Annotated in this window: 54 protein-coding genes (1 of these 54 running past the window's edge); 11 read left to right on the forward strand and 43 right to left on the reverse strand. The window is 50.7% G+C overall.

The annotated features are described in order from the left end of the window. Positions 1 to 635: the 5' portion of a peptidase T gene (gene pepT, locus EZMO1_RS14940; protein WP_034872556.1), read on the reverse strand. Its footprint begins 583 nt before the window's first position; only the first 635 of its 1,218 coding nucleotides appear in the window; its start codon is at positions 633 to 635; its stop codon lies beyond the left edge, outside the window. A 243-nt stretch (positions 636 to 878) separates the two neighbouring features. Here pepT and EZMO1_RS14945 point away from each other — a divergent pair, with 243 nt between their 5' ends. Both EZMO1_RS14945 and gcvT read left to right on the forward strand, forming a co-directional pair. Beyond that, positions 879 to 1,781, forward strand: a complete 903-nt coding sequence (locus EZMO1_RS14945; RefSeq protein ID WP_051789241.1) for a DMT family transporter — start codon at positions 879 to 881, stop codon at positions 1,779 to 1,781. Positions 1,782 to 1,887: 106 nt separating this feature from the next. Then, positions 1,888 to 3,027, forward strand: a complete 1,140-nt coding sequence (gene gcvT, locus EZMO1_RS14950; protein ID WP_034872554.1) for a glycine cleavage system aminomethyltransferase GcvT — start codon at positions 1,888 to 1,890, stop codon at positions 3,025 to 3,027. Between the two features lie 70 nt (positions 3,028 to 3,097). Here gcvT and EZMO1_RS14955 read toward each other — a convergent pair whose 3' ends face one another. Both EZMO1_RS14955 and EZMO1_RS14960 read right to left on the reverse strand, forming a co-directional pair. Continuing rightward, the gene (locus EZMO1_RS14955; RefSeq protein WP_034872552.1) at positions 3,098 to 3,382 is read right to left on the reverse strand and encodes a hypothetical protein; all 285 of its coding nucleotides are present in this window, start codon (positions 3,380 to 3,382) and stop codon (positions 3,098 to 3,100) included. A 122-nt stretch (positions 3,383 to 3,504) separates the two neighbouring features. Next, positions 3,505 to 4,749 carry an MFS transporter gene (locus tag EZMO1_RS14960; RefSeq protein ID WP_034872551.1) on the reverse strand — a complete coding sequence of 415 codons (1,245 nt, stop codon included), beginning with the start codon at positions 4,747 to 4,749 and terminating at the stop codon, positions 3,505 to 3,507. Between the two features lie 430 nt (positions 4,750 to 5,179). On the opposite strand from EZMO1_RS14960, the gene EZMO1_RS14965 reads away from it, so the two are divergent. Then, complete coding sequence (locus EZMO1_RS14965) at positions 5,180 to 8,167, forward strand: ankyrin repeat domain-containing protein (protein WP_222842123.1); 2,988 nt, start codon at positions 5,180 to 5,182, stop codon at positions 8,165 to 8,167. Positions 8,168 to 8,311: 144 nt separating this feature from the next. Here the strand turns inward: EZMO1_RS14965 and EZMO1_RS14970 are convergent, their stop codons facing one another. From EZMO1_RS14970 to EZMO1_RS15000, 8 genes are all read right to left on the reverse strand, one after another. Continuing rightward, entirely contained in the window at positions 8,312 to 9,613 is a 1,302-nt protein-coding gene (locus EZMO1_RS14970; protein WP_034872548.1) for an anaerobic C4-dicarboxylate transporter, read from the reverse strand. Between the two features lie 132 nt (positions 9,614 to 9,745). Then, the gene (locus EZMO1_RS14975; protein ID WP_051789240.1) at positions 9,746 to 10,567 is read right to left on the reverse strand and encodes a class I SAM-dependent methyltransferase; all 822 of its coding nucleotides are present in this window, start codon (positions 10,565 to 10,567) and stop codon (positions 9,746 to 9,748) included. Between the two features lie 82 nt (positions 10,568 to 10,649). Further along, the gene (locus EZMO1_RS14980; protein WP_082211548.1) at positions 10,650 to 12,302 is read right to left on the reverse strand and encodes a bifunctional aspartate transaminase/aspartate 4-decarboxylase; all 1,653 of its coding nucleotides are present in this window, start codon (positions 12,300 to 12,302) and stop codon (positions 10,650 to 10,652) included. A gap of 92 nt (positions 12,303 to 12,394) precedes the next feature. After that, a complete protein-coding gene (locus EZMO1_RS27375) occupies positions 12,395 to 12,583 on the reverse strand; it encodes a hypothetical protein (RefSeq protein WP_034872546.1) in 189 nt (62 codons plus the stop codon). A 13-nt stretch (positions 12,584 to 12,596) separates the two neighbouring features. Next, positions 12,597 to 12,803, reverse strand: coding sequence for a hypothetical protein (locus EZMO1_RS26255; RefSeq protein WP_145912621.1), 207 nt, complete (start codon positions 12,801 to 12,803; stop codon positions 12,597 to 12,599). A 192-nt stretch (positions 12,804 to 12,995) separates the two neighbouring features. Then, entirely contained in the window at positions 12,996 to 13,154 is a 159-nt protein-coding gene (locus EZMO1_RS26895; RefSeq protein ID WP_160173990.1) for a hypothetical protein, read from the reverse strand. Between the two features lie 497 nt (positions 13,155 to 13,651). Further along, positions 13,652 to 15,286, reverse strand: a complete 1,635-nt coding sequence (locus EZMO1_RS14995; protein WP_061509561.1) for an IS1182 family transposase — start codon at positions 15,284 to 15,286, stop codon at positions 13,652 to 13,654. Between the two features lie 123 nt (positions 15,287 to 15,409). Then, positions 15,410 to 17,464, reverse strand: coding sequence for a hypothetical protein (locus EZMO1_RS15000; protein ID WP_034872542.1), 2,055 nt, complete (start codon positions 17,462 to 17,464; stop codon positions 15,410 to 15,412). Positions 17,465 to 17,630: 166 nt separating this feature from the next. On the opposite strand from EZMO1_RS15000, the gene EZMO1_RS15005 reads away from it, so the two are divergent. Continuing rightward, positions 17,631 to 18,629 carry a helix-turn-helix transcriptional regulator gene (locus EZMO1_RS15005; protein WP_034872540.1) on the forward strand — a complete coding sequence of 333 codons (999 nt, stop codon included), beginning with the start codon at positions 17,631 to 17,633 and terminating at the stop codon, positions 18,627 to 18,629. Positions 18,630 to 19,022: 393 nt separating this feature from the next. Here EZMO1_RS15005 and nqrF read toward each other — a convergent pair whose 3' ends face one another. Genes nqrF through EZMO1_RS15035 form a run of 6 tightly spaced genes read right to left on the reverse strand, consistent with a single transcriptional unit; the run spans position 19,023 to position 24,864 of the window. Further along, a complete protein-coding gene (nqrF, locus tag EZMO1_RS15010; protein WP_034872539.1) occupies positions 19,023 to 20,252 on the reverse strand; it encodes an NADH:ubiquinone reductase (Na(+)-transporting) subunit F in 1,230 nt (409 codons plus the stop codon). A 16-nt stretch (positions 20,253 to 20,268) separates the two neighbouring features. Then, complete coding sequence (nqrE, locus tag EZMO1_RS15015; protein ID WP_034872538.1) at positions 20,269 to 20,865, reverse strand: NADH:ubiquinone reductase (Na(+)-transporting) subunit E; 597 nt, start codon at positions 20,863 to 20,865, stop codon at positions 20,269 to 20,271. Between the two features lie 3 nt (positions 20,866 to 20,868). Further along, positions 20,869 to 21,534, reverse strand: coding sequence for an NADH:ubiquinone reductase (Na(+)-transporting) subunit D (locus EZMO1_RS15020; protein WP_034872537.1), 666 nt, complete (start codon positions 21,532 to 21,534; stop codon positions 20,869 to 20,871). Continuing rightward, on the reverse strand, positions 21,534 to 22,340 hold the full coding sequence (locus EZMO1_RS15025) for a Na(+)-translocating NADH-quinone reductase subunit C (RefSeq protein ID WP_034872536.1): 807 nt from the start codon (positions 22,338 to 22,340) through the stop codon (positions 21,534 to 21,536). The genes EZMO1_RS15020 and EZMO1_RS15025 overlap by 1 nt, the downstream gene beginning before the upstream one ends. Further along, positions 22,333 to 23,535, reverse strand: a complete 1,203-nt coding sequence (locus EZMO1_RS15030) for an NADH:ubiquinone reductase (Na(+)-transporting) subunit B (RefSeq protein ID WP_034872534.1) — start codon at positions 23,533 to 23,535, stop codon at positions 22,333 to 22,335. Before EZMO1_RS15030 ends, EZMO1_RS15025 begins: the two co-directional genes overlap by 8 nt. 6 nt (positions 23,536 to 23,541) lie before the next feature. After that, positions 23,542 to 24,864, reverse strand: a complete 1,323-nt coding sequence (locus EZMO1_RS15035) for a Na(+)-translocating NADH-quinone reductase subunit A (protein WP_034872533.1) — start codon at positions 24,862 to 24,864, stop codon at positions 23,542 to 23,544. Positions 24,865 to 25,621: 757 nt separating this feature from the next. Here EZMO1_RS15035 and EZMO1_RS15040 point away from each other — a divergent pair. After that, on the forward strand, positions 25,622 to 26,185 hold the full coding sequence (locus EZMO1_RS15040; protein ID WP_051789237.1) for a chromate transporter: 564 nt from the start codon (positions 25,622 to 25,624) through the stop codon (positions 26,183 to 26,185). Positions 26,186 to 26,188: 3 nt separating this feature from the next. Further along, the gene (locus EZMO1_RS15045) at positions 26,189 to 26,746 is read left to right on the forward strand and encodes a chromate transporter (RefSeq protein ID WP_236631954.1); all 558 of its coding nucleotides are present in this window, start codon (positions 26,189 to 26,191) and stop codon (positions 26,744 to 26,746) included. Positions 26,747 to 26,815: 69 nt separating this feature from the next. On the opposite strand, the gene EZMO1_RS15050 is transcribed toward EZMO1_RS15045, so the two are convergent. The 8 genes from EZMO1_RS15050 to fabF form a co-directional block, all read right to left on the reverse strand. Continuing rightward, positions 26,816 to 28,345 carry a hypothetical protein gene (locus EZMO1_RS15050; RefSeq protein ID WP_145912622.1) on the reverse strand — a complete coding sequence of 510 codons (1,530 nt, stop codon included), beginning with the start codon at positions 28,343 to 28,345 and terminating at the stop codon, positions 26,816 to 26,818. A 969-nt stretch (positions 28,346 to 29,314) separates the two neighbouring features. Then, a complete protein-coding gene (locus EZMO1_RS15055; RefSeq protein ID WP_034872529.1) occupies positions 29,315 to 30,091 on the reverse strand; it encodes a TatD family hydrolase in 777 nt (258 codons plus the stop codon). A gap of 78 nt (positions 30,092 to 30,169) precedes the next feature. Then, positions 30,170 to 30,520 (reverse strand): PilZ domain-containing protein, encoded by a 351-nt coding sequence (locus EZMO1_RS15060; protein WP_034872528.1) that lies wholly within the window; start codon positions 30,518 to 30,520, stop codon positions 30,170 to 30,172. A gap of 44 nt (positions 30,521 to 30,564) precedes the next feature. Continuing rightward, positions 30,565 to 31,560: a DNA polymerase III subunit delta' gene (locus EZMO1_RS15065; RefSeq protein ID WP_034872527.1), complete on the reverse strand. Its 996-nt coding sequence runs from the start codon at positions 31,558 to 31,560 to the stop codon at positions 30,565 to 30,567. After that, the gene (gene tmk, locus EZMO1_RS15070) at positions 31,560 to 32,213 is read right to left on the reverse strand and encodes a dTMP kinase (protein WP_034872526.1); all 654 of its coding nucleotides are present in this window, start codon (positions 32,211 to 32,213) and stop codon (positions 31,560 to 31,562) included. Before tmk ends, EZMO1_RS15065 begins: the two co-directional genes overlap by 1 nt. Then, complete coding sequence (gene mltG, locus EZMO1_RS15075) at positions 32,213 to 33,256, reverse strand: endolytic transglycosylase MltG (protein ID WP_034872525.1); 1,044 nt, start codon at positions 33,254 to 33,256, stop codon at positions 32,213 to 32,215. Before mltG ends, tmk begins: the two co-directional genes overlap by 1 nt. Then, positions 33,249 to 34,088, reverse strand: coding sequence for an aminodeoxychorismate lyase (gene pabC / locus EZMO1_RS15080; protein ID WP_201772127.1), 840 nt, complete (start codon positions 34,086 to 34,088; stop codon positions 33,249 to 33,251). The genes mltG and pabC overlap by 8 nt, the downstream gene beginning before the upstream one ends. A 27-nt stretch (positions 34,089 to 34,115) precedes the next feature. Next, the gene (gene fabF, locus EZMO1_RS15085) at positions 34,116 to 35,369 is read right to left on the reverse strand and encodes a beta-ketoacyl-ACP synthase II (protein ID WP_034872523.1); all 1,254 of its coding nucleotides are present in this window, start codon (positions 35,367 to 35,369) and stop codon (positions 34,116 to 34,118) included. 28 nt (positions 35,370 to 35,397) lie between these two features. Between fabF and EZMO1_RS15090 the strand changes: the two genes are divergently transcribed. Next, positions 35,398 to 35,664 (forward strand): hypothetical protein, encoded by a 267-nt coding sequence (locus EZMO1_RS15090; RefSeq protein ID WP_034872522.1) that lies wholly within the window; start codon positions 35,398 to 35,400, stop codon positions 35,662 to 35,664. Here the strand turns inward: EZMO1_RS15090 and acpP are convergent, their stop codons facing one another. The 6 genes from acpP to EZMO1_RS15120 form a co-directional block, all read right to left on the reverse strand. Beyond that, entirely contained in the window at positions 35,665 to 35,898 is a 234-nt protein-coding gene (gene acpP, locus EZMO1_RS15095) for an acyl carrier protein (protein WP_034872521.1), read from the reverse strand. Between the two features lie 262 nt (positions 35,899 to 36,160). Next, positions 36,161 to 36,907, reverse strand: a complete 747-nt coding sequence (gene fabG / locus EZMO1_RS15100) for a 3-oxoacyl-ACP reductase FabG (protein WP_034873416.1) — start codon at positions 36,905 to 36,907, stop codon at positions 36,161 to 36,163. A gap of 16 nt (positions 36,908 to 36,923) precedes the next feature. Continuing rightward, positions 36,924 to 37,868, reverse strand: a complete 945-nt coding sequence (gene fabD / locus EZMO1_RS15105; protein WP_051789236.1) for an ACP S-malonyltransferase — start codon at positions 37,866 to 37,868, stop codon at positions 36,924 to 36,926. A 230-nt stretch (positions 37,869 to 38,098) separates the two neighbouring features. Next, entirely contained in the window at positions 38,099 to 39,082 is a 984-nt protein-coding gene (plsX, locus tag EZMO1_RS15110) for a phosphate acyltransferase PlsX (protein WP_236631922.1), read from the reverse strand. Between the two features lie 95 nt (positions 39,083 to 39,177). Next, positions 39,178 to 39,351: a 50S ribosomal protein L32 gene (gene rpmF / locus EZMO1_RS15115; RefSeq protein WP_034872518.1), complete on the reverse strand. Its 174-nt coding sequence runs from the start codon at positions 39,349 to 39,351 to the stop codon at positions 39,178 to 39,180. Between the two features lie 12 nt (positions 39,352 to 39,363). Next, entirely contained in the window at positions 39,364 to 39,918 is a 555-nt protein-coding gene (locus tag EZMO1_RS15120; protein WP_034872516.1) for a YceD family protein, read from the reverse strand. Positions 39,919 to 40,087: 169 nt separating this feature from the next. On the opposite strand from EZMO1_RS15120, the gene EZMO1_RS15125 reads away from it, so the two are divergent. Beyond that, positions 40,088 to 40,663, forward strand: coding sequence for a Maf family protein (locus EZMO1_RS15125; RefSeq protein WP_034872514.1), 576 nt, complete (start codon positions 40,088 to 40,090; stop codon positions 40,661 to 40,663). A gap of 64 nt (positions 40,664 to 40,727) precedes the next feature. Here EZMO1_RS15125 and EZMO1_RS15130 read toward each other — a convergent pair whose 3' ends face one another. From EZMO1_RS15130 to rluC, 3 genes are all read right to left on the reverse strand, one after another. Next, positions 40,728 to 41,714 carry a S49 family peptidase gene (locus tag EZMO1_RS15130; RefSeq protein ID WP_034872512.1) on the reverse strand — a complete coding sequence of 329 codons (987 nt, stop codon included), beginning with the start codon at positions 41,712 to 41,714 and terminating at the stop codon, positions 40,728 to 40,730. Between the two features lie 131 nt (positions 41,715 to 41,845). Next, the gene (locus EZMO1_RS15135) at positions 41,846 to 42,502 is read right to left on the reverse strand and encodes an HAD family hydrolase (RefSeq protein WP_034872510.1); all 657 of its coding nucleotides are present in this window, start codon (positions 42,500 to 42,502) and stop codon (positions 41,846 to 41,848) included. Positions 42,503 to 42,518: 16 nt separating this feature from the next. After that, positions 42,519 to 43,532: a 23S rRNA pseudouridine(955/2504/2580) synthase RluC gene (gene rluC / locus EZMO1_RS15140; RefSeq protein WP_051789235.1), complete on the reverse strand. Its 1,014-nt coding sequence runs from the start codon at positions 43,530 to 43,532 to the stop codon at positions 42,519 to 42,521. 746 nt (positions 43,533 to 44,278) lie between these two features. On the opposite strand from rluC, the gene rne reads away from it, so the two are divergent. After that, positions 44,279 to 47,398, forward strand: coding sequence for a ribonuclease E (gene rne, locus EZMO1_RS15145; RefSeq protein ID WP_051789234.1), 3,120 nt, complete (start codon positions 44,279 to 44,281; stop codon positions 47,396 to 47,398). A 72-nt stretch (positions 47,399 to 47,470) separates the two neighbouring features. Here the strand turns inward: rne and EZMO1_RS15150 are convergent, their stop codons facing one another. The 9 genes from EZMO1_RS15150 to EZMO1_RS15190 all read right to left on the reverse strand — a co-directional run bounded on the left by EZMO1_RS15150 (position 47,471) and on the right by EZMO1_RS15190 (position 56,426). Next, positions 47,471 to 48,949: a L,D-transpeptidase family protein gene (locus EZMO1_RS15150; RefSeq protein WP_034872508.1), complete on the reverse strand. Its 1,479-nt coding sequence runs from the start codon at positions 48,947 to 48,949 to the stop codon at positions 47,471 to 47,473. Between the two features lie 84 nt (positions 48,950 to 49,033). After that, positions 49,034 to 50,050, reverse strand: a complete 1,017-nt coding sequence (gene murB / locus EZMO1_RS15155; RefSeq protein WP_034872505.1) for a UDP-N-acetylmuramate dehydrogenase — start codon at positions 50,048 to 50,050, stop codon at positions 49,034 to 49,036. 13 nt (positions 50,051 to 50,063) lie between these two features. Beyond that, entirely contained in the window at positions 50,064 to 50,558 is a 495-nt protein-coding gene (locus EZMO1_RS15160; RefSeq protein ID WP_034872504.1) for a low molecular weight protein-tyrosine-phosphatase, read from the reverse strand. A gap of 14 nt (positions 50,559 to 50,572) precedes the next feature. After that, positions 50,573 to 51,361, reverse strand: a complete 789-nt coding sequence (gene kdsB, locus EZMO1_RS15165; protein ID WP_034872502.1) for a 3-deoxy-manno-octulosonate cytidylyltransferase — start codon at positions 51,359 to 51,361, stop codon at positions 50,573 to 50,575. Positions 51,362 to 51,559: 198 nt separating this feature from the next. Beyond that, positions 51,560 to 51,772, reverse strand: a complete 213-nt coding sequence (locus EZMO1_RS15170) for a Trm112 family protein (protein ID WP_034872500.1) — start codon at positions 51,770 to 51,772, stop codon at positions 51,560 to 51,562. A gap of 52 nt (positions 51,773 to 51,824) precedes the next feature. Then, complete coding sequence (gene lpxK, locus EZMO1_RS15175; RefSeq protein ID WP_244886702.1) at positions 51,825 to 52,931, reverse strand: tetraacyldisaccharide 4'-kinase; 1,107 nt, start codon at positions 52,929 to 52,931, stop codon at positions 51,825 to 51,827. Further along, positions 52,928 to 53,356, reverse strand: coding sequence for an ExbD/TolR family protein (locus EZMO1_RS15180; RefSeq protein WP_034872497.1), 429 nt, complete (start codon positions 53,354 to 53,356; stop codon positions 52,928 to 52,930). The genes lpxK and EZMO1_RS15180 overlap by 4 nt, the downstream gene beginning before the upstream one ends. Further along, entirely contained in the window at positions 53,356 to 53,988 is a 633-nt protein-coding gene (locus EZMO1_RS15185) for a MotA/TolQ/ExbB proton channel family protein (RefSeq protein WP_034872496.1), read from the reverse strand. The genes EZMO1_RS15180 and EZMO1_RS15185 overlap by 1 nt, the downstream gene beginning before the upstream one ends. 101 nt (positions 53,989 to 54,089) lie before the next feature. Continuing rightward, positions 54,090 to 56,426, reverse strand: a complete 2,337-nt coding sequence (locus EZMO1_RS15190) for a DNA internalization-related competence protein ComEC/Rec2 (RefSeq protein ID WP_160173995.1) — start codon at positions 56,424 to 56,426, stop codon at positions 54,090 to 54,092. Positions 56,427 to 56,781: 355 nt separating this feature from the next. Between EZMO1_RS15190 and EZMO1_RS15195 the strand changes: the two genes are divergently transcribed. Beyond that, entirely contained in the window at positions 56,782 to 57,318 is a 537-nt protein-coding gene (locus tag EZMO1_RS15195; RefSeq protein WP_034872494.1) for a DUF2062 domain-containing protein, read from the forward strand. Positions 57,319 to 57,337: 19 nt separating this feature from the next. Beyond that, positions 57,338 to 57,628, forward strand: a complete 291-nt coding sequence (locus EZMO1_RS15200; RefSeq protein WP_034872492.1) for a hypothetical protein — start codon at positions 57,338 to 57,340, stop codon at positions 57,626 to 57,628. Positions 57,629 to 57,671: the final 43 nt, after the last annotated feature.

Below are 57,671 nucleotides of genomic sequence, written 5' to 3' on the forward strand. Positions count from 1 at the left end.
TGAGCCGCGTTGAAGTTTTCAAACTGCAGTTCACCAACCGGACCGCCATCGATGGTATAGGCAAACTCGGCGCCAAACTGTTCCACATCAAAATGGTTGGCACCACGGCCGATTTCTTCATCCGGCGTAAAACCAATGCAGATATCGCCATGCTTAATCTCCGGATGAGCCATCAGATATTCAATCGCCGTCAGGATCTCGGCAATGCCCGCCTTGTTGTCCGCTCCGAGCAGGGTGGTGCCATCGGTGGTAATCAGGGTTTTACCCAGACAGGTGTCCAGCTCCGGAAATTCGGCAGGCGACAGCGTCAGGGTAGTGCCCAGAGCGATGTCTTTACCGTCATAGTTTTTGATAATTTGCGGTTTAACGTTTTCACCGGAGTAATCAAACGCCGTATCCATATGGGCAACAAAGCCAATAGGCGTGACGGGCTGGTCGGTATTGGATGGCAAACGTGCCATCAGATAACAGTTGTCGTCCAGAGTAATATCCGACAGCCCCAGTGTTTCCAGTTCTGCCCTGAGAAATTTCGCCAGCTCAAACTGCTTACTGGTGCTGGGAACCGTGTCGAACCCCGGATTGGATTGTGTATCAAATTGAACGTAGCTCAGGAAACGATCCAGAAGTTTGCTCATAGCGTTTTACAACTCGTCGCAGAGGCATCAGCCAGAATGATTGTGCTCACAGGCGACCATAATGGTCGTCGGGCAAGGGAGTTTTGCATGCTAGTGCAGGGGTTATGGGAATGTGTTGATGTCGGTCAAAAAACAGCCGACTGAAAACTGATCTTCTTCATCCATATGGAGGTTTACTTCCCGGTCTTCACCTTTACAATTGAGCGCACCGCCTGATCCAGAATAAAAACGACAGGGACTGCTGTGAAAGAAAATACCCCCAAAGGCGTTGCCTATGCTGTGGCTACGGCTGTTATTGCCAGCACGGCGGCCGCAGCCACCAAGCTGGTTGCCGCCGATGTACCCGTTCCCCTGATTGTGCTGGTGCAATATTCCATCTGTCTTGTGGTCATGCTGCCCTGGCTGCTGCGCAACGGGGTCTGCGTTTTGAAAACCAGCCGACCTGCTGCACATGCAATGCGTGGCCTGACCGGCTGGCTCTGTTTCTACGTTTACTATCTGGCACTGGCCCATATTCCCCTGGTGGATGCCACGCTGTTACGCAACACGGGACCACTGTTTGTGCCGCTGGCCCTCTGGCTGTGGCTGAAGGTGGTGATTCCGGGTAAATCCTGGGTACCCATGATTCTTGGTTTTTTCGGCGTTCTGTTGATATTAAGGCCACAATTTGCCGGTATTAACCCATGGCATGTGGCTGGCCTGATGTCCGGCTTCTTTCTTGCCTTTTCCATGGTCGGCACCCGAACCTTATCCACCACCGAACCTTCCAGCCTGATTCTGTTCTACTACTTTGCTATCTCTTTTGTCTGCAGTCTGCCCATTGCCATCGCCAACTGGCAACCGGTTCCTCTGTGGACCCTGCCTTATCTGGTCTACGTCGGCTTATCCATCTTTATAACCATGTGGCTGTATACCCAAGCGTACACCTGGGCAAAAGCGACAGTGGTCGCCCCGGTGAACTACCTTGGCGTTGTCTTTGCCGGGCTCCTTGGCTGGCTGATGTGGGATCATGTACCTGATACGGTTGCCATGCTTGGCATGATTCTGGTGGTCGCTGCCGGTCTGCTGTCGATCTACCTGAACGCCTCCAGCAACGTCAACAAAACCGTTCGGACACAGCCTGAGCAGTCAGCTTCATCTGGCTGACGGTTTACATTTGTCGCCACAGACCTACAATTGAGAGGCATTGACGCACGGACTGTGCAACAACCATCAGCCAGACATTCTGACATCATAATAATCAGGGGGCTTCATGACCGCAGTATCACCTGCCACTTCAGACCTGCAACACACACCGCTGCATACTCTGCACGTTGAACAGGGAGCCCGTATGGTTCCTTTTGCCGGCTTTGATATGCCTGTTCAGTACCCGCTGGGTGTAAAAGGTGAGCACCTGCACACCCGGAGTCAGGCAGGGCTGTTTGATGTTTCCCACATGGGGCAGTTGTTTCTCAGGGGTGAAAAAGCCGGTGAATGGCTGGAGTCTCTAGTGCCTGTCGATATTATCGATCTACCCCCGGGCCGGCAACGCTATGCGTTGTTCACCAACGAACAGGGCGGCGTAATGGACGACCTGATGGTCAGCCGTTTTGCCGATGACTGTCTTTATCTGGTGGTGAATGCCGCCTGCAAAGAACAGGATATTGCTCACCTGCAAAAACACCTGACAGACGACGTACAGCTTGAACGTCTGGACGACCGTGCTCTACTGGCCTTGCAAGGGCCTGAAGCAGCCAAGGTGCTGGCACGTTTTTCTGCCGAGGTCAGTTCTATGGTGTTTATGGATTCACGCCAGATCGTCATTAGCGGCGTTGACTGTTTTGTCAGCCGTTCAGGCTACACCGGTGAAGACGGTTATGAAATATCCATACCGGCTTCTGAATCAGAAAGAATCTTTCGTCTGCTTCTGGAACAGCCCGAAGTAGAGCTGATTGGGCTGGGCGCCCGTGATTCTCTAAGGCTGGAATCCGGTTTATGCCTGTATGGACACGACATGACTCCAACCACCACACCCGTTGAAGCCAGCCTGATCTGGGCGCTCAGTAAAGTTCGCCGCGCGGATGGCGCAAGAGCGGGCGGTTTTCCCGGTGCCGACATTATTCTTGAGCAAATCGCCACAAAAGCGGTGGAAAATAAACGGGTCGGACTATTAGGCAGCAGTCGTGCACCGGTCAGGGAAGGTACCGCATTGCTGAACGCTGATGGTGAAACCATTGGTACCGTTACTTCAGGTACATTTGGGCCAACCATTGGTAAGCCGGTCGCCATGGCCTACCTTGCCAAAGACTACTCGGCCATCGGAACCGAAGTGTTTGCTTCCGTCAGAGGGAAAGCACTGCCCATGACCGTCAGTCGAATGCCATTTATTGAGCAGCGTTATTTCAGAGGTTGAGTACTTAATCACTGTAGACAGGAACAAACCCTTTCATGACAGAAATGGTTTGTTCATTAAGCAGAAATCATTAAGACGTGGCGGTTTGTTCAAAACCTGCCGACCCTGCACTCGCCTTTTGTCTGTTTTCCGGAGCGGTATTTTCTGCCACCTGAATCGCACAGTAAGCTACCCCAAAACCAAGCACCTTACCCACCCACATAAAAAAGGCAGAGACCAGTGTGCCCAACCCCATCATCACCGAACCACTGGCAAACATTGTCAGTAAGCCACTGATGGCAATCAGCGCAATAACCACATTGATAACAATATCAACCAGTGACAATGTTTTTTTAAACTGTACCACTTTTTCCATATTTCCCCCTTTACTCAAACCAAACGAAAGTCCGAGATAAGGGCAAATTAGCATAGCTGTCATCAGGAAAAAGTAAGTACAGTTCACAAATAACCCGAGAATAAATGATCGATTACCAACATCTATATCGTTGATAATTCATCCTGATAACGATCCTCCCAGCCAATGGTACTCAGAAGCAGGAGAATCGCATAAAAAGACATCAGACAGGCGGGTGCCATCACCATGCCTCTTGAACAAAACCACTCCAACACCATTGGAGTCGAACCCGCAAACAGGGCAAAGGCCAGATTGTGACAAAAGGCGACCCCGGAATAGCGCGAACGGGTAGGAAACAGTTCGACCATAGACGCTTCATAGGCTCCCATGACCATAGAACAGGAGACAAATAAGGGCAGAAGTGCCAAAAACGGGTGACTGCCAATAACATCAAATGTCACCAGAATAAACAGTGAAAGGCAACAACCCAGTCGCACCATGGGAATCCGCCCAACCTTATCGGTTAACACCGCCATCATCAGGGTCACTACGGTCAGGCCCAGAAACCCCCAGAAACTGACAGAAAAAACCGCTTCAGGTGCAATGTTCTGGTACTGCAACTGGTATCGGGGCATGAACAGCAGGATCGATGTGGTGATCGCTGGAAAAATCGCCACCAGACACCCCCGAACCAGACTCGCTCTTTGGGATCTGAGCAGGCTCATGACAGGCACTACATGATGGGGACCGGAAACCGACTCTCTGAACACGGGCGTTTCTTCCAGAGACAGCCTGAGCCAGAGGCTGATCAGCCCCAGCACGCCTCCTGTCATAAAAGCAATGCGCCAACCCCATTCAACCACCTGCTCATCACTTAAAAATTGATAAAGCCCCGTCACTGTCGCTGTTGCCATCACATTGCCAAAGGTGACACCGCTGATCACCAGTCCGGTCACCTGCCCCCTTCGTCCCGGACGGGTATGTTCGGCCGCAAAAACCACCGCACCGGGAATTTCTCCGCCAAGGGATAACCCCTGAATGATTCTCAGCACCAGCAGCGACAAAGGTGCAAACAGACCCCATTCACTGTATCCGGGCAGCAACGCAATGCAGGGCGTCGCCAGAGACATCAGCAGAACAGAGTAGATATAAGGGCTTTTTCGGCCATAACGATCGCCAAAGTGGCTGTACATCAAGCCTCCGGCAAACCGGGCCAGATAACCGGCAAAAAACAGAATCAGAACCGGCATCACACCGCTCATCGCAGAGCCTTCCGGGAAGAAAACCCGGGCAATCACCCCGGACAGAAAAATCAACAGGGTAAAGTCGTAAAACTCCAGTGTGGCACTGAGCGTGGTAATGCAGCGAATCTTGACTGCCGATTCCATTATGTAATGACCGATTAATTAAACATCGCGACAGTTTAGTCAGCAACGGCCAATGCGCCTCCCGAGCTTTGCCTTTCCTGCTGGTAAATATTCATTATCCTTCAGCAGTTTTACCTCCATCGGCTATTTTGTACTGATTCAATATTCCAATTGCTAAAAAGAAAAAGGTGGGAACTAAGCCATGAGTGACAGGGTCTTAGCTATGATAACTGTGGTTTGCAGGCAGCTCACAATGCTCATTGTTTCTGGTTCAGAACATAATCGGCTTAATAAGGAAGTGAAGTAAATTATGATTTCATGGCCATCTAATCGTTGGGTTCTCGGTTTCAGCCTAATATTGTGCTGCCTTGCTGGTACTCGAATAGCTCTGGCCAGTAGCACCTTCCCCTCTGTTCAGGTTTACGAACTGACCGCAAAAAAACACTGTTCTGTGCCAAAACCGGATAGCGACACTGCAAGAAACCTTCATAATGCGATTGAGTCTATTGAAGACATCAAAGAACTCTGGACAAACTCGGACCTCAGGCAAAAAAAACTGGATAAACTCAAAGCAGCTGTTAAGCATGGTTTGCCAGTCAATGCAGCGGTTGAAAAGCAGATAAACTTCTCTGCAAAAGGCCCCATATTCCAGGCAAAAGTCAGCCTGCTTGATATGGCGGTTATGCTTAAACAGCACGATGTTGTGGATATGCTGCTGGAGCAGGGTGCCAACCCCGAGGGATGCGGTACCCGGGTGCTTGACCCGTCGTATCTGGCTCTTTCCAACAACGACTTCAAGTCCCTCAACAAGCTGATCGAAGCCGGTGCCAACGTCGATAAATGGATTGGTGACGAAGCATTACAGCAAACAATCCTGCATCACCTTGCCAGCCACAAAAAATCCTGCACCCATGAACTTGCCAGTCGCGAAGCGACTGAATCCATGCACCTGCTGCTGAATAAAGGTGCCAACATTAATGCCCGTGATGTGAATGGTGAAACGCCGCTGACCCTGTCAGTGCGTAATTGCCAATACAACCCTACTTACTCCCTGACCATTCTGTTGCTCTTGACCCATGGTGCAGACCCGTTTATTTCTCCGCCAACAATTTCTCCGCCAAAAAGACAGGAACGCCATCAGAAGTCAGCTGCAATCATCGGGAAAGGCGGTAATATTTTTCACAAGATGGTCTCCAGCGCCAACCTGAGCCGTGATAATGACCTGTGGCGTTTGCTCACACACTATGTCTGGGCAGGAGGAGACGATATGATGCTGGTTGCCGGGGCCTACCCGGATTTAAAAGCACGTCTGGAGCGCATTCAGAATAATATTACTGCACCACAAGGGCGGCTCGCTTCACTTTGGAACATAGTTACTTTTACCGGCAGGTTGAATAGCTACCTTGGTGAAATACTGTCTATTTTCTCCGACCCGAGAGTCATACAGCACGACCCGGACAAGATTCACAGTCTGATTGCCTGTCAGGAAGGGCAACGCTGTTACACGCCGCTCCATAAAACCGGCTTCACGTTTATGACACCCACAGCACTGGAATGGCTGGAGTGGCTGGGGAGTGATTTCTCGGAACTGAGCTCGGAAGGTCATTCAGTGCTGCATTACGCCATTAAAAGCAAGCAGTTTAAAAACCTGCACCTTCTGAAAAATTACCCAGTCAACCCTCTGGAGCGAAACCATGCGGGTATGACCGGCTTCGATCTGGCCATGACCGCTACCCCCGGTGAAAACAGTCACAGCGTTTTCAGCGAGCTTTGCCATATGTCTGCAAACCAGAACCCTGAAAGCACGGCAGAGCTGGAAATCTGTACCGCTTTCTTTGATCTGCTGAATGCTGGTTGTACCCAGTTTATGGCACCAGAGAATAACACCCTGTCCGCTAACTCCGACCTGCAACAGCGATACCTTAGCAGCTTCGCAATGAAAGGCTGCCAAAGCAGAAGCCATCAATCACTGAGTCAACAGCAAAAGCTGGAGATATTAAACGAACCGCTCGAGACCACCTATCAACGCACGAATGCTCAAGGTCAGGTCTGGCTAAAACCAGACCATCTGCTTCGTAGAGATATGGATGAGTTTCCAGAACTAAAAAACTATCTGATTAAACATTATCCAGGTCAGGCTGAGCACCTGAAGCATAATACAGACCTGAATAAAAAATTCAGAGTGATGGCTATTCGCGAGGGTCTTGAGCCTCTACTTTTTAATCGTCCTGAATACAAAGTATTGATGGGAACCGGACCACAACCATCGGCGTCCATGACAGACACCTTCAGCCAATTGAACCAAAGAACTGACGCCCCCTCTCTGGCGAATCTTGATCTGCAGCAGCTACAGAGCTTCGCTCAGCTGAAACATTACCTGATGTACGACCATTCAGCAGAAACGGATTTTCTTCAGACGTATCTGGTTCAGCGCAATGACCCGGCTTTGTTCATGTATACCCTGACCATGGGTATAAAGCCCATCGTCACCCGATCAAAGTGCGACCTGCCCGACTACCTGTCTAACCTGTGCCAGACACCGCTTGAGGCGATACGCAACATCGATGCCGGGGCAGCTCAGGGGAAAATCTTTAACGCACTTATGTCGCTGGCGGGTCACTATGATTTTCTGGCGTTATCGCCACGGGAGCAGCTGAAAGACCTTTTTCTCTATCACGACATTCAGGCTGGGGATATTAAAACGGCAGCACTGTCTCTCAGTACAGGAGCCAACCCTAATGCTTTTATTACCCGCGAACACTACGAAAAAGTAAAGCTTCATTTGCAAAGCTTTCATAAGATCTCCAGCAAAGAAATAGAATTGTTGGCTCCAAAACCCGGTTGCGGACTCCTGACCGACACCCTGCGCATGGAAATCAATCAACCAAAAGCTGATCTCTCCAGACTGCTGTTGATGTACGGAGCCAGTGTTGACCCCGTGACACCTCGCTTCTGCGAGTTGAATAAAAAAACCATCAATATTTCACCTCTGTACTGGGCAGATAAAATCAAGGATAAAGCGCTTTCCGAGCTACTGAATTACTTTGATCCTGCTGAAGTGCAGCACCGGGCCTGGGAAAAAAAATCTCCCGATGAGTGGTACACCCACCAGCAGTCAGCCACCAATACACTCAGCCAGACATCAGAGTTCTATTCCCTGATTCTGGGCAATGACAATGATATTCAAACGCCACTCTGTACCTGTCTGGGACTGCAAAAGATTGATGACAAACACAAGTCTTTTGCCAACACCTGTGCCTCGGAACAATATTCACAAATTGATGGTGACAGAGTGAAAACACCGCCAACAGCCTGCACGGAACAATTAAAGAAGAAAACTCATAATAACCCGGAGTTTGCCCCTTTCTGCCAACAACAACTGAAACGGCTGCCTGAGTTTGTTAAGGAGTCAATCTGCAGTCCGGCGACGTTCCACTGATAGAAGCCGTGTCAGCTTTACAAAGAACAAACCAGAAAAAGCCCCGAAAATCGGGGCTTTTTGCTGTCTGATGCTAAAACCTTTATGCAGATTGCAATGGTTCAGAGCGCCATTATTTCGGGCAACAGTTCAGAGCACTATTATTCAGAGCACGATGGGAGCCAGTACGAAACCGAACGCCACACACAATGAAATACACAGCGTTCCCGGAAGAAAGAACGGATGGTTAAACACCAGTTTGCCGATGCGTGTTGAACCCGTTTCGTCCATCTCGACAGCGGCCAGCAGGGTTGGGTAAGTCGGCAATACGAACAAAGCGGAGACCGCAGCAAACGAAGCAATAGCCGTGACCGGATCAACCAGCGCCAGTGCCGCAGGCATCAGGGCCCGGGTTGTTGCCGCCTGGGAGTACAGCAGCATGGAAGCAAAGAACAGGGTAACTGCCAGCAACCATGGATAACTGACCAGAATATCGCCCGCCATTGACTGAATGCCTTCGATATGGGCGCCGACAAAGGTATTACCCAGCCAGGCAACCCCCAGAACACACATCGCAGCACTCATCCCTGACTTGAACGTCTGGGCATTAATAATGTCATTGGTGTTGATCTTGCAGAGTATGACAATCATGCTGGCGGCCAGCATCATAAACAGCATAATGGCAGAGTCACGGGGCAAGACCGGATCTTCAATCAAGCCCACCGTAGGACTGATGGCCGTTGCATAAATCACCACCGCTAAAATGCTCAGCGCAAAAATCAGAACCGAAAGACCAGCCGTGGTTTTTGGCGTTTCCCGCTCATCGCGTTTGCGCTTTTTAATCAATCCGGCAGCCATGCGCTCCTGATAAATGCCGTCTTTCTCCAGATCGAGACCCAGAAAGTTACAGACACAGGCTGTCAGAATCACAGCCAGAAAAGAGGTGGGAATGGAGATGGCCAGCAGATCCAGATAGCCGACATCGTAGGGTTCCAGAAAATCACTGAATACCACCACAGCCGCAGACACCGGAGAAGCCGTAATCGCCACCTGGGAAGCAATAACAGCAATACTGAGAGGGCGTGACGGACGCACTCCGTTTTCTTTCGCCACTTCCGCAATAACCGGCAGGGTTGAGAAAGCCGTATGCCCTGTGCCCGCCAGAAGCGTCATAAAATAAGTGACCGTCGGCGCCAGAATGGTAATGTACCTGGGTTTACTGCGCAGAATCATCTCCGCTTTCTTGACCAGCCAGTCCAGTCCACCCGCCACCTGCATGGACGCCACCGCACCGATGACCGTCATAATAATAAGGATTACATCAACGGGAATGGCTCCGGGTTCAAGACCCAAACCAAGCGTGAGAATCAGGACACCAATCGCACCGGCAAAACCAACACCAATACTTCCAAGCCGTGACCCCAGAAAAATGCAGGCAAGCACGACAACCAACTGAACCCAGACCATACACAACTCCCATAACAGCAATGCGAATGATGACCAACTGATACCAATCCCAGATTCTGCTGATCAATAAATGTTCAGATTTGCTAGATGAGTATAAAGCATGTCTGTGGGCATTCAGGTTTTAGGCACTCTTTAATTGTGTTTTTTCATACAGGCTGGCGACGCGGTGACAATCACTCCCTGCCGGGTAATGTTTTCCAGCATTTCACCATAGTGCCGCTGCATATCATCGGTGATTTGATCCACTAACGCCTGCCTGTCCAGTCCTGACTCTTCCAGTTCCTGCCCCAGAGGTGTGCCATCAATCCGGCTTTCAACGGCATGCCGGCATAACTGCGGCGAGCAGCTATGTCGCTCTACTGAAATATCGATGCGACAGAAGCCAGCCTTTTCAAGGCGAGCCTTCATCCCGTCCAGACTACTCCAGCTGTAGGGCATACCCTGAAAACGGGGCTTAAAGTCCGGCGCATGCCTGCTCAACAAGTCATAAAAGAATCGATTCAGGGGATGGTGTTCCGCCGAATCCCAGACGGAAAACAGCAGGTGCCCCTGCGGAGTCAGCACCCGGGCTATTTCGCCCAATGCCTGGTCAGGTTCCTGAAAATACATCATGCCAAACTGGCAGATGACCACATCAAAGTGCTCACTGTCATAAGGCAGATGGCAGGCATCGGCCACTTCTATTTGCAGTGCGCGATCCTGAAAACGTTGCCGTGCCAGCAGTAGTATGTCGTTCGAAATATCGGTAAGCGTGTAATCCACCCCTTTGCCCAGCTGTTGCAAAACACACTCACTGGCAGCCCCGGTGCCTGCAGCCACTTCAAGAACCTTTTGAGGGCTCAATGCCGCAACACGCTGCCCCAGTGACTGGGCAAAGTTCCTGATATTGGCGGGAAATACATAGCGATCATAAACATCGGGAATTCCCCCGGAGAACGACAGTGGTACAGTCATACCAGAATCTCGTCATTTTATTCAGGGCATAATCGTAGTGACGGACTCAGGATTTTGTCAAAAGCAGTACTGAGGAGCCGCCTTAAGAGTCTTGCTGCCTCTGGAGATACTCCTGAAAAAACTCATCCAGCACTTGTCGTATAAAGCGGCCAATCGCGGCATAACCTGCAATATCCAGGTTCGCCAGCGATACACGCACCGCCGGAGCCCTTACATCAAAACCGGCAGCGGGCAACAGCACAATGCCGGTTTCGTCTGCCAGCCGGAACAGGAATTCAGCACAACTATGGCGCCCCACAAACCAGTCGGCAAACGCCTGTCCATGCAAGCCACAGGCTAACAGTTCAAGATCCAGCAGTGTGTAATAACCCACTACATCGTCTGCCAAAGGCTGTGGCAGCCCTATATTCTGATACAGCGTCTGATAACGGGACCGAATCAGACGTTTGGCACCACGCTGGTAGTGACGTTCACTGTCAATCAGGCTGCTCAGTGCAAACAGCGTCATTTGCAACTGTTGTGGTGATGAAAGCCCCGCACTATGGTGCAAAGCTACCGAGCGACTGTCCGCCACCAGCCGTTCAAGAAACGACAGTTGTTGCGGATCGTCCGTAATAGAAGCGTAGCGGGCATTAACATCACCAGCGACCCCACTGTCGCTTCGTTCCTTCAACAGCTGGTCAAAAGCCGAATCGTTATGCAGTGCAATGATCCCCAGCCGCCAGCCGGTTGCGCCAAAGAATTTGGAAAAAGAGTAAACGCACAGCGTGTTATGGGGGCAGGTGGCAAACAGTGACACGAAATCATCGGCAAAAGTGGCATACACATCATCGGTCACCACCATAAGGTCCTTTCGTTGCGTCTGAATCAAATGCGTCAAAGCCTGAAGTGATGACTGACTTAATACCACAGAAGGCGGATTACTGGGATTGACCAGACAAAGTAGCTTAATGCCCGGATCATGCAGCTTACGGATTTCATCGTGCGACAGCTGCCAGTTATTGTGCTCATCCGCTTCCAGCTCCGCAATCTCCAGTTGATAGTCAGCGAGTTCGGGAATTTCCAGATAAGGAGTAAAGATGGGTGTCATCAGCGCCACCTTGTCACCGGCAGACAACAGCCTGTTGGCATGCAGCGATGCAAAAATATAACTCATGGCTGCGGTGCCACCTTCGGTGGCAAACAAATGAAAATGGTCGTCTGTGATAAATCCGCTGAACAACTCCTGCCGCAGGTAAGCTTTTACTACCGGTTCAAGGCATTGCAACATGGACATAGGTTGCGGGTAGTAACAGCCAAGAGAGGCATTCACCATTTCCGCCAGCAATTGATCCGGTGGAATGCCCAGCTGGTCTTTGACCAGCGACAGCGCCGCCTGAATAAATCGCATACCGTCGGCATCTTCATGATTGTGCCGGAACACATCAAAACGCTGCAGCAGGCCATCGGTTTCGGGCAGGCCGCCAAAACCACTGTTCAGATAGGAATAGGATCGTTCCGCTTCCTGCAGGGCAAATTCGCCCAGCTGTAAAAAGGCTCGTCTGGGCGCGGTTGCAAGAAAATTAGGGTTGCCCCGCCCGGCATTCAGCATCATACGGTCAGCATGGGAGGAGGCTATGTCCAGCAGTTGGTCTTTGAATTCAAAGGGGCTGATTGTTGGGCTGATTGTTGGGGTGGTTTCCGGGGTGGTGGCTGGGGTAACTGTTGGGCTGTCATAGTCGTTTAAAGCAGTCATCCTGAAGAACCGGGTAGCTCAGAACTTCTGAAAACATAGTTCATCTCTGAAATTGTTGTTATAAAATTCACTTACCGGAAAAAAATTCAGGGTCATCCGTCCGACGAATCTGATTGCGAGTCACTATCATCATCGATCAATGCATGCATCTCAGCCAACCATCCCTGTTCTTCCGCTTGTTCTGCTGACACCTCTGGAGCAGCCGTTAAAGGGGCAATCGCTTCCAGTGAAAGGAAGGCTGCCTGTGTTGTGCTTTTATACCAATTCCACTTTCTAAACATGAATTGGTATTACTTATTGTTTCCAGCGTTTGACATTGGGATCATCGAGATTGAACCGGTATTTCCGCTTCAGGTTCCACTTCTGCATTTCCCGACCAACGTGGCTTCTCAGGGTGCGGGTAAAATGTTCAAACTTGCTGGTGCCGCCGGTAGAGTTGTGCCATTCCTCCGGAATCCATAAAGAGCCAACTGCTTTTAGCCATCTCTCCAATGTAGACACAAACCCATGCTGCGGCTAACGCCGCAGAATCGCAGCAAGCTGCGAGGAATCAGACCCTGGGCTTCGCATTGAGCGTGACAAGTTCCAAGGTTATCTGAAACAGATGTTCTCAATCGGGATAGGGTGGAGCCTCGCGGCTCCACTCCTCCCACAACACCCAGCGTACGGGTCCGTACTGGGCGTTTCGGTTAGTTAAGCGTCTACCATCAGCACAAACATGACAATGGAAGGGTCAGTGATACAAGACATATGACTCACACCACCCGCCGGGCTTTTGTAATCCTGTAATGCCGATATAGTCTCAGCTCTTATGACCTTGCAGCTTTCGGTTCCGCCGTCACCGCTTGGCATGAGCACCAGTGTTTGCTGGCCTTTGTCTGCGTCCGATATATCGAGAAACAGAAACTAATCACCGCTCTAACCGTTCAGGCCTTCACTGACTTCGCCAGCTACTATGCCGTCTGCTGACTTCTGTATGGCGATCAGGACATCTTACGATGACCTCAGTCTGAAATATCAGACACCACACAGACCTCCCGAGGTAAGTTACACCGCCTTCCCTGCACAACTGCCGGATTTACTGTCCGAGTGTCCGGATGAGTATGGGACTTCGTCATCACATGCTGACTCGTCCTCACGCAGACAGCCTCATATCCAATTTCTATTCGTCAGCTCGCAGTTTTGCTCCACACTGCCTTCAGTCTGCACCTCGCGATACAAACCTTGTGCTTCGCTAGCCCTTCGCCCTCATCTGGCTGGGCAGGGGACTTTCACCCCCAAGCTGTGCAACATGCTCGGCACACATGCAGACAGCCCCGGTCTTATGAGGGTGTCTTAAAAGCCAAAATTTAAACCCAGTGAAGCACTTTTCTCTGCAAAGAATGACGCTTCACTGGACCTCTTTCCCAGCTGCCCCATTTTCTGTCAAATGGCCGATACCGCTCAAAGTACAACCAGAGAATCCTGTTGTACCTGAAAATAGCTTGAAAACTGGCTTTTACAGCCCGGCTCAGGTTATAGGCCAGCAGGTGTAAGCCAAACTCCAGTTTAACTTTCTCCAACCCCTTGCGACGAAAACGGTTTAACCCCTGTATATCCCGTAAATAGGCAAAGACAGGCTCAACCATCGCCTTTCTTTTGCTGAAAGACTTTTTAGCTTTCGGGTGCTGCATAACCTGCCTCAGTGCATCCTTGGCATCATCCATCGCATAGCGTTTTATGCGGCGCCCTTTCTTATTGGTCGTACACTGATCTTTGAGAGGACAACCTTCACACGGTCCATTGCCATATATCTTTTGCTCTTTTGTGCGAATGCTTCCCTTTATCTGCCCGATGAGAACCAGCTCTTTTCCTGCAGGGCAACGATAAACGTCATTAGTCTCATCATAATAAAAATGTCCCTTCTGGAACTTTTTGGATTCTTTGGGCTTGCCTGGCTCTTTACCCTCAGGGCATAGCAGGCTGATGTCGCGTTCCAGACTGGTTGAAATGACTTCATCATTGAAGTAACCAGCATCCAGAAGCATTTCATCTACTGGTTTGCCCGTGATCTGCATTGACTGATCAAGCATTGGACTTACGACAGTTGTTTCATTGGTGGGATCAACAGCCTGAGCCAGTACCACCCGCTTGTTATTGGCTAACACGGATGGTTTGTAACCCGTTGTATAACCTCGCCCCCGTTTCATCTTTTGAACAACGGCTTCAGGCTCTGTAGGGCTAACGACAGCACTTCCTGATTTACCATTCTTTTTTCGCTTCTCGTTGCGTTCAATAACTGCTTCGAGAGTACTGCTGGCCATCTCCAGTTTCTTTTTGTTTTCAGGACAGTCTGGATGGTTGTCAGCTTGCTTTTGTGCTGTTTCATGAGCCTGTTGTGCAGCCTCCTGCTTCATCAGGTTGTAGCTTGAGCAGGCGGCTTCTATGACCGTTCCATCACCAGCCAGACAGCTACCATCAGAGTTCGTCTTTTTGAGGACGGCTCGTGTCAGGCTTTCAAAAAATGCACCGGCCATGGACTTGCTATGCATATTGATGAAGCGACCAATAATGGCGTGGTCTGGAAAAATCCCACCGGTAACCCACATACAGCCAAGATCAACACGGGCTAGTCGCTCCAGAGTTCTCAGCGAGGTAATGCCCTGCATAATGCCATAGAGAATCAAACCCATCATGTTACGGGGTGAATAAGGAGGGCGACCTTCTGAGGCATACCTTTGCTCAAAATCAGACCAGTCTTGCTCATCAAGAAGGGATGCAACAGTAAAAGGTGTTTTCTGACCAGTTAGCTCAAGGTGTTCTTTCAAGTTAGAGTTGCCAAGGGTGATGGCGTTGGGGTTCGGAGCAACAAAACGTCGTTTGTCTGTTTTGTTGCCTGATCCTTTGGGCTTATCGTGTTTTTTGTGATCCGGACTACTGGCTGCACCTGAAAAAATATCGAGCTGTGGAGCTGTATTAATCTTGATTTGCGGTCTTGTTGTCATACTGAAGCCGGTAAAGCTACTTTATATCCAGATTACCGGCTTGTAGTGGGTTTTGCGACACCCTCTTATGGCCGGGGCTGCTGGTATCAAAAAACGCGTTCTCTTTGTTGAGAAAGTTGTTGGCTATTGTTCAGTGGTCACGCTCTCCAGTTCGGCAAAAACAAACAGCTCCAGTTCTTTTTCACCGTCTTTATCGCCAGTTCCTTCCCAGTATCTTCTGAATACACCCATACTGGCCCCCTCATTGAAGAAACCTTTTATCTCGGTTCCGGCCGCATCGTCCAGTGTCAGAGTGGCGAAGCCATTCTCTTCCAGATTGATAGTCACTGCTTTATTCACTTGGCCTTCAGATTGATTTAGCTTATACCCGCCATCCTGATGTCCTGTATTGATTCTCTCCAGGTACTCCGTACCTTCAAGAGACCCGTCCGTTGATGAAGTCATAGTTAACAGGGTGTCATAACCCACTCTGAAAATGGCAAATTCATCAGCACCATGGCTCACACCTACGGTCATCAAACGATAGGTCTTGCCAGATAATTCGGGTTTGGTTTCGGGCAGTTTCAGTGCAATACCATAGCCGATTGAAGCAAAAGGTATATTGTCTTCAACATCAACAGCAGCAAATATGCGGCTCACCAGCACATCAAGCTCATCGTTAACATTGGCAGAAGCAACAAATTCAACACCTGGTATAGGATCAATACCTGCCACAAAATCAATACGTCCAGCTTCATTTGATAATTCAAAATCCATACTGATGGGGTTCTCATCATTGGACTGGGTTTTGGTCAGTACTCCCATCTCGTCACGCTGAATCGAAATGGAGTCAATATTGTCCTCCACAATCACGTTACTGCCATCAAGGTTTATTGTTGAAACGACCATATCAATCTCGGTCAGGTGATCGGAATCGACATAGACGTTATAAGAAACAGCACCAAACGCCCCTTGTAAATCAGCGAATGCCAGAGTGTCGGGTTTTTTCATATTGATGCCAATACCCCGGAAAATTTCCACACCGTGCTCATCATCCGGGTCGAGTGTTGGCAAACCATCCACGTCAGTTATACCGTAGCGCACCACGGCATCTTCCAGCCGCTCAACCAGTATATTTTTATCTTTGACTTTCTGGGTCAAATACTGGAAAGCCGGCATCCTGAAGCAAACTTGTTTGTCTTCCTCTTCTTCACACCATTCCTCAAACGATGCGTTGTAAGCCAGAGTACCTTCACCGTCAATATCACCCTCAATACTGCCAGTCTCATTGGATATATTTATTTCTGTATGCAGTCTTTGCGGTGCCTCGGCATAATGAATAGCTCTGCTTTCATCTCCCGACATCTGTCGCTCGACCGCACCATGATCTCTGGGAACAAAAATCATACTCTCGTGGGAAAGGCTCATTTCAAGAGAGCCTTCCCAAAGGTGCCCTTCATGGAGACCTACTGTGAATTGGGACAAATGATACTCGCCGGAAATCATGCTGCTGTCACCCTGAGTGATGATCGGAATCCGTTCATCCACATAGGGTCCGACCCGTTCATCAAGTTGCTCAAGCATAGAAGACAAATCGGCGGTTTCCGTCAGATCAAATGCCTCAATTTGGCCCCGGAGTCGCACAACACTTCCGGGCTGAATGGTGGCAAGGTCAACGTCTTCGTTAGCAATAAACCGTTGCAGAACAAACTCTGACACCGGGTTAATATTGACCGCCTCTTCAAGCACCTGAGCTCTCAGGTCGTCGCCGAGCAATCTATCGTCAACGCTTGTAACCCTGACAATGAGGTCACCGGATAAATTCACACCGGTTGGTAGCACCAGGGAATAGTTACCATTGAGTCCTGTTGTCGTGCTGGCAAGAACACCACCGACCTGCTCTCCGTTATTATCTATTCGAATCAGTTCTACAAAGGCCCCCACAACGGGTTCCATACCAGTAATAGTCGCTACTGCTTTGGGTACTAACCCTTCTATAAGCCAATCTAACAAACCTGGTTGAACCAAACTGGCCAAGCCACCATCGCCACCCGGTACTTCAACCATTCCTGAAACCCTTATTTCAGGCTGTAACGAATCTTCAACCGCATCATTCGAACTGCTGGAACTGCCACACCCGGCCACCAGCCCCAACACTATTGCCATAAGCAATAGTTTCATCTCTCTGAAAAGTAACATCGCTTCCCCCTCCAGTTGACAAGACTTCCCAGCTTGCCAACTAAGTGTACGATGTCGTATATTTCGGTCATCTACCATTTGGTAGATAGCGATTACAAAAAATATTGATAGGCGAAATTCAACGCCTGTATAGCGAACAGTTGAGCCAGTACGGATAACAATAATCATGCCGTGTCAGCGTTCCAGTGTTATACAGCTTATCTACTCCACCATTGAACACCCTGCCAACTGGCACGGGGTGCTGTCAGCCCTTTGTGTGATGACCGGCTCGGTAAAAGCAAAAATGGCGATTGAAGGCAGTCTGAACCAGACACCGGTTTACCATACGTCCCAATCCTTTCATCCTGATCGTACCAAACGGGCTACTTATTCTTCCGCCGGTGAAGAAGTCATCCGGGGGTTCAGTACATCACTTCAGGCTTATGATATTGATATCTCGTTGCAGTTACACTCTCCGCAAACAGACACACTGTGCAGTCATCAGTGCGCCGATCAGATGTCCTGCCTGGAAACCCACTTCAGGCAAGCGTGCCAGATGAATCTGGAAAGTCTTGAGGTCAGATTAAAAAGACCCGGTTATGACGATTTGTTGCATTACATCAGGGGAGCAGTGGTATTACTGGACAACAAGAGTCGTGTTATCCATTTGAATTCCGTGATGGAAAGCCTGATCGAACAAACCCAGCTGTTGCAGATGGAGCCAGACCAGACTCTGAGATTTTCCTGCCATGAGCAGCGCAGGCAGTATTCCGGAGCATTATCACTCTGTATTCAGCAGAAGAATAGTCCAGCACATCAAACGCCGTATTACTATATCCAGCACAAACACATTCATTACAAAGTGTCTTTGCACCATGACCGTGATCTGATGCAGTCAACCCTGATCAACCCTTCTTATGGTCATCACTTTCTGGTCATACAGCCCTGCGCCACCAGTAAAAGCATTGACCCGAATGATATTATTCAACTGTTCCCGATGACACTGGCAGAAGCGGATGTCTGCAGCAAAATCTGCAGTGGCTTGTCAACAGAGGAAATCAGCCAGTTAAGGCAAACCAGTCTGGGCACCACTCGCCAGCAAATTAAAGCCTGTCTGACAAAAACGCACTCTTTTGATAAAGCGGGCATGACCAGCAAGATTCTTCGGTCGCTATTGCTGAATTGATACCTGCCCAGCCGTTATGAGCAAGTCATTTGAGTACAATAGATAATACATAAGGTAATGGTACTGACTTAAGCCTCCTTGAAAACAAAGAGCTGTAGGTTGGGACGAGCGGAACGCGACTCCCAACACGGTGACTATCGTCAGGTTACGAAACCGAAACAGCTATCAAGACTGTACCTGTCAAAATACTCAGTGTGTTGGGAGTCACTTCGTTCGTCCCAACCTACCGTCCGAGTTTATTTTAATGGTGTGGGTCACTATTCCGAGGGCTTTATCCTTAAGCCAGTGCCATTAGCCAGCAGGGCATAATGGTGTTGCAACTGGTATAAAAAATGCCGGAAGCTTCTCAGCCCCCGGCATTTTTTATACATCGTCTGTCGTCAGACTAATGGCTTAACCGCCAAAGTCGTCCAGCAGGATGTTTTCAGGCTCAACGCCCTGATCTTCCAGCATCTTGATCACTGCCTGGTTCATCATGGGTGGTCCACACATGTAGAATTCGCAGTCTTCAGGTGCTTCATGCTTAGCCAGATAGTTGTCCAGCAGTACCTGATGGATAAAGCCGGTGTAACCTTTCCAGTTATCTTCCGGCAGAGGATCAGACAACGCCAGATGCCAGGTGAAGTTTTCGTTTTCTTCCGCCAGCTTGTCGAACTCTTCTACGTAGAACGCTTCACGCAGGGAGCGCGCACCGTACCAGAAGGAGATCTTACGCTTGGAAGACAGACGCTTCAGCTGGTCGAAGATGTGGGAACGCATTGGCGCCATACCCGCACCACCACCAACGAATACCATTTCGTTGTCGGTTTCTTTCGCGAAGAACTCACCGAATGGTCCGTATACGGTCATCTTGTCGCCTGGCTTCAGGTTAAAGACGTAAGATGACATCTTGCCTGGTGGCAGGTGATCCTGACCCGGAGGTGGGGAAGCGATACGAATGTTGAACTTCAACAGACCTTTCTCCTGCGGATAGTTCGCCATGGAGTAAGCACGGATAGTGGTTTCGTCTACCTTGGAAGTGTATTTCCACTGGTCAAACTTGTCCCAGTCACCACGGTACTCTTCCTCGATCTCGAAGTTCTTGTAGTGAACTTCGTGCGGAGGACATTCCAGCTGAACGTAACCACCGGCACGGAAGTTAACGTCTTCGCCTTCTGGCAGTTTCAGAACCAGTTCTTTGATGAAGGTTGCCTGGTTATCGTTGGAAACAACTTCGCATTCCCATTTCTTAACACCAAACAGCTCTTCTTCAACTTCGATCTTCATGTCCTGCTTTACAGCCACCTGACACGCCAGACGCCAGCCTTCTTTCTCTTCACGCTTGGTAAAGTGAGCGCGTTCGGTCGGCAGCATTTCACCGCCACCGTCCAGCACTTTACAGGTACACTGCGCACAGGTACCACCACCGCCACAGGCGGAAGGCAGGAATACGCCGGAACCGGCCAGAGTGGTCAGCAGTTTGCCACCGGCAGGGGTGGTCACCGCCTTTTCCGGATCTTCGTTGATGTCGATGGTGACATCACCGGTGCTGACCAGCTTGGAGCGAGCGGCCAGAATTACCGCTACGAGCGTCAGCACGATCACGGTAAAAATGGCGACGCCATAAATAATGTTCAAATCCATAACTTACGCGATCCTCTTACAGCTGAATGCCAGAGAAGGACAGGAAGCCCAGAGACATCAGACCTACAGTGATGAAGGTGATGCCCAGACCACGCAGACCCGCAGGCACGTCGCTGTACTTCAGCTTTTCGCGGATACCTGCCAGCGCAGCAATTGCCAGCGCCCAGCCCACACCAGAACCCAGACCGAATACGACAGACTCGGCCAGATTGTACTCACGCTGTACCATGAACAGGGAAGCACCCATGATCGCGCAGTTTACGGTGATCAGCGGCAGGAACACACCCAGAGCGTTGTACAGAGCCGGTACGTACTTATCCAGGAACATTTCCAGGATCTGTACCAGAGCCGCGATAACACCGATGTAGGTGATCAGGCCCAGGAAGCTCAGGTCAACGCCTGCTACCAGCGCGCCTTCACGCAGCACGTTCTGATAGATCAGGTTGTTAATCGGTACCGTAATGGTCAGTACAGCGATTACCGCTACACCCAGACCCAGGGAAGTCTTAACCTGCTTGGACACCGCCAGGAAGGTACACATACCCAGGAAGAAAGCCAGCGCCATGTTTTCCACGAACACTGCTTTCACAAAAAGTGAGATGAAATGTTCCATGGTTTAGTGCGCCTCACTGAATTGAGTGTTTGGAGCCATCTTGAACTCTGGCTCTTCAACCTGCTTAACATCGTAAACACGAATCGCCCAGATCAGCAGACCGATCAGGAAGAACGCGCTGGGAGCCAGCAACATCAGACCGTTTGGTACGTACCAGCCACCGTTGTTCACAGTTTGCAGGATTTCAACACCAAACAGGTTACCCGCGCCGAACAGCTCACGGAAGAATGCAACCACCAGCAGAACCGCACCGTAACCCAGACCGTTACCGAAGCCGTCCAGAGCGGACATTTTCGGACCGTTCTTCATGGCGAAGGCTTCCGCACGACCCATAACGATACAGTTGGTGATGATCAGACCTACGAATACGGACAGCTGCTTGGAGATGTCGTAAGCGTAAGCTTTCAGTACCTGGTCAACCACGATAACCAGAGAAGCGATTACGGTCATCTGACAGATGATTCGAATGCTGTTAGGAATCTGGTTACGAATCAGGGATACCAGAAGGTTGGAACAGGTACATACACCGATTACGGCCAGAGCCATAACAAGGCTGACCTGCATGCTGGTGGTCACCGCCAACGCAGAACAGATACCAAGGATCTGCAGCGTTACCGGGTTATTTTTTACGACCGGGTCCAGCAGGATATCTTTAGTCTTCTCAGACATTACGCATCCCCCGCTTTCAGGTTAGTCAGGAATGGTTTGAAGCCCTGGTCACCCATCCAGAACTGGATCAGGTTGGACACACCATTCGCCGTCAGGGTAGCACCTGCCAGACCATCGATCTGCTCAGACGCCTTCGGGTTGGAAGGATCTACAGCGCCTTTGATCACGTGCAGCGCAACGTTACCTTTAGCATCGTATACCTTCTTGCCTGGCCAGCGACCTTTCCAGATCGGGTTGTCAACTTCACCACCCAGACCCGGAGTTTCCGCCTGGTCGTAGAAACCAAAACCTACGACAGTGTCCAGATCTTTGATATCCAGAGCCAGGAAGCCGTACATGGTGGACCACAGACCGTAGCCGTGTACAGGCAGCATGATGCTTTCTGTTTTACCGTCTTTTTCAATCAGGTAAACCTTGGCAACATTTTCCAGACGGTTGATGCTGGCAATGTCTTCAGCACCGGTCAGGGAACGGGAAGTAGCCGGATTCTTGGCTTCTTCACGCTGATCAAACTCGGCGATCTTCTCAGGAGAAGCATCAACAAACTTGCCGGTTTTCAGATCCACCAGACGTGGCTCAACGTTTTTGTACAGCTTTTCGATTTCATCCGCGCTCAGGGACTTGGCGTTACCTGCCAGACCGGAGATACTCAGGATGTTTTTCTGTACGTCCAGAACCACGTTCTGATCCTGAATTGGCTTCAGGGAAACCGCTGCAAAAGACACCACGACAGAGCATGCCAGAGACAAAAGAACTGTTACCAACAACGTCTTTTTGGTTGAGTCATTACTCGCTTTGTTAGACATGAGCGCGAACCTCCCTACGCTTGATGTTGGCTTCAACCACAAAGTGGTCAATCAGCGGCGCAAACAGGTTGGCGAACAGGATAGCCAGCATCATACCTTCCGGGTAAGCCGGGTTAACGGTACGAATCAGGATCACCATGACACCGATCAGGGCACCGTAGTACCAGCGGCCAGTGTTGGTCATGGACGCGGATACCGGGTCGGTGGTCATAAACACCAGACCAAAGGCAAAGCCACCCAGAACCATGTGCCAGTACCAGGGCAGGGCAAACATGGCGTTGGTGTCGGAACCAATCAGGTTGAACAGGGTTGCCGTGGCAATCATGCCCAGCATGGTACCTGCCATGATGCGCCAGTTGGCAATGCCGGTGAACAGCAGAACCGCACCACCAATGAAGATCGCCAGAGTAGAGGTTTCACCCATGGAACCCTGCATGGTACCAATGAACGCCTGAGTCCAGGTCATCATGTGAGACAGTGCTTCCACACCACCCTGCTGGGCAACGCTCAGTGCAGTTGCACCGGAGAAACCGTCAACAGCGGTCCACACCAGGTCACCGGAAATCTGCGCCGGGTAAGCAAAGAACAGGAACGCACGACCGGTCAGGGCCGGGTTCAGGAAGTTCTTGCCGGTACCACCGAAGACTTCTTTACCGATCACCACACCGAAGGAGATACCCAGGGCGACCTGCCACAGAGGAATCGTTGGCGGCACGATCAGGGCAAACAGGATCGAGGTAACAAAGAAACCTTCGTTCACTTCGTGCTTACGGGTGATCGCAAACAGGATTTCCCAGAATACACCGGCAGCAAAGGTCACGATGTAAACCGGCAGGAAGTACGCCGCACCGTAGACCATGTTATCCCACAGGCTTGCAGGGTTATGACCCGCCAGCAGGTTGATGATCCAGCCGTGCCAGTCAGAAGGTGCAGCCAGACCGCCAGCAATGGCAGTGTTGGCCTGGTAACCGATGTTCCACATGCCAAAGAACATGGCCGGGAACGCACAGAACCAGACGATACCCATCATACGCTTCAGGTCAACCGCGTCGCGTACGTGAGAGGTGTTGTGGGTTTTGTTTGGAACGGAGTAGAACAGAGAGTCCGCCGCTTCAAACAGAGCGTAAAACTTCTCGTACTTACCACCTTTAGTAAAGTGGGGTTCGAGAGAGCCAAGGATTTTTCTAAGTGCCATGACTGATCAGCCCTCCACTTCAATACGAGTCAGGTTGTCACGCAGGATCGGACCGTACTCGTATTTGCCCGCGCACACATAAGAGCACAGGGACAAATCTTCTTCGTCCATCTCCAGCACGCCCAGTTTCTGCGCCTGCTCAGTGTCGCCTACCACAATGGCACGCAGCAGCTGAGTCGCCAGAACGTCCAGAGGCATCACTTTTTCGTACTGACCGACGGGTACCATGGCACGCTCGCCACCGTTAGTGGTCGTCGTGAAGTCCAGTTTCTTTCGACCAAGCAGCACTTTCAGAACAGAGTGACGCTTGACGGTCGGGTTAGCCCACCCCAGGAACAGACGCTCATCGCTGTTTTCCAGAACGGACAGCTGGTTGTGGTAACGACCCAGAAACGCGAACGCGCCTTCAGCCGTACGGCCACCGAATACGGAACCGGAAATCACACGGTTGGTACCGGCTTTCATTTCGCCAGCGGTCAGCTCGTCGGTGTTAGCGCCCAGACGGGTGCGAACCAGACGTGGCTTTTCAACCTGGGGACCGGCCAGAGCAACAACACGGTCAGTGAACAGTTTACCGGTGGTAAACAGTTTGCCGACAGCAATCACGTCCTGGTAGTTAATGGTCCATACGGTTTTGGCGGTACTGACAGGATCCAGGAAATGGATGTGAGTACCCGCCAGACCGGCAGGGTGAGGACCGTCAAACTCTTCAGCTGTAGCAATGCCCGCCGGGATACGTGCGCCCGGAGCTTTGCACAGGAAGATTTTGCCGCCACTCAGTTTGCCCAGAACGGTAATACCGGTTTCGAACGCTTCCTTATGTTCAGCAATCACCACTTCCGGATTGGCTGCCAGAGGATGAGTGTCGATAGCGGTCACAAAAACGGAGTTCGGACGGGAACCCAGCTCGGGTACTTTGCTGAACGGACGGGTACGCAGAGCAGTCCACAGACCGGACTCGTTCAGGTTCTCCTGAACCTGCTCGGCGGTCAGACCAGCCAGCTCTTCAGTTTTGTAGGCAGTAAAGGTTTCTTCTTCGTTACCATCGATATCGATCATAACGGACTGAAGAACACGCTTTTCACCACGGTTCACAGCAGCAACGGTGCCACTGGCAGGAGCGGTGTAACGCACCCCCGGTGTTTTTTTGTCGGTAAAGAGCAGTTGCCCTTTTTTAACTCGATCTCCAGCAGAGATCGCCATGGTAGGCTTCATGCCTACGTAGTCAGAACCGATCACAGCGACGGAGCGTACAGCCCGGCCTTCTGTAATGGTCTGTTCAGGCGATCCTGAAATCGGGAGATCCAGCCCCTGTTTGATTTTGATCATACCTTTCGCCTAATCAATCAATTTTCAGGTCAGGAATAACCCGCCTCTCCGATGAACGACAAATGACCACCAATCCTCGCTTGAACAACACCTGTTTCAGCAGCACTTGTCTGAACAACACCTGCTTGAACACGCATTTTGATCATAGCCCTGATCAGTACGCAAAAAAGACCCTGCCCTCTGACAGTCAGGGGAGGAGTCTTGCTTCACGTTGTCAGGATCCATCGACACTTCTTGTTCACACCTTGTTCAGTTCAGCTTTTGTTGCGCCAGTGCTGCAGTGGCTCTGGTACTGAAACCCGCCTGCATGCTTCGTGCTGATAAGCACCGAATCATGCCTTACTATCGTTCCAAAAGGATGCTAAAAAAGGGGTTCAAAAAAATCTGTCTCTCATCCCTGCTTGTCTTTTATCAATTCACCACGGAAAAATGGTCGCGCAATTATAAAGAGACTGGGAGAGAGTTTCCATACTCCCCTTGCCTCTGATTGACATATTATTTACTTGTCATTTTAACTTTTCAGGAAAAATACACAGCCCGACTACGCCTAACGCCTAAAGTGTGTATAAAAAACTGCCACTCGTAAACCTTCTGCGCCATAATTAGCAACCATAACGATTCTTGTCCGGGAGACCGCTTCACAACAATAAGAAAAGTGTGCACAGATATTGCTTGATTCCTGTCAGTCTCTTTTCATCCTTTCGCCTATATAATGCTCCCCCCCCTCTCTTATGACATGACAACATCAGAACGACCCATGCTACTGAAACTGTTTTTAACTTTTTTTAGACTGGGCGCAGTCACCTTTGGAGGTGGTTACGCCATGATGGCTCTGCTGGAGCAGGAGCTTGTTGAAAAAAACGACTGGATGAGCGGCGACGAATTGCTGGAGATCACGGCTATCGCCCAGATTACTCCGGGCACTATTGCCATTAATGCCGCCACCTTTGTTGGACGACGCATGGCAGGTATTCCCGGAGCCGTTACCGCCTCGACCGCCGTTGTGCTGCCACCGCTGATAATCGTTGGCTTTCTTGCCAGTTACCTGCCCGTCTGGCTGGCTCAGCCCTGGCTGCAAGGTGCATTTCTGGGAATGCGCTATGCCGTCGCCGCCCTTATCTTCCACGCTGCCGTTAAAATGCTTTGCTCAAACGTCACCACCACTCTCGGGCGCGCCCTGTTTGCCGCCGCTTTTGCTGCTCTCCTGTTCACTCCGGTACATCCATTGCTGATGATACTGGCCGGAGGTGCTGCAGGCATCGGTTTATACGTTGGCAACGCCCTTCCGGGTCAGAATAAAGTGGTAAAAGGGAGTCAGTAAGTGATGGTCTTTATTAATCTGTTTTTTGCTTTCTTTCGAATAGGGCTGTTCAGTTTTGGTGGTGGCCTTGCCATGATTCCCATGTACCTGACAGAAGTCGAGAAGCATGGCTGGATGACCCAAAGTGAATTCATGGACATTGTTGCCGTCTCGCAAATGACACCCGGACCGATAGCGGTGAACATGGCGAGCTATGTCGGCAGTGGTGCAGCAGGCTGGCCGGGTGCGATTGTTGCCACTACTGCCCTGGCACTGCCATCGGTTCTGGTCATACTGGCTTTAACCACGGTATTGAATCGCCTTAAGAACAATCCCCGGAAAGACGCCTTTTTCTTCGGCATCAAGTCAGCTGCCATGGCGCTGATTTTCTATGCTGGCTGGCTGATTGCCAGTGACACACTCACCACCAGCCTGCACGACGGGCAATGGCCCATGGCAGTTAAAGGGTTATTGATTGCGGGAGGCTGCTATCTGACAAGGGTTTACTGGTCGAAGCTGGAACCGGTCTTGCTGATTCTTGCTTCAGGTGTCGTCGGAGCGTTTATTTTCAGCGGGCAGTGAAATCCCAGAGCGGCTATCAGGTTCCCATCCACACACAGCGCATGGATGGGAACAAAAACTCAACAATGCTTATTTGGCTTTTTGAACTGCGTTTCTCAAACTTATTAGTTCACTTGGAACATCTGGTGTGCCTTCTTTAAAAAGCCATTGTAATTTCCTGAAAAGCTTTTTATTGCGGTTTTCAGAAACAAGAATTCGTATAATTTCCTCAATTGTCCATTCATTATTTAAGTATTCGTGTAACGAACGGAAAACTCGACCTGTAACAAACTGATGTTGTTTCTGACCCAGCTCTGACATAATTTGTCTATCATCCTGATCCACCTCAAAATTGGCAAGAACAGCTGCACGGAGGCCTTCATCCCTCACGAGCTGCTCTGCATCCAGACTGCATTGTCGCTGCCCTTGATTCAAATCAACCTGACACTTAGGTACCTCACCAGAACCCTTACACACATCCTCACAGCCTGACATGCGGCGACCACCAGCTTTCTCTGGAAACTCGTCTCGCTCAACTTCTGGCGACTCAGGCACAGACTGCCGCCTTTGAGCAGTTGCCTGTCTGTCAGCATCTGATGAAGAGTAAAACTTCTTATGAACCGCATAAATAACAGCTAAAGAAACAAGGGCAGCCCCGTATACAGAGTCGCTTAACCATTTGGAAACACTCCTGCCGGATGGCAGGTAACCGAACAAATTATAGAAATATTGACCGTACGTCCAGCTAGCCAATTCTGGTTGTAGAGGAGCTTGCTCTGAATCTGCCAGTGAATTTTGAGCAGTTACCAATTCTGACACCGGTTTTTTCTTAACCATTCTGAAATGACGCCATGTTTTACCATCTTTAACGAAGTTGCCAAACAGCTTGTCAATACCATCAAAATCAAGAAATTGGAAGCCTTTATCATAGATCAACAAATAAATACCCTGGTCAAGATAAGCTAAAAGCAACTTAACAGGATGATATTTATACGCTTCTTTTATAGCAACTAACGAAAAATCACCAAGACCAGGGCTTTCTTCAAATTCATCACACAAATTATTTAATGTCCCTTCTTCCCAATCATCTGCATTTAATATCGATTCGACCCAATAAGCTGGATTTAATGTCGGTCTGACACAATAACTTTCAAGCCGTTTGGATTCATCCGCCCTCTGAAAAGTATCCTGAAAAATGTAATCAAGTATAATCTGTGTATTAAACCTAAACCCATATTTCAATTTCTTCGCATCCAAATGTTCTTTTCCCAATTGCCGGGATATCCAGTTATGCCTTACCTCCATAAAAATATCACCCACTCGATTGATGACGGATTGCACTGCAGTACTGGGCACTTTGTCATTAACACCGCTTCCCAACCGAATATTCAGAGGCATAATACTCTGCCAGTCAAATTCAATCATTAAATCAATTGCAGGAAGTTTCTTCCCATAAGGTGTTATAATGCCTCTTGTGAACGCATTATTCTGGTCAGTTAATTCCGCCTCATCATCAATTGAACAAAATACTTCATCGCTACTGGCCTCGGAAACAACCGCATTCAACAACAAGGCTGACAAAAACAGGAAGTACCTGATACCGCCCATAGTTACTGTCATTCATTGCACTCCTGATCATGTCAAGACAGAGTATTTTTACGAACCAAAAAATCGAATTTTGACAAAGCAAGAGTAGACGCTTTTTTCATCATCAGAAAAAATTCAGGCAATATAACCGGACAACCCGGGAGACAATCCTCCACTGTCCGTGACAAGAGAAGGCCATACCATGAAACAGGGCAAACGGAAAAAGCACAGCCTCACTGATGCAGCAATGCTGGCAAGTTATACCAATTCCGTTTTCTAAATATGACCATGAGCAAGCCAATCAAGATCGCCGGGCAAGGAAGAACGACGAGTGTCGTAGCACACAAAGGAAAGTAACGGACTTCTTTCCAAGTGTGTGGAAGCTGTAGGAGAGATGGCGGCGGACCCGCCGAAGTCGGCTGTCGGAAGCAGGCTTCAAACCACCTCAAGTGGCTGTCATCAAAAGTGTCTGCAAATTAATTCCGAATGCTGTGCCGGTGGTGTCCAGTGTATACATTGGGCTCTTTTATGGAACTGCGGGAACCAGTCGTGCGGATGCTAAGGGAAACTCCCAAGCGATAACCATCATAAGGGATTGAGTACCGATGCCGCGCACCGGGGCGGAGCTGTTTGTAGTAGTGTTGAAACTCCTGTAATGGGAGTGGAGCGAAGGGGCAGCGTCAGGCAGCTTAATGGAAATCGCAACTGACCCGGAAGGTTCTTCTCTGGATGCCTGACAAGGTGTAGCCAGCAACCGGAAGGAGGAAGGTTTGCAGTAAGCAAGACAGTTGTCGTAAAGAGGCAGGGAGGAGTGAAGCCGACGGGATGTCGGTTCACTTTGAGCATGTCTTATAATTGCGGCAAAAGCCCGCCTGATGGAAACGGTATGAGTTGAGAGGCTCACGTACCGTTTTAGAAGGGGCTGGCGGGGAAGTTACTTGTAAGACGGAATTGGTATTATAGCCCTGCAAGATCTGCCTGCCAGACATTAAGGCAGGTGAATCAGCTGGCCAGAGGAAACAGTTTAAAAAAGTTATCCGCAGTCTGTTGGGCAAGGGTTTCTTGAGAAACACCTTTCAGCGAAGCCACACATTTCACGACATCCGGCAAGTACTTAGGCTCGTTCGATTTACCTCGATGAGGAACAGGAGCCAGGTAGGGAGCGTCCGTCTCCAGCAATAAATGATCCAGAGGCATTTTGCGAACCACATCACGCAAGGCATCGGCATTCCGGAAGGTGACAATACCAGAAATGGAGATGTAGAAATTCATATCCATAGCCGCTTTAGCCATGTCCCAACTTTCAGTAAAGCAATGCAGCACACCTGCACGCTCTTTATCCGCGTGTTCATCAATCAGCGCCAAGGTATCTTCCCGCGCATCACGGGTATGAATAATCACAGGCAGTGAACACTGTTTCGCTGCTTCGAGATGTGTAATAAAACGCTGCTGCTGGGTAGGGATATTATCGCTGGAGTAATAGTAATCGAGCCCGGTTTCACCAATAGCCACCACCCGTTTATGACTGGCCAGCTGAATCAGCTTTTCTAGCGATGGTTCCGGTTTGTCTTTTTCGAGCGGATGAACACCCACAGAGGCAAAAACATCCTCATAACGGCTGGCGATATCAACCACAGCATCCGCATTATCCAGATCAATACCAATGCAGAGCATTCTTTCTACACCCGCATCCCGGGCCGCCTGCACAGCGCGATCAAGATCACCATCGTACTGATCCAGCTTTAAACGATCGAGATGGCAGTGAGAGTCAATCAACATAAATCATCGAATTCCGCATAAATCAGCAGTTTAAGTGATTTATGGTCAGAAAGCAGCCAGCCTGATGCATTCAAACCTTTACATCGTGCTATTTGGCCGGTCAGACTGCAGCGAACCTGTCAGGTAAGTTTCAATCTTGGTACGAACAGCATCGGTCGGATCCGTAAACTGGACACCTATACCGGCTTCGCGTCCGCCCTGGGCTCCCGCCGGAGTAATCCAGACCACTTTTCCCGGTACCGGAATCTTGTCCTTCTCTTCCATCAGGGTCAGACGTATAAAGACCTCATCACCTAAATCATAAGAGCGGGAGGTGGGAACAAACAAACCGCCTCCCGTGATATAAGGCATATAGGACGCATACAACGAAGATGTATCTTTTATGGTCAGGGACAGGATGCCTGACATTCCCCCTTTGCCACGATTCATTCCGTCATTCCTCTATTGTTATTGTTTTCCTGCCCGGCAGGCCATCAGACGACTAAATCGAGATATCGGCAGAATATGCCTTCCATCAACATCTGGGCATTGAGGTTTCCGCCTTCAAGCAGGGACTGTCTTTGTTTGATCAGCCAGTCACGGGTTTCCAGAATCTGTCGGGACGCCGACTTTCCGGCAATATAACCCAGCATTTTCAGCAAATCCCGATTGCGCAACCCGGTGACATCACTACCGGCAAGACTGACCTTAACGGCATCATCCAGCCAGCTGCCAAGCCAACCGAGCGTTAGCACCAGGTCTTCACCCTGCCATTCCTTCGCAAGCTCCACTGGGGAACGCTCACCTTTTAACAGACCCTTGACGCCTTTTATCAAGTCCTGTCGTTTATCCAGAACACCCTGTTCGGCAAAACGCTGCGCCTCCAGCGGAGCGCCGCCCACCAGATCCAACAGTGTTCCGGCAGAAACCCCTTCATCCAGAGTCTGCCCCAGCCAGTCCAGTGCAGACACACGATCCGGACAGGGAAACATCAACTGCTGACAACGACTGCGAATCGTCGGTAACATATCACCCGCCCGGGCACTGACCAGTAGAAACAGAGTATCGTCACCCGGCTCTTCCAGACACTTCAGCAACGCATTCGCCGCATTCACATTCATGGCTTCAGCGGGGTTCATGATGATGACCCGCTTCCCGCCCTGTTGCGCCGTTTTATGGGCAAAGTCCGTTAACTTTCGAACTTTATCAATGCGAATTGGCCTGCCAGGCTCATCCGGCTCGATAATAGCAATGTCCGGGTGCGTGCCGGCGTTTAACAGCTCACACTCTTTGCAATGACCGCAACGCTGAAAATGGGTGGGCGACTGACACAACAGATAAGCCGCGAGCGCGCGGGCAAACTGGAACTTGCCAACGCCCGGCATTCCTCTCAACAGATAGGCATGAGCCAGCGTATCACGCTGACTCCGAGTCACCATCTGTCGCCAGATGTCATCCTGCCAGGGCAGTGGATTCCAGCTTTGCGGCATCAGCGATCTCCCAGTCGTCGCTCAAGCACTTCAAGCAATTGTGTCTTGACTACTTCCAGCGGTTGTCCGGCATCAATGATCTCAAACTGTTCAGGATACTGTCGGGCCCGTTCCAGATAGGCATTACGTACACGACTGAAAAAGTCCATCGCTTCCTGCTCAATTCGATCCAGCTGACCGCCCTGTTCAGCAGCGCGGCTTCGGGCTCGTGCCAGCCCCACTTCCGGCTCAACATCCAGAAGAATCGTCATATCCGGTCGTCGCTCTCCCTGCACCAACGTTTCCAGCGTGGCAATTTGCTGAACACCCAGTTGTCGTCCACCGCCCTGATAAGCAAAAGTGGCATCGGTAAAACGATCGCACAACACCACCCGCCCCTGTTTCAGAGCCGGTTCGATATTGTGAAACAGATTCTGGGAGCGGGCAGCAAACATCAGTAGCAGCTCGGTAATATCTGCTACCTTTTCATCCCCGTGATCCAGCAACAGGCTCCGCAGATTTTCAGCCATTGGCGTACCGCCGGGCTCGCGGGTTTCGGTAAACTCAATACTGCGACTGTCCAGCCATTGCTTAATCACATTGACCGCCGTGGTCTTGCCTGCCCCTTCGCAACCTTCAATGGTCAGAAAAAATCCTGTGTTGGCTGATGCCATTATTGTGCCTCCAGAGTCGAACGGTAATCTTCTCTGCGTTCAACTATTTGATACTTTCGCACGGCGCGATTGTGCTCCGCCAGCGTTTCTGAAAAATGATGCGTCCCATCCCCTCTGGCAACAAAGTACAGCGTTGTCCCCTCTTTCGGGTTTAGCGCAGCATTGATCGCTTCCCGTCCCGCCAGGGCAATGGGCGTGGGTGGCAAGCCGTGTCGTGTATAAGTGTTGTAAGGCGTATCCTCTCGCAACATCCGGCGGGTAATACGCCCCTGATAACGATCACCCATACCGTAAATAACGGTAGGGTCGGTCTGTAGTCTCATTCGTTTATCAAGACGACGAACAAACACTCCGGATATTTCCGGACGCTCCCACTCGGCACCTGTCTCTTTTTCAATCAGTGAAGCCATAATCAACGCTTCATAAGGCGTTTTGTAAGGCAGATCATCACTTCGGGCATCCCACTCTTCTGCCAGCACAATAGTCATACGATCATTGGCACGACGCAGCACCGACTCCACCGTATCACCGGACTCGAAAAAATAAGTATCGGGATAAAACTGCCCTTCCGGGTTGCCATCAATATCCAGGTCTGCGAGCAATGTCTGAAAAGCAGCAGCATCCAGGGGCTGTGACAACTTTTCATGCTCGTTCAGTGCCTGTAACGCTTCAGCCACCGTAGAACCTTCCACCAGCACAACATCGTAATAACGAACATCACCACTGACAAACATCTGCAGCAGCTCATACTTGTTGATCGTTGCGGGAATCAGATAATCACCCGCATGTATGCCACCGGCCACATCATCAATACGCGCCAGCAATCGCATGACCTGAGGGTATTCCAGCCAGCCTGCATCGAACAGACGGTTAGCCACTCGCGTCAGTGAATCACCGGGGCGAATGGTAAACTCCAGCACTTCGTCCGAATCTTCCCGCAATGGCTGGTCGGCATACCAGTTCAACCCCATCCATGCCAGCCCCGCCAGCAACATCAGTGAAAAAAATCCGCTGAAAAGGCCCAGCAGCAACTTTTTAACCATTCAATACATCCAGAACCCGGTCCCTGACCATTGCCGTTATTGCCCCCACCTGCCAGCGACAATGCCGGAAGCGCACAACGGGCCAGACACCATTCACACTGTTACAAACAAATACTTCATCAGCCTCTTCCAGAACCGGCTCTCCTAAGTCATCAACAATGACAGGTAGTCCCCAGCCCGACGCCTGATGCAAAATAAATTCACGACAAACGCCGCTTACCCCGCAACGATCCAACGCCGGGGTGTATAGCGTACCATTTTTAACCAGAAACAGGTTGGACATTGTCCCTTCTATCAGCAAGCCATTCATATCCAGCATTAAGCCTTCCTGAAAACCGGAGTCACTCCACTCAGCTCTTGCCAGAACATTTTCAAGACGATTCAGGTGCTTCATACCCGCCAGACAGTTGTGTCCGAGACGGGTTGAACAGGGGTAAAGCGCGATACCGGCAAACCGGTTAGCTGCAGGATGTTCAGGCAAAGGATGGCAAGAAAGTATTCGTCGCGATTCCGAACAGCCAGCAGGGTTATATCCCCGCCCACCACTGCCACGAGTGATCAGCACTTTCAGCACGCCGTCCGAACCCCCGCGCGAAGAGAGAAAAGCCTTCACTTCATCCAGCAACAAACTGACATCTGCCTGAATGCCCAGTCGGTTCAGGCTGTCTTCAAGTCGCTGCCAGTGAAACTCTGCAAGCGTTGGGCGGCGTCCAATAACACGAATGGTTTCGAATACACCATCCCCATACGCCAGGCCCCGGTCATTGGCCGGAATATCACTGCATGGCTCACCATTGATCCAGAAATTATTTGCCACCATTCTCTCTGTCAAACTGACTCTTTATTAAGAGGTCAAACGTCAATCCAGCTTTGAAAAAGCCAGAGTAATATTGGTACCACCAAAGCCAAACGAATTACTCAGGACATGTTCTGCCTGAATCTTCCGAAAGGCACCCGGCACAAAATCCAGATCACAACCCTCACCGGGATTAACAAGATTGATGGTGGGAGGTGCCAACTGTTCCTGCAACGACTTGATGGCAAACACGGCTTCCAGAGAACCTGCAGCTCCGAGCAAATGTCCGGTCATTGACTTGGTGGAACTCACCGCCAGCTTTTGGGCATGATTGCCAAACACGTTATGAATGGCCCGGGTTTCTGCAACATCCCCTACCGGCGTAGAAGTACCATGCGCATTAATATACGACACTTGCTCTGGTTGCAACCCGGCGTCTTCCAGCGCCGACTGCATGGCCCGGGCAGCACCACGACCATCTTCTGGCGGAGACGTCATGTGATGCGCATCACCACTCATACCGACACCACTGAGCTCGGCATAAATTGTTGCACCACGGCGTACCGCATGTTCATATTCTTCCAGCACCAGAATGGCGGAACCATCACCCAGCACAAAGCCGTCACGGTCTTTATCCCATGGACGACTGGCCAACTGCGGCTCGTCATTACGACTCGACAACGCCCTCGCAGCGGCAAAGCCTGTCATTCCCAGGGCGGAAGAACCTTTTTCCGCACCACCAGCCACCATGACATCGGCATCGCCATAGGCAATCATTCTTGCTGCCAGCCCAATGGCATGGGTACCGCTGGCACAGGCCGTTGAGGTGGCAAAATTTGGCCCCTGAAGGTTGTAGGTCATTGACAACCAGCCAGCCGCCATATTGATGATGGCTGCCGGAATGAAGAAAGGAGAAATACGACGTGGGCCGCTTTTTTGCAGGGCATCGTAGTTATTCTCAATCGTTGTCAGTCCACCTATGCCGGAGCCAATGGCAACACCATAGCGATGGGCATTATCATCGGTAATCAGGCCGTCCGCATCCAGCCCGGCATCTCTGATTGCATCAATCCCTGCTGCCATACCGTACTGAATGAAGACATCCATTTTCCGGGCGTCTTTGGGATTCATATAATCCCCGACCTGAAAATTTTTCACCGTACCGCAGATTTTGACGCTGTACTTTTCTGTATCCAGGTGCTCGATGGCATGAATGCCACTCTGACCTGCCAACACTGACTGCCAGCTGGGTAACACACCAATCCCCACAGGGCACAGGGCACCAAGGCCAGTAACAACGACTCTTCTGTGTGACAAGACCAACCTCCCGGAAATGATTTATAGAATGTGCCAGAACCACTTTGCCAATCCGCTGCAACTGACAGCGCCAATCTATAACAAACCGCCTGACTCAAGCTTGTTGAAATCTGATTTCACCAGAAATGAAGAAAAATTTATGTTTTTAAAATGTTACTGGCAGACAACGCCCGATCATGCTGCAGCCAAACAGCCTGATTTAGGGATCAGGATCAACCTCACCCTACATACAAAAACAAAAGCCGCACACAAATCAATGCGTGCGGCTTTCGCTTGGCATACAACCAGGGTCTGATCAGGAGTGAGCTACGACGTAATCGATAGCTTCCTGAACAGTGGTGATCTTCTCAGCTTCTTCATCTGGAATTTCAGTTTCGAATTCCTCTTCCAGAGCCATCACCAGCTCAACAGTGTCCAGAGAGTCCGCGCCCAGATCCTCTACGAAAGACGCACTGTTGGTGACTTCCTCTTCTTTTACGCCAAGCTGTTCGCAAACGATCTTTTTGACGCGCTCTTCAATGGTGCTCATAACCTAGTTGTGCTCCTGTCGATATTCGATAGCGGTGCGGGAAAAGACCCAACATCGCGGTCAGTTACTATATATAAACGACCACAGTAATTTCAAGCTAAGGTCTGTTGATTTACTGCAAATCGAGACATTTGTTTCAAATTGATGCGCTAATTTTGCACTCACTGACGACCCGTTACAAACAGTTTTCAACAAAACGCAGAAACTATCAGACCAATGTCTAAAACAGGTCATCATTGGCTCAATGCAAAACCGTCACACATCAACCCATGTACATGCCGCCATTAACGTGCAGAGTCTCTCCGGTAATGTAACCCGCAGATTCACTGGCCAGAAAAGCAACAGTGGCCGCAATTTCTTCCGGCTGCCCCAGGCGTGCCGCAGGAATCTGACCCAGCAACGCTTCCCGCTGAGCTTCCGGCAGCTCTTTGGTCATATCCGTATCAATAAAACCCGGCGCCACGGAGTTGACCGTGATATTACGTGAGCCCACTTCTTTCGCCAGCGAACGGGCAAAACCTTCAACGGCAGCCTTGGTCGCCGCATAGTTGGACTGACCACCGTTACCCATGGAACCGACTACCGAACTGATATTGATAATACGACCCCAGCGGGCTTTGGTCATACCGCGCAATACTGCTTTACTCATGCGATAGATGGCGTTCAGGTTGGTATTAATGACCGACTCCCATTCGTCGTCTTTCATACGCATTAGGATATTGTCGCGGGTAATGCCAGCATTATTAATCAGGATCTGCGGCGCACCAAACTCGTCAGTCACAGCCTTTACAATCGCGACACAGTCATCAGCTGACGTTACATTCAACGCCATACCACAACCGCGAATATCGGCCTGATCAAAAGCGGCAGAAATTTTCTCTGCACCGCTTTCTGTGGTAGCTGTACCCACCACAATGGCACCTTTCCTTCCCAGCTCCAGCGCAATCGCACGACCAATACCACGACTGGCTCCCGTGACCAGTGCTACTTTTCCTTCAAAATCAGACATACTGTTGCGTCCTGAGTCATTCATCATTATTTTGTGCCAGCAGCTCTTCGAAAGCCGCCACTGATTCCAGCGTAGCCACCGGTGCGCGTCGAGCGATTCGCTTGTTCAAACCTGCCAACACCTTGCCCGGACCACACTCGGCAAAACCTGTCACACCCGACCCAACGAAACGGTTGATGGTTTCTACCCAACGCACCGGACTGTGCAACTGCGCCACCAGATGACTGCGAATCTGTTCCGGCTCAGTACTCACATCGGCCGTCACATTATGAATCACTGGCACGGCCGGCGCTTTCAGCTCCACAGACTGCAACTCAACCGCCAGCCTTTCTGCTGCGGGCTTCATCAGGGCACAGTGGGAAGGTACACTCACCGGCAACAGCATCGCACGTCTGGCACCTGCCGTTTTCGCCAGCTCAATGGCACGCTCAACCGCCGCGGCATGCCCGGCAATCACCACCTGTCCGGGAGAGTTGAAGTTCACCGCTTCTACCACATCACCCTGAGCAGCTTCAGCACAGGCTTCCAGCACCTTGTCATCATCCAGCCCCAGAACGGCCGCCATGGCACCGACACCCTGAGGCACGGCATCCTGCATAAACAGACCACGCTGACGCACAATACGGACCGCATCGGCAAATGTCATGGCACCGGCACACACCAGGGCTGAGTATTCACCCAGACTGTGACCGGCCATAAAGGCCGGCATGGCATTGCAGGATTCCTCCTGCCATAAACGCCAAAGAGCAACACTGGCCGTCAGCAGTGCAGGCTGTGTATTTTCAGTGCGATTAAGTGCTTCCGCCGGCCCTTCCGTTACCAGGGTGAGCAAGTCAAAGCCCAGCACCTCGGAAGCTTCTGCAAAGGTCTGCTGTACAACCGGCGTATCGATATGTTCAGCCAGCATGCCCACTGACTGTGATCCCTGGCCCGGGAAGATAAATGCAAGTTTATCCATCATTGCTTTGGGTCGCGTCCAGAAAAAAACTCAGGCAATTATAGAAAAAGTCGAAGGAATGGTGCGTAATTTTATGTTTCCATCCACCCGCAAAACGTACCATTATTCCAGATACGCTGACACAGAGCTTACAAGAAGACACTTTATTTCAGTCGATAGACCGATAAGCAGGAGAAAAGTCAGAAGCCCATTAATACCAATTCCACCTTCTAAATGTGAATTGGTATAATGAGTCAAAGCAGCATTTTCTCTACATCAGCCGCCAACCTGGCTGGCACATCCTTACCCGCTTCCCGGACTGCCTGACAAATTGCCCGGTAGAAGCCCTTTTCATCAGCGCCACCATGACTCTTGATCACAGTTCCCTGCAGACCGAGCAGACTGGCACCATTATGTAATTCGGGATCAACCTTACGGTTGAATTCTTTGAGAATGGGAGAGAGTAATACAGCCAGACCTTGCGTGACAAGGTTTCGGCTGAACATCTCGGTCAGTGTGTCAGCAATCAGGCTGGCAACACCTTCACCGGTTTTCAGGGCAATATTACCGGCAAAACCATCACAGACAACAACATCAACACGGTCTGAAAAAATATCATGCCCTTCAATGTAACCGATGTAATTTAATTGCCGGTACTCATTCAGGAGCTGATGTGCAATACGAACCCGTTCATTGCCTTTTATTTCTTCGGTGCCAACATTCAGCAGACCAATTCTCGGCCGCTCTATGCCGTGTACAGCGCCTGCCAGCTGTGAACCCATAATGGCAAACTGAAAAAGCTGCATGGAGGTACAGTCAACATTGGCACCTACATCCAAAAGCAACGTACTGCCGTTTCGACTGGGCACACTGGCCGCAATCGCCGGACGATCCACACCGGCAAAAGTCTTCAGAACAAACCGCCCCATTGCCATCAGGGCACCGGTATTTCCGGCAGATACGCAAGCATCGGCACGCCTGTCAGACACGCATTCCAGTGCCTGCCACATTGACGAGTGACGTTTGGTTCGTAACGCAAAAGAAGGTTTTTCATCCATAGCCACGGTTGCATCGGCATGGACAAGAGAGAGTCGATTCCGGTCAAACTGTCCGGCATCATTCAGATAGGATTGCAGCAGGTCTGAATCACCCACCAACAAAAGCTCAAGCTCACTGAACGCATTCAATGCCTTGAGCGCTGCCCTGATACGTGAACGGGGACTTTCGTCCCCGCTCATGATATCAAGTGCGACCCGCATCCTCCGCTTCGAGTCTGGCTGCACAGAGCCACACTGTGTCGAATTGAGTCGTCCCTGAAGCAAAGTAATGGCTCTTACTTGTCAGCCACTACTTTTTTACCGCGGTAGAAACCGTCAGCAGAAACGTGGTGACGACGGTGAGTTTCACCGGAAGTCGCTTCTACAGACAGCTGGGCAGAAGTCAGGGCATCGTGGGAACGACGCATGTCGCGACGGGAACGGGTTTTACGGTTTTGTTGAACAGCCATGTGTCCACTCTCCTAATTCGTAGTATCTGTTTTCAGTTCGGCCAGCACGCTGAAAGGGTTACTGCCTTTCCGCTCTTCCTCTACCTGTTCGGCAAAGGCTTGAGCCTCTTCTTCCGACTCAGTAGTGAAACTTCGCTGAGCCGGGCAGTCCTCAGGTGGATGATAGGCAACAATCGGAAGAGCCAGTAACAGCTCTTCTTCCAACAGAGGCACCAGCTCAACCGGTTCTTCGCCCATCATCAGTGGGTCAAAGTCTTCCGGCAAAGCCCTGGCTTGCTCATCTGTCAACACACCCATCAGCCGGAGGTCAGCAGTTACCGGAATACCGGCTACATCCAGACAACGCTGACAAATCATCTTCAACGTTGCCGACACTGAGCCTTCCAGGATAACCCTGTGATCTTCACTCATATAAAAATGAAGTGAGACCTTAACCTCGCCCTTATCATCAGCCAGACTGTCCACCAGCTGGCCAAACTGTTCCAGAGCCAGCGAACCTTCAAACTGTTTGCCTTGACGCGCGAGTTTTCGCGGATCAAAGACTTTGGGTAATTGCCCGATAATCATAAGGGCGCAATAATAGGGACATGTCACCCCCCTGTCAAAGGGTTTAACTGCGTATAAGGCGAGAAAATCTTCTTAATATCTTGCCTGTCAAGGCTTCATTTACAACCACGGGTTTTGTGCAGTTTCTGCACTGACGTCATCGTCACCAGAACCTCTATTCAAGATCACTATGAAATTACTCCTTGCCTCCGGCTCTCCCTATCGCAAACAGCTTCTTGAACGACTCGAACTGTCGTTCGAGTGCCGGGCTCCGGATATTGATGAAACACCCCAGAGAGATGAAACCGCTGAAAAGTTAGCCCTGAGACTTTCAGCCGCCAAAGCACAGGCACTGGCAGCGGCCTACCCTGACCACCTGATTATCGCTTCCGATCAGGCTGCACAGCTGGGCAGCACCATTCTGGGTAAGCCCGGCACCCCTGCCCGCGCTATCGAACAATTAACAGCCTGCAACAACAAGACCGTCACGTTCTACACTGGGCTTTGCTTGCTCAATACCACCACCGGTAAACAGCAAATCGACTGCGTGCCTTTTACCGTCCATTTCAGAAACCTTGCCCGCGAGCAGATTGCGAATTATATAAAGAAGGAAGAACCACTGGACTGTGCAGGCAGTTTTAAATGCGAAGGGCTGGGCATCACCCTGTTTACACGCATGGAAGGTGACGACCCTAACAGCCTGACCGGACTGCCATTAATACGCTTAACCGATATGCTGCTAAACGAAGGTATTTCGATTATTTAAAGTGTGTGAAAACGCAGAAGGGAGCTGCCGCTCCCTTCTATTTCGATGCTACTTCAGAAAAAATTTAGCGAAGCACTGTTCCTTCAAGCCCCAACACTTTGATCATGGCACCGGTAAAACCAACACCCAGATCACGAGCAAATTTTTCCAGTGGCGACAGTCGTGCTGTAAAATCCACAATGGTTTCATGCCCGATGACTTCGCGAGCGACATAACCCGCACTGCCCAGACCATCAACCAAACCAAGCTTCATGGCATTTTCGCCGGTCCACACCATGCCGGAGAAAATCACCTCATCATCAGTCAGGCGATCTCCACGACCGGTTTTAACCGCACTGATAAACTGGTTGTGAATGCTGTCCAGTGATTGCTGCCAACGAGCCGTCGCCTCTTCATCCATAGGCTGAAAGGGATCGTTGAAGGCTTTATAGTCACCGGCTGTATGGGTACGGCGGGTAATACCCACCTTTTCCATCGCCTCAACAAATCCAAAGCCTGAAGACACCACACCAATGGAACCTACAAGACTGGCTTTATCGGCGTAGATTTCATCAGCCGCTGCCGCTACGTAATAACCACCCGACGCCCCGATATCCATAATGACAGAATACAGAGGCGTTTCCGGATACTTGCCACGCAGACGACGAATTTCATCGTAGATATAACCCGCCTGAACCGGACTCCCCCCGGGACTGTTAATGCGAAGGATAACACCCTGGGTACCCGGATCTTTAAACGCAGCGCGCAAACCTCCGACAATCGCATCCGCGCTGGCATCATTACCGTCTGCAATAACACCGCCAACATCCACCAGCGCTGTATGACCTTCAGGATTTCCCAGCCCCGAAACATCAACACGAAAGGCAGAATAAAATAGTCCAATGGAAGCGAACAGCCAGGTAAAGGTCAGCAGCTTGAAGAAGATCCCCCAGCGGCGTGCACGACGCTGTTCTTTTAACGCACCCTGCGCCAGATTCTCAATCAGCTTCCAGGCTTTTCCATCATCCTTGTCGGGTAGAACCGACTCGGGTTCCTTCCAGTTATCTTCCATCTTCACTCCGGGGCTTTAATGCCCAACAACGTTTTTTTGTAATGCGGGTTATTTTTATCACCTGAGAGATTCAAAACAACCGTTTATTTACAGCTACTTCGATAATCAGAATGGATGACTGTACTCACTGGTCAGCGCACAACCATCCATTCAATCAGATCATCAAAACTGTCCGCGACAAACACCGGATCATGTTTCAACAGTTTTTCTTTTGGCTGGGCGCCATAGGTGACCGCCACACAATCCATACCCAGATTACCTGCCATCTGCAAATCAAACCCGGCATCACCCACCATCAGAGCCTGCTCAACCGGAACACCCAGCTCTTCCAACAACTGTTCCAGCATCAACGGATCCGGTTTGGAGCGAGCTTCTTCAGCACAACGTGACGCCTGAAAGTAAGCCTGATATTGATTGGCAGTCATAGACCGGTCCAAACCATTCCGCCCCTTGCCTGTAGCCACAGCCATGGCAACACCCTTCTTCCGCAACAAATCCAAACCCTTTGTGACGCCGGGAAAGGGGCCCGAAGGTTGTTGCTCAAGACGGCTATATTCTGTGCGATACTGTTTTACAAACTGCGGCACCTGATCATCCGACAGCTCCGGATACAAGGTACGAACGGCATTTATCAGACTCAGACCAATCACACCTTTATAAGTTTCTTCATCCAGAAGCGGCAGCCCCATCTGCTCAGCAGCCACACTGAGGGAGTGGGTAATATTGGGAACAGAATCAATCAGGGTTCCATCCCAGTCAAAAATAATTAACGAATAACGCTTGTTCAATGTTTCAGCTTCTCAATCAGGCGGACGATCCGTCGCGTTCAGTTTCAAGGGTTTTCAGTACAGTCTGCAAATCAGACGACAGCGGTGCATTTACTGTCAGGGGAGTTCCATCCGGCAGCGTCAGTTTTAATCGTGCCGCATGCAAAAACAAACGTTTCAAACCAAAGTCACGATAACGTTTATTGTCCTCATCGGTACCGTACTTGTCATCACCCAGAATGGCATGACCAGCGTGCAGACAATGAACACGAATCTGGTGCGTACGTCCGGTAATAGGACTGGCTTCCACCAGTGTCGCACTTTCACCGCGATGATTGTAACGTTCCAACACCTGATAACGCGTCTTGGATTTTTTACCGTCCAGATCAACGCGCACCATACGCTCCCCGGACTGCAACGTATTTTTCTGCAGCGGCGCATTCACCAGCACCTTGCGATTGGGCCAACGACCAATCACCAGAGCATTATAAATTTTGCTGACCTTATCTTCCTGAAACTGATTGTGCAGGTAGCGCAACATGCTGCGACGTTTGGCAATCATCAGACAGCCCGAGGTATCACGGTCAAGCCGGTGTACCAGCTCAAGGCTTCTGGCATCCGGGCGAAGCTTGCGCATGGCTTCAATCACACCAAAATTGATACCACTGCCACCATGCACCGCAATACCGGAAGGTTTGTTGATGATCATCAGCTGATCATCTTCATAAATAATGGAGGCTTCCAGCTTTTCCAGCACAGCGCCACCGGCAACCACTTGATCGGCCTTTTCAGAAACACGAATGGGCGGAATGCGCAGCACATCACCATCCTGCAAGCGGTAAGCAGCCGTGACGCGTTTTTTGTTAACCCGTACTTCACCTTTGCGAATAATCCGGTAAACACGGGTTTTCGGAACACCTTTCAGCTCCCGAACCAGGTAATTATCAACACGCTGACCAGCATCTTCATTATCGATGCTGACCAAACGCACTTTGGGGCGATACGCCTGTTCTGAAGCGGAATCGCGGGAATCATTGAGTCGTCTGTCCATGGACGCATCTTACCAGCTTTGGCTCATTTGAAGCACTTACAGATTACTGATATAGTTGAAACACTGTCCTGCGCATAACCGAAAGGGCAGTTCGATTTACGAAGCCCGGGCAAGGTCAGAGCTCAAATAGCGACCGCCGACTCTGGATACCACGGAAACACCATAAAGCTTCCCTGATATCGGGTCGATGAAATACTTGGGACAGAAGTTACACCATGAGCAAATAATACGATTTCATCGCCTCAGGCAGTGACATCGTGTTTTCATGGTTAATAGCCAAGCGTTGAAAATGCAGTTTTCGCCACCGTAGGGTAATGACAACCGCATTTTCACAGTAAAGAGCACGGCATAAGCCGTGGAGAACATAAACAGAGCTACTCTCTGTCGAGCAACGCCCCCTGATTCCGGGCGTGAGGAAGGTCCCGGGACTGTCAGCGATTATTGTCGGCTTTATTTATTTTGAAATGCCGAGTCATTCCCCGGTAAGAACTCCATTCCCACGCCCAGTACTGGCCTGAAGCAGACATTCAGGAAGTACTAAAGTGCTATATCGCTACACGCAGACCAGAGAAGTATTGCAAACGGTTCTGTTCGTGCAGGTCTGATGGCAGGCAATAAAAACCGGTTTACTCCGCACTCTCCGCGCTTTAGCTGCGCCCAGTAGTGTTCAGTTCAGAAAAAACCGGAAAAGAAAGAGCGGGCCGTGCCGGCATGAGGGACTAGCCTCGAAACCGTATCGGTACTCTATGAAGAGAATGTTAATCAACGCAACTCAATCGGAAGAGTTGCGTGTTGCACTGGTAGACGGACAACGCCTGTATGATCTGGATATAGAATCAGGCGCCCGCGAACAGAAAAAGGCCAACATCTACAAAGGCAAAATCACCCGTGTCGAGCCGAGCCTCGAAGCTGCCTTTGTTGACTTTGGCGCAGAACGCCACGGCTTCCTGCCACTGAAAGAAATCTCCCGCGAGTATTTCAGCGCTTCTTACTCCGGTGGCCGTCCGAGCATTAAGGACGTCATCAAGGAAGGTCAGGAAGTGATCATTCAGGTTGACAAGGAAGAGCGTGGCAACAAAGGCGCGGCCCTGACAACACTGGTCAGCCTTGCTGGTCGCTACCTTGTTCTGATGCCTAACAACCCTCGCGCTGGCGGCATCTCCCGTCGTATTGAAGGTGACGAGCGCGCAGAACTGCGTGAAACCCTGAGCCAGCTGAATATTCCTGCTGAAATGGGCGTCATTGTTCGCACCGCCGGACTGGGTCGCAGTCAGGAAGAACTGCAATGGGATCTGGACTACCTGTTACAGCTCTGGAGCTCTATCAAAGAAGCCGCTGAACAGCCTGCACCGCTGCTGATCTATCAGGAAAGCAACGTTATCATCCGTGCCATCCGCGATTACCTGCGTCAGGACATCGGTGAAGTTCTGATCGACAGGCAGTCTGTCTACGACGAAGCCGTGACCTTTATCAAGCAGGTCATGCCCCAGTATGAGCATAAGATCAAGCTCTACAAGGACAGCATCCCACTGTTCAACCGCTTCCAGATCGAGTCCCAGATTGAAACTGCGTTCCAGCGTGAAGTGCGTCTTCCTTCCGGTGGTTCCATTGTCATCGACCCGACTGAAGCCCTGGTCTCTATCGACATCAACTCCGCCCGTGCAACCCGTGGTGGTGACATCGAAGAAACCGCACTGAATACCAACCTCGAAGCGGCTGACGAAATTGCCCGCCAACTGCGCCTGCGCGACATTGGTGGCCTGATCGTGATCGATTTCATCGACATGAGCCACAACCGCAACCAGCGCGAGGTCGAGAACCGTATTCGTCAGGCTCTGTCCATGGACCGCGCCCGCGTTCAGACAGGTCGTATCTCACGTTTTGGTCTGCTGGAAATGTCCCGTCAGCGCCTGCGTCCTTCTCTGGGAGAAACCAGCGGCGTTGTCTGCCCTCGCTGTTCTGGTCAGGGCACCATTCGCGACATCGAATCCCTGGCACTCTCCATCCTGCGTCTGATGGAAGAAGAGGCCATGAAGGACAAGACCTCCGAAATCCGGGCTCAGGTGCCGGTACCGGTGGCTGCCTTCCTGCTGAACGAAAAACGTTCTGCTATTGCCAAGATCGAAAAGCGTCATCAGGCTCGCGTCATTGTGATTCCTAACGCTAACCTGGACACCCCGCACTACGACGTTCAACGTCTGCGTGATGACCATGTTGCCGAGCATGTAGAAAGCAGCTACGAAATTCTGGAAGCGGAAGAAACTGCAGAGCAGGTTGTCTCTGCAAGCAAACCTGCACCTCGTCAGGAAGCGGCTGTGAAGACCGTCGCACCGGCTCAGCCAGCGCCCGTCAAGCAGGAAAAGCCCGGCCTGATTCGCTCTTTTGTAAAAGCTCTGGGCGGTCTGTTTGGTAACGAAGAAGAACAAAAACAGCCTGAGAGCCGTCAAAAGCCTCAGTCTTCTTCCCGTTCTCAACGCGAGCATCAACAGCCACAGCGCAAACAACGCAGTCATCGCGACAACAGGGACAATCGTGAAGCCCGCGAGAGCCGAGCACACGAAAGCCGTGACAACAGAGACAACCGTCGCGAACAGAACGATGATCAGCGTCAGAACCGCAATGATCGTCGTCGTGGCCGTCAGGATCGTAATGAATCACGTCATGATGCCCGCAGCGATTCACGCAATGACTCTCGTACTGATTCCCGTAACGAGTCCCGTAACGAGCAAAGCGACAATCGCCAGCAGCGCCAACAGCGCCAGAAACAGGATCGTCAGGAAGGCCGTAACAGCCGCCAGAAGCAGGAACGCTTTGATCGCGACGATCAATCTTCTCGCAACCAAGCTGCCCATAGCGAGAATCGTCACGAAAATCGCAACGAAGGACGCGCCGACACCCGCAGAAATGACAATCTGAATCAGGACACCGAACAACAGGGTGAAGACAACCGTCGTCGTCGCCGTCCGGGTTCTGCCCAGCGTCGCCGCAGCAACCGTCCAACCCAGCGCGATCGCAACGTTCAGGATCAACCAACTCTGCCATCCCTGTCCAAGCCACAGGAGCAAAAACTGCCAGAACCTGAACAGCAAAAGCCGGCTGCCCAGGAATCCGGACAGGCTCCGGCGGCAAAGGCTGAAGCTCCGAAAGAGCGCAAACCTGCTTCTCAAGCAAAACCAGCAGTCGAAGCACCTGCTCCAGTAGAAGCAAAGACTGCTGAAAAAGCTGAGCAGCCAAAGCCAGAATTACAGGCACCTGTAGAAGAAACCAAAACGGATAAGCCGGTACTGGCCGAACCAGCTGCCAAGCCTGCTGCGCCAGTAGCTAATTCCGAAGCTACTATGCAGGCACCGATTGAAGTGGCAAAACCAGCAGAACAGGAACCACGAATGACTGAAATGGCAAAAGCCGTTGCAGCCAGTCACCAGCCAACGATTCCTGTGGAAAGTGCTCCTGTTACCACTTCTGTAGAGTTCTCTCAGCCAGAAGCCAAGCAAGATCAGACCTTCAATGAAGCTGTAGAACAGCTGCAGAATGCTCTGACCCAGCTGACTGAGCAGCCTGAAGAAGCTCCGGCCAAAAAGGTGGAAAACACGGGAGTAGCTACAGAGCAACAAACTGCCATTGAGCAGCAGGCCAAAAAGCCTGTGATTGAAGAACCGGCTACTGTTGAACAGGAGACGACGACTGCTTCCTCTGAAGCATCAGAGACTCAGGAAAGCCATTCAGAAAGTCAGCGACCTGCGCGCCGACGTCGCCGCAGCCGTGCGCTTAACGATCCACGACTGAAGCGCAAGCAACAGGCTGAAGAAGCTTCTGCTGAAGCAGCCCGGCCAGCAGATTCGCAGCAGACCGAAGCGTCTCAATAAGCGTTCTGTGAACTGAAAAAAGGGCGTACCGATTAACACCGGTACGCCCTTTTTTAACAGCCAGAAAATGCGCTAAAACCTCGCCAGAAGTGCATCATCCAGCCGATAGATATCATCCCGAAACCGAACCCGTCCGCCTTTCTCTGGCCAGGCGGTAAAATACGCAAAATACAGTGGTATTTTTCTGGGAAGCTGTAACCGACTGGTTTTTCCTAATTGCTGCAACGTCCGGACTCGTCCCGCCATCCCCTGACTGACCAGAATACTGTTAATCAACTCATCAATATTTTCTACCCTGGTACAACCAGAGCTTAATGAGCGTACGGATTTATTAAACAGATCAGGCGTATGAGTGTCGTGCAGATAAACACTGAAACGATTAGGTGAATCCAGCTTATAACGACCAAGACGGTTTACTTTACCCGGTTTCTGTTCAAGCCGGTAAGGGAAAGAACGGCGATCCAGTTTATCCCAGTTAACCTTATCCGGGTTGACGACCCGGGCATTACCTTTCCAACTGGAATAAACCGTAAAACCCTCACGCTTCAGAAACGATGGGTCTCGCTTGGCTTTTCGCAGGAGGTTGGTAGAGGCAATGGAAGCAGGCACTCGCCAGGGTGGATTAATGGTGATGCTTTCGATTTCATCCTGAAAGACCGGCGTTTGTCGGGAAGGCATACCGACAATCGCTTTAAACTTCTGTTGACTGTAACGATCAGCCATCCAGTAAACATGGAAACCGGCAATATCCACCCACACCCTTGGATAAGGCAAGGTTCTTGGCAACCAGCGCAACCGCTCAAGGTTGATCCTAAGTGTTTTAATACGTTTTAATGTCAGGGCAATCAGCGCCTGCCTTGTTCTCGGACCCAGTTCGCCATCCTTACTCAGCCTGAATAGCCCCTGAACCTTTTTGATAACCGCCTGATGTTTGCCCGAGTACACACCGGCAGGCAAATGATCAGCCAGATCAAGATCTCTCAACCATTGATTCAGCTGACTGACAGACGCATGTCGATGCCCTCTATCCAGCACCAGATCTTCAGGAAACTGCTGCAAAGCATGATCACGCCACCAACGCAGTTGCTTCAGATGTTGTTTGAACAGGTCGTATTCAGGAAGTGCAGGCTCAACCAGATTCAGGTTGTCGTTATCAAGGTGATTTTCCAGAGAAGCCAGCACCGACTGATCCGATATTCGCCAGCCGGGTTGATAGATTCGCTTGTCCAACATGCCGGAATCAAGCGCAGAAGCAAACATTCGCGCAATCACACGAATGTTTCTGGAGGAAGGATCAGCTGCCAGTTGCAACCAGTTCTGCTGAGGAAGGCTGATACCATGCTGGGACGCGGTACCAAGCCATTGAATCAGTTGCCGCCCCTGAACAGAAGGCTCAATTGGCTGGTCAGCCACATCAGGTTCCGGGTTAACCGTCAGTTCAGGCTGTTCAAGCCAGCCTGCAGCCCTCACATCAGCGACAAGCGACAGACTGAACAACAGGGAAAACAGAAAAAAAAGACCGACTCTGAAGACAACTCTTAAGACAACCATGAAGAACCCTTTTAACCATAAAGCTTACAAAGCCCTGCTGCTTAAAAAGGCTATGACTATCTAAAAGGGTAGACTTTCAAAAAGTTAATAAACCCGCGGCTCCATTTCCAGCTCAACACCAAACACCGCTTTGACTTTCTGAACAATGACGCTCGCCAGCTCAAGCAGTTCATCAGGTCTGGCGTCACCATGGTTCACCAGCACCAGCGCCTGATGCTGATAAGTGCCAACACGTCCTTCCCGGTAACCTCGTAAACCAGCCTTATCAATCAACCAGCCTGCCGCCAGCTTCCATCCAGCGCCAAACGGGTAAGCGACCAGGTCAGGGAATTCAGCTCGCAGCCGGTCAACCGTAGCAACACTGACGACCGGATTTTTAAAGAAACTGCCCGCATTGCCCAGAACCTTTGGGTCTGGCAATTTCTGCATGCGCACATCCGCAACGGCTTCACTGATTTCCATCCCCGTTGGCGAACGACGACCACACCGTTGTTCAAGTTCCTGCTGCAATTGTCCGTAGCCCAGTTTTGGCTGTAGATGAGACACCAGCCGGAACGTCACAGAGGTGATAATGAACTGATCGCGCAATGCCTGTTTAAACACGGAATCACGATAACCAAACTGACACTCTTCCTGAGAAAAGCGACGCAGTTCACCCGAGTGAATTTCAACTGCTTCGAGGCTTTCAAAGTAATCTTTCAGTTCGACACCGTAAGCACCAATATTCTGAATCGGTGCAGCCCCGACATGGCCGGGAATCAACGACAGATTTTCCAGCCCATAAGCCTGCTCAGCCAGAGTCCAGTGCACCAGTTCATGCCAGTTTTCACCCGCACCAGCCCGAACAACAACCGACTCATCAGTGCGCTCCAACACTGAACGCTCTCTCAGATTAACCGCAATCACCAGAGCATCTATGTCACCGGTTAAAACAAGGTTGCTACCACCACCCAGAGGCAGGCAGGGCAAGCTGCTTTCACGGGCAAATGCCAGAGCCTGCTGCAATTGCTCAATGGAAGAAACTTCAACAAAATAGCGGGCAGACACCTGAAAGCCGAAAGTATTCCGGTCTTTCAGGGAGTAATTTTCAACAATATTCATCAAAACATCATTTTCAGTCAGAAGCGTTGCCCCGGGAGGGAAAGTGGTGTCGCATCATATGATCGAGCAACGCCAGACCACCCTGTTCAACCAGTCGCAAAACATCAGCAAAGCCGTCGTCACCACCATAATAAGGATCAGGCACTTCAGACCTTGAGCCTTCTGCAAAGTCCAGAAACAGTTTCACTTTGTGCTGATGCTCGGGTGGACACTCAGCCAGCAAGTCATCCAGATTACTCTGATCCATGGCCAGAATATAATCCTGTCCGGCAAAGTCTTCAGCGGTCACCTGGCGCGAACGAATAAACGACAAATCATAACCTTGCTGTTTTGCCTCCGCCATGGAACGACTATCAGGCTTTGAGCCCTTATGCCAGCCACTGGTACCTGCCGAATCAATGATAATCACATCGGCAAGACCGGCGTTTTCAACCTGACGGGCAAAAATGCCGTGGGCAGTCGGTGACCGGCAAATATTACCGAGACAGACAAACAGTACCTTAACCATAGAGCCTCCTGGCTTTACGCAATCGCTTCCTGTTCTTTGATTAGGCGACGAACCACTTCCAGATCCTGCTCCGTATCGACCCCGTGAGGTGGCGTTTCCAGGGCATCAGCCACATGAATCCGGTGACCATTCCACAACAAACGCAACTGCTCCAGAGACTCCAGCTGCTCTATCGGGCTCTGAGGCCACTGAACATACTGATTGAGGAGGCTGACACGATAAGCGTAAATACCAATATGCCGGCGGAAGCAATCAATCTCTGGCATTGAATCAGAACTGGCTGCAAAGTCATCCCTCGCCCAGGGCATAGGGGCACGGCTAAAGTACAGGGCATTACCCTGCTGATCAGAAACAACTTTAACCACCGCAGGGTTAAACAGGTCATCACGTCGGGCAATCGGTTCTGCCAGCGTTGCAGCACCCGCGTGCGGGTTATTCATAAGATTTTCAGCCACCTGATCAATGACCTTGGCCGGAATCAGTGGCTCATCACCCTGCACATTGACAATCACTTCGTTGTCAGACATTTCATACAGGCGCGCCACTTCCTGCAGACGGTCGGTTCCGGAAGGGTGACCGGGCAGGGTCATACAGACTTCAGCGCCAAAATCCTTTGCCACTTTGAAAATACGTTCATCGTCGGTCGCAATGATCACTCTTTGGGCACGGCTTTCACTGGCTCGTTCATAAACGTGCTGAACCATCGGCTTACCACCAATGTCCGCCAGAGGCTTACCCGGTAACCGGCTGGAACCAAAGCGGGCAGGAATGACCACTGTAAACGGGCGTTCTGTTTCAGTCATGGAACCATCTTTCTTTCAATATCAACTATGGAAATCAGCGTACTGATTTACTCCAGGAGCCTGTCGGGCTTAAGCGTCCGTAGCGAGGATTGCAAGAAATTGAGGATAAAAAGGTTTGAATTTGAGGCGAATAGCAAGGCTATTCAACGAAAAGTCAGAACTTTTTAGACAATTTATTGCAACCGCAGTAGGACAGTCTTAAGTCCGGCAGGCTCCTAGCCCATTGCTTTCCACAAGGCGCTCATCACTGGTCAAAGTACGAGCCTCTCCTTCCAGCATCACGGGAATACCGTCCCGAATCGGAAAAGCCATACCACAGGGACGACAGATCAGTTCAGCCGACTCTTTGGCATGTTTCAACTCACCCTTACACTGTGGACAGGCAAGAATTTCAAACAACTTTTTATCCATGACGCTTATCCATACTCTTTATCCATGATGCAACTTCATCACTTATTATCTTTTAACCTATCTTCGACAGGGAGTCTGGAGCATTAGTTTCAACCAGCTGAACCATTTTATTCAGCACAGCTTCGGGTATATGCGCCTGTACGGGCAAATACCAGACATTATTCCCTGCGAAACCCCGACATTTTACCGCATCTTTGGCCGTCATCAGAACCGGCAGATCATCATCAAAGGCAATATCCTCCGGAACAAACCCGTGATGATCCGGAAAACCATGGGGAATCACGCTAAACCCCAGCGACTCAAGCGTGCGAAAGAACCGTTCGGGATTGCCGATTCCCGCCACAGCATGAACCTTTCCACCCTGTGGCGGCGAACAATCCGTACAGGCCACCGGCACAAGGCCAGCGGTTTCCAGATAAAAACAATCAAAATCAACCGGCAGGTCGCCCGACGGTGCGCCATTGACCAGCACCTGATCAACAGTCTGTAAGCGCTCTGGCGGTTCCCGCAACGGGCCAGCGGGCAGACACAAGCCATTGCCCAACATTCGCTGACCATCAATCACCACGATTTCAACATGACGATGCAGACGGTAGTGCTGCAAGCCATCGTCGGTGATAATCAGGTTGCAGCCACTGCGCTCAATCAGTGCCCTGGCAGCCGAGACCCGATCCGGATCAACCATCACCGGCACCTGCAACTGCTGCGCCAGCATCACCGGTTCATCTCCGGCAATAGCCGGATTCGTATCAGCAGTTACCAGCAAAGGTAAGCTCTGAGCGTCAGCCCCGAAGCCACGACTGGCAATACCGGGGCGATAGCCTTTTTTCTGGAAAAATCGCACCAGCGCCGCCACGACCGGGGTTTTACCGGTACCACCCACCGACAGGTTTCCTACCACAACCACCGGTACGGGCGGTTGCCAGCGTTGTGACCGTATGGTTTTCTGGCAACGTCGGCGAGCCAGCCACTTGAACAGGGCCGTTAATGGTAGCAGCAGCAGGGTCCATCGGCCTGAACCATACCATGCATTCATAATCGAACGGGTTAAACGATCCCGCCAGAATGTAGCAGATCGCTTTGAAGGAGATCGTTTTGAAGGAAATCGCTTCGAGGGAACAGTAGACATCTTGTTACTCGACATCGGGGAGTCTGTCACTCCCCGTCAGAATCAGCCGGTTTGCGAGTGGTCATACTCAGGTTGGCAAAACCCAGCTGACCGGCAGCGTCCATGGCGGTCACCACAGACTGGTAAGGCGTGTTGGCATCAGCGGTGATCACTAACGGCAGAGTGCCGTCACCATCGCTCACCTTGCCCAAAGCAGATTTAAGGGTGTCCAGACGACTGTTGACCAGACTTTTACCATTCACCGCAAAGTCACCTTCTTTGCCAATCACAATTTCAATCTGTTTCTGCACCTGTTCCTGCACTTCGCCGCTGGCTTCCGGCAAATCAATAGCCAGTCGGGTTTCGCGGGTAAAAGTGGTCGAAACCATAAAAAAGATCAACAACAGAAACACCACGTCGATCAACGGTGTCAGGTTGACCGACACTTCTTCCTGGGTTTGGCGACGAAATTTCATCACTTGCCCCCGTTGCGGTCTTTCAGCTTGCGCTCCCCTTGAAGCACTTCGACCAGTTTGGTGGCTTCCTGTTCCATGGCCACTACCAGCTCGTCAACCCGGCGGACAAAGTATCGATGAAAAATCACGGAAGGGATGGCAACACTCAAACCTGCTGCAGTGGTAATCAGTGCCTTGGAGATGCCTCCCGCCAAAACACCCGCATTACCGGTGCCCTCCAGCATAATCACGGTAAAGACATCAATCATGCCAATAACAGTACCCAGCAAGCCCAGCAAGGGCGCAACTGCTGCAATGGTACCCAGAGTGTTCAGGTAACGCTCCAACTCATGAATCACACGTCCGGCCTGTTCATCAATACTCTCTTTCATAATGTCCCGGCCATAACGGGCATTAGATATACCGGCCGCCAGAATTTCACCAAGAGGAGAGCTTTCACGCAGCGATGCGACTTTTTTGCTGTCCAGATCGTTACTTTTAATCCACTTCCAGACCTGGGACAGGGTGTTGCGGGGCGCAATACGGGAAGGTCTGAGCGTCCACAAGCGCTCAAACACGATAGCCATGGCAATAATGGAGCAAAGTATAATGGGCAGCATCAACCAACCGCCGGATTTCACCAGTTCGAACACTGTTCATTCCCTTCATCTGTGATCTTCAGACTTTAACACAGCTCTGGGCTCATGGTTAACCGCTGGAAACCTATGTTTACAGCCTGTGACAATAAAACCCGTTACAGTATTGGTCGCTGCCAGTAATGAGTCTGCTGTTGCCTCCAGCGCTGGACCCCCACTGCCTGACCCAGTGTAAATTCCAGAGTCCCGTCAACCGCAGTGTTGAAGACTTCACTGCCCTGCTCCTCAAGGCGATCCAGCACTTCTGCAGACGGGTGCCCAAACCGGTTCCGATAGCCTGCCGAAATCAAGGTAACTTCCGGCTGGACAGCATTAAGAAAAGACGGTGAGCCTGAATGTCTGCTGCCGTGATGAGGCAACAAAAGATAATCCGATTTCAGTATTGCCTGACGGCTCAGCAACTCTTTTTCAACCCGCCAGCCAATATCACCGGTTAACAACAAAGACTGCCCGTTGGCAGTGACTTTCAGTACACACGAACGGTCATTGGTCATCGACCACGATCCACTGCCGGCAATAAATTCAAAACGAACCTGATCCCATTCCCAGGTTGCCCCCGTTTCACAGGGCTTGATGTAACCGGAATAATCCGGCACACCGGAGCCTGCCCACAGTCCCCTGACAACCAGCGACTTTTCCAGATCATTAAGACCTCCGGCATGATCACGATCTCCGTGGGAAATCACCACCCGATCAAGGGCATTAACGTTTTTCTTTCTGAGATAAGGTACAACCACGCGATCAGCCATGGAAAAGCGCGGCCAGATGGCATCGCCCGTATCGTATAACAGGCTGTGAGAGTGCGTGCGAACAAACACCGAGACTCCCTGCCCGACATCAAGTACCGAGACTTCCGCCAGACCGGGTGTCGGTGTTTTTTGCTTTGGAAGCAGCCAGGGCAACAGCAGCACAGGAACCAGACGGACAATTCCCAAAGCAGCGGGTGCCAATAAAATGAAAACAGCTAGCGAAGCAAACATTACGCCCAGCACTCCAGCACCCTGATGTTCGAGACTCAGGTGACCAAACAGGGGCTGATCAAGCCATTCAAGACCCAACAAAAAACACGACATCAGCTTTTCAAGCAGTACCAACAGCGCGTAAAACAGTGCTTCAGAAAAAAGACTGACCAACAACGTAAACAGCGCCAACGGCACCATTAAACCAGCTACCAGTGGAATAGCCACCAGATTGATCAAAGGCGATAGCAGGCTGACGCTCTGGCCATTGAATTGCAACATGGGAAACAGCAGCAGGAAAACCAGCCACTGAGGGTGTCCCCAACGCTGCCAGTGACGGTTCATTCCCACTCGCCCAACAAACCCATACAGCAGAACACCAACCGCCGCAAAGGAATACCAGAAGCCAGCACTGGTGATCGCCAGCGGGTCAAGGGTTAACACCACCGCCAATGCCAGCAGGTACAAAGTTGAAGGTTTCGCCTTAATCCCCAGAAGCGGGCCTGACAGGGCAATCCCGGTCATTACCAGCGCCCGCTGCACAGGGACTGTGAAGCCCGCAAGAGTGGCATAAGACAAGGCCATGAGCAGTGCAATTATTGAAGCTATCACTGGTAGCGGCACAACCGTCAGCGGCAGTAAGCCCAGTCGTCCAAACAGCAGAGACAGCCAGAAGCCCAGCCCCGCCATCAGTCCAATGTGCAATCCGGAAATCACCATCAAATGCGTCGTACCGGACTGATTCAACCATTGCCACTGCGCCTGCGAGATTCCCGATTTATCGCCGGTCATCAGGGCTATCAGCAAACCAGACGAATCACTCTGCAGCGCTGACCTGACCATGATGCCGATGCTCTGACGAAGCTGGTCCCGTCTCTCAGAGAGTGTCGGAAAGCCCTGCCCCAGCCACAGACCCGACACCACATAACCGGTCGCCTGTATACCTTCTCTGGCTGCCCATGCCTGCATATCAAACGCTCCGGGACTGCTGCTACCCAGAGGCGGTTTTAATTTAACCGTGAGCTGCCATTGATCCCCGGGCTGCATCTCAGGACCTCCATACCAGCTGAGGCGAAGTTTTTTCAGTGGCAAACCCTGTTCCGGACTGACTGAAACATCAAACCGTTGAAGTGTCTCAAGATTGGCAGGCAGACCCTGAACCCGAACCTTTAATGTCAACTCACGTCCAAACAGATCTTCATCTACCCACAAATTCTGAACCTGAATGGCATGCAGATAACCGACACACAGCCCCAAAAGGTAAAAAGCAGAGGGCACTCTAAGACGAGGACAACCGAACCAGAACGGTATCAATGGCAACAATAAGAAGCCGATAACCTTCAGACAAAGGTAACCGGACTGCCCCAGACTCTGTGTTACCAGCAAAAGAGCGGTTATATACGTAAAAACACAACTGCCAAGATGGATAGAGTGTTTGTTATTTTCAGGGCATAATAGACGGGTTTTATGAATCACTATTTTTGTGTACAGCAGTATGCAAAAAACGTAAATGTAAAACCATTGACCGGTATTTAGACCTGCGACCAATCACTGTTTCACAGAATGGATACAGGATAGTCGTTAACCGGTCAGTCGATCAGTCTATTCACTGAAACCTACAGTATCGCTCGTCCCAAGGCACCTGAACAGGCTTTAATATTGGATGATGTACTTTAGCGGGGAACATCTACACTGTGTTGGAATATGTGGATTACACAACCCTTATCAATGCAGAAGACTGCCTGATCATAAACCCAAACGCCCACTTTGATGAGAAAGAGCATCTTTTTCAACCAACCCTGGGCAGGCTGCAAGAGAGACCGTTAGGGACATGGCGAAAAAACTGATACAGCGCTATCTTCCAGACCCGAAAACCATTACAGAAAACCGTTATCTGGCTTTTCTGGGCAGAGCCCTGCATAACCCGAACCTGTGGCACCTCAACCGTCGTTCGGCAGCCAGTGCCTTTTTCGTGGGCATTTTTGCAGCTTTCATCCCGATTCCGTTTCAGATGGTTGTTGCAGCCATACTTGCCGTTATCTTTCACTGCAACCTGCCACTGTCGGTAGCGCTGGTCTGGATTACCAATCCCCTGACCATGCCCGCTATTTTCTATTTTACCTATAACGTTGGTTGTTATATCCTCCACGTCCCTGTCAGCGAGACCTCCTTTGAGCTGACCATTCACGGGGTTGGAGTTGAGCTGGTACGGGTCTGGAAACCCTTGTTTCTGGGCTCCATTGTAACCGGGTTAGTGGGTGGCGCACTGTGCTACTTCCTGATCCGCCTGTACTGGCGCTGGAATGTCATCCAAAACTGGCAACAGCGTAGGAAACGCAGACGACAACCATCCCGTTCATCCGATTAACAGCAATTCGATTACAGTCATGCAAAGAAGCTTCCAAAAGCGCAAGCCCAAACTGGAAGGCCGCGGCGTCCTTGAAAAAATCATTACCGATGGCCCACACAGTGACTGGCTGGGCATGCCAGACTATTTCATTCACACCCTGACCGTTGGCGGGGAAGAATACAAATATCTGGCCGCTGAAAAAACACTGGATGTCGGTGAAGGCGACACCATCGTGTTCCGCTACAAGGAACAGGGTAAGGAAAAACGAATCGACAAACGTTCTCTGGGTATTTACATCGACCCGGCTCAATATATGCTCGACAACTGAAGGCCTTGTAAGGTGTAGTGAGTTCAGGCACTACACCACATAT

Source organism: Endozoicomonas montiporae CL-33 (assembly GCF_001583435.1).
GTDB classification, from domain to species: Bacteria; Pseudomonadota; Gammaproteobacteria; order Pseudomonadales; family Endozoicomonadaceae; genus Endozoicomonas_A; species Endozoicomonas_A montiporae.

What these genes read in the sequence shown, in the direction of transcription:
- gcvT (WP_034872554.1), top strand. Translation starts at nt 1,888, where the DNA reads ATGACCGCAGTATCACCTGCCACTTCAGACCTGCAACACACACCGCTG.
- EZMO1_RS14955 (WP_034872552.1), bottom strand. Translation starts at nt 3,382, where the DNA reads ATGGAAAAAGTGGTACAGTTTAAAAAAACATTGTCACTGGTTGATATT.
- EZMO1_RS14960 (WP_034872551.1), bottom strand. Translation starts at nt 4,749, where the DNA reads ATGGAATCGGCAGTCAAGATTCGCTGCATTACCACGCTCAGTGCCACA.
- EZMO1_RS14970 (WP_034872548.1), bottom strand. Translation starts at nt 9,613, where the DNA reads ATGGTCTGGGTTCAGTTGGTTGTCGTGCTTGCCTGCATTTTTCTGGGG.
- EZMO1_RS14975 (WP_051789240.1), bottom strand. Translation starts at nt 10,567, where the DNA reads ATGACTGTACCACTGTCGTTCTCCGGGGGAATTCCCGATGTTTATGAT.
- EZMO1_RS14980 (WP_082211548.1), bottom strand. Translation starts at nt 12,302, where the DNA reads ATGACTGCTTTAAACGACTATGACAGCCCAACAGTTACCCCAGCCACC.
- EZMO1_RS27375 (WP_034872546.1), bottom strand. Translation starts at nt 12,583, where the DNA reads ATGTTTAGAAAGTGGAATTGGTATAAAAGCACAACACAGGCAGCCTTC.
- EZMO1_RS26895 (WP_160173990.1), bottom strand. Translation starts at nt 13,154, where the DNA reads ATGCCAAGCGGTGACGGCGGAACCGAAAGCTGCAAGGTCATAAGAGCT.
- EZMO1_RS14995 (WP_061509561.1), bottom strand. Translation starts at nt 15,286, where the DNA reads ATGACAACAAGACCGCAAATCAAGATTAATACAGCTCCACAGCTCGAT.
- EZMO1_RS15000 (WP_034872542.1), bottom strand. Translation starts at nt 17,464, where the DNA reads ATGTTACTTTTCAGAGAGATGAAACTATTGCTTATGGCAATAGTGTTG.
- EZMO1_RS15005 (WP_034872540.1), top strand. Translation starts at nt 17,631, where the DNA reads ATGCCGTGTCAGCGTTCCAGTGTTATACAGCTTATCTACTCCACCATT.
- nqrF (WP_034872539.1), bottom strand. Translation starts at nt 20,252, where the DNA reads ATGGATTTGAACATTATTTATGGCGTCGCCATTTTTACCGTGATCGTG.
- nqrE (WP_034872538.1), bottom strand. Translation starts at nt 20,865, where the DNA reads ATGGAACATTTCATCTCACTTTTTGTGAAAGCAGTGTTCGTGGAAAAC.
- EZMO1_RS15020 (WP_034872537.1), bottom strand. Translation starts at nt 21,534, where the DNA reads ATGTCTGAGAAGACTAAAGATATCCTGCTGGACCCGGTCGTAAAAAAT.
- EZMO1_RS15025 (WP_034872536.1), bottom strand. Translation starts at nt 22,340, where the DNA reads ATGTCTAACAAAGCGAGTAATGACTCAACCAAAAAGACGTTGTTGGTA.
- EZMO1_RS15030 (WP_034872534.1), bottom strand. Translation starts at nt 23,535, where the DNA reads ATGGCACTTAGAAAAATCCTTGGCTCTCTCGAACCCCACTTTACTAAA.
- EZMO1_RS15035 (WP_034872533.1), bottom strand. Translation starts at nt 24,864, where the DNA reads ATGATCAAAATCAAACAGGGGCTGGATCTCCCGATTTCAGGATCGCCT.
- EZMO1_RS15040 (WP_051789237.1), top strand. Translation starts at nt 25,622, where the DNA reads ATGCTACTGAAACTGTTTTTAACTTTTTTTAGACTGGGCGCAGTCACC.
- EZMO1_RS15045 (WP_236631954.1), top strand. Translation starts at nt 26,189, where the DNA reads ATGGTCTTTATTAATCTGTTTTTTGCTTTCTTTCGAATAGGGCTGTTC.
- EZMO1_RS15050 (WP_145912622.1), bottom strand. Translation starts at nt 28,345, where the DNA reads ATGACAGTAACTATGGGCGGTATCAGGTACTTCCTGTTTTTGTCAGCC.
- EZMO1_RS15055 (WP_034872529.1), bottom strand. Translation starts at nt 30,091, where the DNA reads ATGTTGATTGACTCTCACTGCCATCTCGATCGTTTAAAGCTGGATCAG.
- EZMO1_RS15060 (WP_034872528.1), bottom strand. Translation starts at nt 30,520, where the DNA reads ATGAATCGTGGCAAAGGGGGAATGTCAGGCATCCTGTCCCTGACCATA.
- EZMO1_RS15065 (WP_034872527.1), bottom strand. Translation starts at nt 31,560, where the DNA reads ATGCCGCAAAGCTGGAATCCACTGCCCTGGCAGGATGACATCTGGCGA.
- tmk (WP_034872526.1), bottom strand. Translation starts at nt 32,213, where the DNA reads ATGGCATCAGCCAACACAGGATTTTTTCTGACCATTGAAGGTTGCGAA.
- mltG (WP_034872525.1), bottom strand. Translation starts at nt 33,256, where the DNA reads ATGGTTAAAAAGTTGCTGCTGGGCCTTTTCAGCGGATTTTTTTCACTG.
- EZMO1_RS15090 (WP_034872522.1), top strand. Translation starts at nt 35,398, where the DNA reads ATGTGCCAGAACCACTTTGCCAATCCGCTGCAACTGACAGCGCCAATC.
- acpP (WP_034872521.1), bottom strand. Translation starts at nt 35,898, where the DNA reads ATGAGCACCATTGAAGAGCGCGTCAAAAAGATCGTTTGCGAACAGCTT.
- fabG (WP_034873416.1), bottom strand. Translation starts at nt 36,907, where the DNA reads ATGTCTGATTTTGAAGGAAAAGTAGCACTGGTCACGGGAGCCAGTCGT.
- fabD (WP_051789236.1), bottom strand. Translation starts at nt 37,868, where the DNA reads ATGATGGATAAACTTGCATTTATCTTCCCGGGCCAGGGATCACAGTCA.
- plsX (WP_236631922.1), bottom strand. Translation starts at nt 39,082, where the DNA reads ATGAGCGGGGACGAAAGTCCCCGTTCACGTATCAGGGCAGCGCTCAAG.
- rpmF (WP_034872518.1), bottom strand. Translation starts at nt 39,351, where the DNA reads ATGGCTGTTCAACAAAACCGTAAAACCCGTTCCCGTCGCGACATGCGT.
- EZMO1_RS15120 (WP_034872516.1), bottom strand. Translation starts at nt 39,918, where the DNA reads ATGATTATCGGGCAATTACCCAAAGTCTTTGATCCGCGAAAACTCGCG.
- EZMO1_RS15125 (WP_034872514.1), top strand. Translation starts at nt 40,088, where the DNA reads ATGAAATTACTCCTTGCCTCCGGCTCTCCCTATCGCAAACAGCTTCTT.
- EZMO1_RS15130 (WP_034872512.1), bottom strand. Translation starts at nt 41,714, where the DNA reads ATGGAAGATAACTGGAAGGAACCCGAGTCGGTTCTACCCGACAAGGAT.
- rluC (WP_051789235.1), bottom strand. Translation starts at nt 43,532, where the DNA reads ATGGACAGACGACTCAATGATTCCCGCGATTCCGCTTCAGAACAGGCG.
- rne (WP_051789234.1), top strand. Translation starts at nt 44,279, where the DNA reads ATGAAGAGAATGTTAATCAACGCAACTCAATCGGAAGAGTTGCGTGTT.
- EZMO1_RS15150 (WP_034872508.1), bottom strand. Translation starts at nt 48,949, where the DNA reads ATGGTTGTCTTAAGAGTTGTCTTCAGAGTCGGTCTTTTTTTTCTGTTT.
- murB (WP_034872505.1), bottom strand. Translation starts at nt 50,050, where the DNA reads ATGAATATTGTTGAAAATTACTCCCTGAAAGACCGGAATACTTTCGGC.
- EZMO1_RS15160 (WP_034872504.1), bottom strand. Translation starts at nt 50,558, where the DNA reads ATGGTTAAGGTACTGTTTGTCTGTCTCGGTAATATTTGCCGGTCACCG.
- kdsB (WP_034872502.1), bottom strand. Translation starts at nt 51,361, where the DNA reads ATGACTGAAACAGAACGCCCGTTTACAGTGGTCATTCCTGCCCGCTTT.
- EZMO1_RS15170 (WP_034872500.1), bottom strand. Translation starts at nt 51,772, where the DNA reads ATGGATAAAAAGTTGTTTGAAATTCTTGCCTGTCCACAGTGTAAGGGT.
- EZMO1_RS15180 (WP_034872497.1), bottom strand. Translation starts at nt 53,356, where the DNA reads ATGAAATTTCGTCGCCAAACCCAGGAAGAAGTGTCGGTCAACCTGACA.
- EZMO1_RS15195 (WP_034872494.1), top strand. Translation starts at nt 56,782, where the DNA reads ATGGCGAAAAAACTGATACAGCGCTATCTTCCAGACCCGAAAACCATT.
- EZMO1_RS15200 (WP_034872492.1), top strand. Translation starts at nt 57,338, where the DNA reads ATGCAAAGAAGCTTCCAAAAGCGCAAGCCCAAACTGGAAGGCCGCGGC.